The 55598-nt window shown below is 59.4% G+C and carries 59 protein-coding genes and 1 tRNA gene; 38 read left to right on the top strand and 22 right to left on the bottom strand.

Annotation, left to right across the window (positions count from 1 at the left end):
- Positions 1-31: 31 nt before the first annotated feature.
- Positions 32-108: transfer RNA gene (locus CWS72_RS24165), tRNA-Met, on the top strand.
- Between the two features lie 588 nt (positions 109-696).
- A complete protein-coding gene (locus tag CWS72_RS24160; protein WP_146002871.1) occupies positions 697-969 on the top strand; it encodes a hypothetical protein in 273 nt (90 codons plus the stop codon).
- Positions 970-1026: 57 nt separating this feature from the next.
- Here CWS72_RS24160 and icmJ read toward each other — a convergent pair whose 3' ends face one another.
- From icmJ to CWS72_RS24140, 4 genes are all read right to left on the bottom strand, one after another.
- A complete protein-coding gene (gene icmJ / locus CWS72_RS24155; protein WP_146002870.1) occupies positions 1027-1758 on the bottom strand; it encodes a type IVB secretion system protein IcmJDotN in 732 nt (243 codons plus the stop codon).
- A 13-nt stretch (positions 1759-1771) separates the two neighbouring features.
- On the bottom strand, positions 1772-2143 hold the full coding sequence (locus CWS72_RS24150) for a hypothetical protein (protein ID WP_101253224.1): 372 nt from the start codon (positions 2141-2143) through the stop codon (positions 1772-1774).
- A 174-nt stretch (positions 2144-2317) separates the two neighbouring features.
- Complete coding sequence (locus CWS72_RS24145; protein WP_101253223.1) at positions 2318-2854, bottom strand: hypothetical protein; 537 nt, start codon at positions 2852-2854, stop codon at positions 2318-2320.
- Positions 2855-2856: 2 nt separating this feature from the next.
- On the bottom strand, positions 2857-3393 hold the full coding sequence (locus CWS72_RS24140; RefSeq protein WP_101253222.1) for a hypothetical protein: 537 nt from the start codon (positions 3391-3393) through the stop codon (positions 2857-2859).
- 1033 nt (positions 3394-4426) lie between these two features.
- Between CWS72_RS24140 and CWS72_RS24130 the strand changes: the two genes are divergently transcribed.
- The 11 genes from CWS72_RS24130 to CWS72_RS24080 all read left to right on the top strand — a co-directional run bounded on the left by CWS72_RS24130 (position 4427) and on the right by CWS72_RS24080 (position 14586).
- A complete protein-coding gene (locus CWS72_RS24130; RefSeq protein ID WP_146002869.1) occupies positions 4427-4894 on the top strand; it encodes a hypothetical protein in 468 nt (155 codons plus the stop codon).
- A gap of 119 nt (positions 4895-5013) precedes the next feature.
- Complete coding sequence (locus CWS72_RS24125; protein ID WP_101253219.1) at positions 5014-5676, top strand: hypothetical protein; 663 nt, start codon at positions 5014-5016, stop codon at positions 5674-5676.
- Between the two features lie 161 nt (positions 5677-5837).
- A complete protein-coding gene (locus CWS72_RS24120) occupies positions 5838-6152 on the top strand; it encodes a hypothetical protein (RefSeq protein WP_101253218.1) in 315 nt (104 codons plus the stop codon).
- Between the two features lie 3 nt (positions 6153-6155).
- Positions 6156-7121, top strand: coding sequence for a hypothetical protein (locus tag CWS72_RS24115; RefSeq protein ID WP_101253217.1), 966 nt, complete (start codon positions 6156-6158; stop codon positions 7119-7121).
- Between the two features lie 108 nt (positions 7122-7229).
- Positions 7230-8165 (top strand): hypothetical protein, encoded by a 936-nt coding sequence (locus CWS72_RS24110; protein ID WP_101253216.1) that lies wholly within the window; start codon positions 7230-7232, stop codon positions 8163-8165.
- Between the two features lie 280 nt (positions 8166-8445).
- Positions 8446-8901 carry a hypothetical protein gene (locus CWS72_RS24105; protein WP_146002868.1) on the top strand — a complete coding sequence of 152 codons (456 nt, stop codon included), beginning with the start codon at positions 8446-8448 and terminating at the stop codon, positions 8899-8901.
- 75 nt (positions 8902-8976) lie between these two features.
- Entirely contained in the window at positions 8977-9654 is a 678-nt protein-coding gene (locus tag CWS72_RS24100; RefSeq protein WP_101253214.1) for a DotI/IcmL/TraM family protein, read from the top strand.
- A gap of 13 nt (positions 9655-9667) precedes the next feature.
- The gene (locus tag CWS72_RS24095; protein WP_146002867.1) at positions 9668-10723 is read left to right on the top strand and encodes a DotH/IcmK family type IV secretion protein; all 1056 of its coding nucleotides are present in this window, start codon (positions 9668-9670) and stop codon (positions 10721-10723) included.
- A gap of 317 nt (positions 10724-11040) precedes the next feature.
- Positions 11041-12078: a sensor histidine kinase gene (locus tag CWS72_RS24090; protein WP_158240804.1), complete on the top strand. Its 1038-nt coding sequence runs from the start codon at positions 11041-11043 to the stop codon at positions 12076-12078.
- A gap of 17 nt (positions 12079-12095) precedes the next feature.
- On the top strand, positions 12096-12836 hold the full coding sequence (locus tag CWS72_RS24085) for a hypothetical protein (RefSeq protein ID WP_146002865.1): 741 nt from the start codon (positions 12096-12098) through the stop codon (positions 12834-12836).
- A gap of 85 nt (positions 12837-12921) precedes the next feature.
- Complete coding sequence (locus CWS72_RS24080) at positions 12922-14586, top strand: response regulator (protein WP_101253210.1); 1665 nt, start codon at positions 12922-12924, stop codon at positions 14584-14586.
- A 135-nt stretch (positions 14587-14721) separates the two neighbouring features.
- Here the strand turns inward: CWS72_RS24080 and CWS72_RS24075 are convergent, their stop codons facing one another.
- From CWS72_RS24075 to CWS72_RS24065, 3 genes are read right to left on the bottom strand one after another with little or no spacing between them, the layout of a single operon-like run.
- Positions 14722-17121, bottom strand: a complete 2400-nt coding sequence (locus CWS72_RS24075) for a DotA/TraY family protein (protein WP_101253209.1) — start codon at positions 17119-17121, stop codon at positions 14722-14724.
- 49 nt (positions 17122-17170) lie between these two features.
- Positions 17171-17710 carry a hypothetical protein gene (locus CWS72_RS24070; RefSeq protein ID WP_146002864.1) on the bottom strand — a complete coding sequence of 180 codons (540 nt, stop codon included), beginning with the start codon at positions 17708-17710 and terminating at the stop codon, positions 17171-17173.
- A gap of 14 nt (positions 17711-17724) precedes the next feature.
- A complete protein-coding gene (locus CWS72_RS24065) occupies positions 17725-18045 on the bottom strand; it encodes a hypothetical protein (RefSeq protein ID WP_101253207.1) in 321 nt (106 codons plus the stop codon).
- Between the two features lie 339 nt (positions 18046-18384).
- On the opposite strand from CWS72_RS24065, the gene CWS72_RS24060 reads away from it, so the two are divergent.
- From CWS72_RS24060 to CWS72_RS24040, 5 genes are all read left to right on the top strand, one after another.
- Entirely contained in the window at positions 18385-18864 is a 480-nt protein-coding gene (locus tag CWS72_RS24060) for a hypothetical protein (RefSeq protein WP_101253206.1), read from the top strand.
- 67 nt (positions 18865-18931) lie between these two features.
- Positions 18932-19402, top strand: a complete 471-nt coding sequence (gene icmW / locus CWS72_RS24055; protein ID WP_146002862.1) for a type IVB secretion system protein IcmW — start codon at positions 18932-18934, stop codon at positions 19400-19402.
- A gap of 7 nt (positions 19403-19409) precedes the next feature.
- Positions 19410-19955: a hypothetical protein gene (locus tag CWS72_RS24050; RefSeq protein WP_101253204.1), complete on the top strand. Its 546-nt coding sequence runs from the start codon at positions 19410-19412 to the stop codon at positions 19953-19955.
- Positions 19956-19986: 31 nt separating this feature from the next.
- The gene (locus tag CWS72_RS24045) at positions 19987-21279 is read left to right on the top strand and encodes a patatin-like phospholipase family protein (protein ID WP_101253203.1); all 1293 of its coding nucleotides are present in this window, start codon (positions 19987-19989) and stop codon (positions 21277-21279) included.
- A 44-nt stretch (positions 21280-21323) separates the two neighbouring features.
- Positions 21324-22307, top strand: coding sequence for an LPD7 domain-containing protein (locus CWS72_RS24040; RefSeq protein WP_101253202.1), 984 nt, complete (start codon positions 21324-21326; stop codon positions 22305-22307).
- 2 nt (positions 22308-22309) lie between these two features.
- Here CWS72_RS24040 and CWS72_RS24035 read toward each other — a convergent pair whose 3' ends face one another.
- Positions 22310-22759 (bottom strand): hypothetical protein, encoded by a 450-nt coding sequence (locus tag CWS72_RS24035; RefSeq protein ID WP_101253201.1) that lies wholly within the window; start codon positions 22757-22759, stop codon positions 22310-22312.
- A 102-nt stretch (positions 22760-22861) separates the two neighbouring features.
- On the opposite strand from CWS72_RS24035, the gene CWS72_RS24030 reads away from it, so the two are divergent.
- The 6 genes from CWS72_RS24030 to CWS72_RS24005 all read left to right on the top strand — a co-directional run bounded on the left by CWS72_RS24030 (position 22862) and on the right by CWS72_RS24005 (position 28625).
- Positions 22862-23293: a hypothetical protein gene (locus tag CWS72_RS24030; protein WP_101253200.1), complete on the top strand. Its 432-nt coding sequence runs from the start codon at positions 22862-22864 to the stop codon at positions 23291-23293.
- Between the two features lie 18 nt (positions 23294-23311).
- Complete coding sequence (locus CWS72_RS24025) at positions 23312-23779, top strand: lytic transglycosylase domain-containing protein (RefSeq protein ID WP_241911873.1); 468 nt, start codon at positions 23312-23314, stop codon at positions 23777-23779.
- Complete coding sequence (locus tag CWS72_RS24020; RefSeq protein WP_146002861.1) at positions 23779-25059, top strand: secretion/conjugation apparatus DotM-related subunit; 1281 nt, start codon at positions 23779-23781, stop codon at positions 25057-25059. The genes CWS72_RS24025 and CWS72_RS24020 overlap by 1 nt, the downstream gene beginning before the upstream one ends.
- Positions 25060-25069: 10 nt before the next feature.
- A complete protein-coding gene (locus CWS72_RS24015; protein ID WP_101253197.1) occupies positions 25070-25573 on the top strand; it encodes a hypothetical protein in 504 nt (167 codons plus the stop codon).
- Positions 25574-25840: 267 nt separating this feature from the next.
- The gene (locus CWS72_RS24010) at positions 25841-28147 is read left to right on the top strand and encodes a type IV secretory system conjugative DNA transfer family protein (RefSeq protein ID WP_158240803.1); all 2307 of its coding nucleotides are present in this window, start codon (positions 25841-25843) and stop codon (positions 28145-28147) included.
- Entirely contained in the window at positions 28140-28625 is a 486-nt protein-coding gene (locus CWS72_RS24005) for a hypothetical protein (RefSeq protein ID WP_146002860.1), read from the top strand. The genes CWS72_RS24010 and CWS72_RS24005 overlap by 8 nt, the downstream gene beginning before the upstream one ends.
- Positions 28626-28747: 122 nt before the next feature.
- On the opposite strand, the gene CWS72_RS27545 is transcribed toward CWS72_RS24005, so the two are convergent.
- Positions 28748-29242, bottom strand: a complete 495-nt coding sequence (locus CWS72_RS27545) for a hypothetical protein (RefSeq protein WP_146002859.1) — start codon at positions 29240-29242, stop codon at positions 28748-28750.
- A 96-nt stretch (positions 29243-29338) separates the two neighbouring features.
- Between CWS72_RS27545 and CWS72_RS23995 the strand changes: the two genes are divergently transcribed.
- On the top strand, positions 29339-32482 hold the full coding sequence (locus tag CWS72_RS23995) for a type IV secretion protein IcmB (RefSeq protein ID WP_146002858.1): 3144 nt from the start codon (positions 29339-29341) through the stop codon (positions 32480-32482).
- Positions 32483-32546: 64 nt separating this feature from the next.
- On the opposite strand, the gene CWS72_RS23990 is transcribed toward CWS72_RS23995, so the two are convergent.
- From CWS72_RS23990 to CWS72_RS23980, 3 genes are all read right to left on the bottom strand, one after another.
- Entirely contained in the window at positions 32547-32957 is a 411-nt protein-coding gene (locus tag CWS72_RS23990) for a hypothetical protein (protein ID WP_101253192.1), read from the bottom strand.
- An 11-nt stretch (positions 32958-32968) separates the two neighbouring features.
- On the bottom strand, positions 32969-34651 hold the full coding sequence (locus CWS72_RS23985; protein ID WP_101253191.1) for an AAA family ATPase: 1683 nt from the start codon (positions 34649-34651) through the stop codon (positions 32969-32971).
- 191 nt (positions 34652-34842) lie between these two features.
- The gene (locus CWS72_RS23980; protein WP_101253190.1) at positions 34843-35376 is read right to left on the bottom strand and encodes a hypothetical protein; all 534 of its coding nucleotides are present in this window, start codon (positions 35374-35376) and stop codon (positions 34843-34845) included.
- Positions 35377-35647: 271 nt separating this feature from the next.
- Here CWS72_RS23980 and CWS72_RS23975 point away from each other — a divergent pair, with 271 nt between their 5' ends.
- From CWS72_RS23975 to CWS72_RS23930, 10 genes are read left to right on the top strand one after another with little or no spacing between them, the layout of a single operon-like run.
- On the top strand, positions 35648-36868 hold the full coding sequence (locus CWS72_RS23975) for an LOG family protein (RefSeq protein ID WP_101253189.1): 1221 nt from the start codon (positions 35648-35650) through the stop codon (positions 36866-36868).
- 13 nt (positions 36869-36881) lie between these two features.
- Positions 36882-38051: an HAD family hydrolase gene (locus tag CWS72_RS23970; RefSeq protein WP_158240802.1), complete on the top strand. Its 1170-nt coding sequence runs from the start codon at positions 36882-36884 to the stop codon at positions 38049-38051.
- Positions 38052-38067: 16 nt separating this feature from the next.
- Positions 38068-38394, top strand: coding sequence for a hypothetical protein (locus tag CWS72_RS23965; RefSeq protein ID WP_101253187.1), 327 nt, complete (start codon positions 38068-38070; stop codon positions 38392-38394).
- On the top strand, positions 38391-38651 hold the full coding sequence (locus CWS72_RS23960; RefSeq protein ID WP_101253186.1) for a Fe-S cluster assembly protein IscX: 261 nt from the start codon (positions 38391-38393) through the stop codon (positions 38649-38651). The genes CWS72_RS23965 and CWS72_RS23960 overlap by 4 nt, the downstream gene beginning before the upstream one ends.
- Positions 38651-40348, top strand: a complete 1698-nt coding sequence (locus CWS72_RS23955; protein ID WP_101253185.1) for an MBL fold metallo-hydrolase — start codon at positions 38651-38653, stop codon at positions 40346-40348. Before CWS72_RS23960 ends, CWS72_RS23955 begins: the two co-directional genes overlap by 1 nt.
- A gap of 14 nt (positions 40349-40362) precedes the next feature.
- Complete coding sequence (locus tag CWS72_RS23950; RefSeq protein WP_101253184.1) at positions 40363-40899, top strand: HNH endonuclease signature motif containing protein; 537 nt, start codon at positions 40363-40365, stop codon at positions 40897-40899.
- Entirely contained in the window at positions 40896-41300 is a 405-nt protein-coding gene (locus CWS72_RS23945) for an SMI1/KNR4 family protein (RefSeq protein ID WP_101253183.1), read from the top strand. Before CWS72_RS23950 ends, CWS72_RS23945 begins: the two co-directional genes overlap by 4 nt.
- A 17-nt stretch (positions 41301-41317) precedes the next feature.
- A complete protein-coding gene (locus CWS72_RS23940) occupies positions 41318-42115 on the top strand; it encodes a hypothetical protein (protein ID WP_146002857.1) in 798 nt (265 codons plus the stop codon).
- A 21-nt stretch (positions 42116-42136) separates the two neighbouring features.
- On the top strand, positions 42137-42409 hold the full coding sequence (locus CWS72_RS23935; RefSeq protein ID WP_146002856.1) for a hypothetical protein: 273 nt from the start codon (positions 42137-42139) through the stop codon (positions 42407-42409).
- Positions 42387-43097 (top strand): hypothetical protein, encoded by a 711-nt coding sequence (locus tag CWS72_RS23930; protein ID WP_101253180.1) that lies wholly within the window; start codon positions 42387-42389, stop codon positions 43095-43097. Before CWS72_RS23935 ends, CWS72_RS23930 begins: the two co-directional genes overlap by 23 nt.
- Positions 43098-43299: 202 nt before the next feature.
- Here CWS72_RS23930 and CWS72_RS23925 read toward each other — a convergent pair whose 3' ends face one another.
- Complete coding sequence (locus CWS72_RS23925; RefSeq protein WP_101253179.1) at positions 43300-43902, bottom strand: hypothetical protein; 603 nt, start codon at positions 43900-43902, stop codon at positions 43300-43302.
- Positions 43903-44096: 194 nt separating this feature from the next.
- Here CWS72_RS23925 and CWS72_RS23920 point away from each other — a divergent pair, with 194 nt between their 5' ends.
- Positions 44097-44705 (top strand): hypothetical protein, encoded by a 609-nt coding sequence (locus CWS72_RS23920; protein ID WP_146002855.1) that lies wholly within the window; start codon positions 44097-44099, stop codon positions 44703-44705.
- Positions 44706-44715: 10 nt separating this feature from the next.
- Here the strand turns inward: CWS72_RS23920 and CWS72_RS23915 are convergent, their stop codons facing one another.
- The gene (locus tag CWS72_RS23915; RefSeq protein ID WP_101253177.1) at positions 44716-45579 is read right to left on the bottom strand and encodes a thioredoxin fold domain-containing protein; all 864 of its coding nucleotides are present in this window, start codon (positions 45577-45579) and stop codon (positions 44716-44718) included.
- Positions 45580-45722: 143 nt separating this feature from the next.
- Here CWS72_RS23915 and CWS72_RS23910 point away from each other — a divergent pair, with 143 nt between their 5' ends.
- On the top strand, positions 45723-46166 hold the full coding sequence (locus CWS72_RS23910) for a hypothetical protein (protein ID WP_101253176.1): 444 nt from the start codon (positions 45723-45725) through the stop codon (positions 46164-46166).
- Between the two features lie 75 nt (positions 46167-46241).
- Here the strand turns inward: CWS72_RS23910 and CWS72_RS23905 are convergent, their stop codons facing one another.
- Positions 46242-47729 carry an HD domain-containing phosphohydrolase gene (locus CWS72_RS23905; RefSeq protein WP_101253175.1) on the bottom strand — a complete coding sequence of 496 codons (1488 nt, stop codon included), beginning with the start codon at positions 47727-47729 and terminating at the stop codon, positions 46242-46244.
- A gap of 258 nt (positions 47730-47987) precedes the next feature.
- Between CWS72_RS23905 and CWS72_RS23900 the strand changes: the two genes are divergently transcribed.
- A complete protein-coding gene (locus CWS72_RS23900; RefSeq protein WP_158240801.1) occupies positions 47988-48779 on the top strand; it encodes a ParA family protein in 792 nt (263 codons plus the stop codon).
- Between the two features lie 242 nt (positions 48780-49021).
- On the opposite strand, the gene CWS72_RS23895 is transcribed toward CWS72_RS23900, so the two are convergent.
- The 7 genes from CWS72_RS23895 to CWS72_RS23865 form a co-directional block, all read right to left on the bottom strand.
- The gene (locus tag CWS72_RS23895) at positions 49022-50287 is read right to left on the bottom strand and encodes a DotG/IcmE/VirB10 family type IV secretion system protein (protein ID WP_101253173.1); all 1266 of its coding nucleotides are present in this window, start codon (positions 50285-50287) and stop codon (positions 49022-49024) included.
- A gap of 31 nt (positions 50288-50318) precedes the next feature.
- A complete protein-coding gene (locus CWS72_RS23890; RefSeq protein WP_101253172.1) occupies positions 50319-51245 on the bottom strand; it encodes a lysozyme family protein in 927 nt (308 codons plus the stop codon).
- 2 nt (positions 51246-51247) lie between these two features.
- The gene (locus CWS72_RS23885) at positions 51248-51979 is read right to left on the bottom strand and encodes a hypothetical protein (RefSeq protein ID WP_146002854.1); all 732 of its coding nucleotides are present in this window, start codon (positions 51977-51979) and stop codon (positions 51248-51250) included.
- A gap of 8 nt (positions 51980-51987) precedes the next feature.
- On the bottom strand, positions 51988-53199 hold the full coding sequence (locus CWS72_RS23880) for a hypothetical protein (RefSeq protein WP_101253170.1): 1212 nt from the start codon (positions 53197-53199) through the stop codon (positions 51988-51990).
- Positions 53200-53370: 171 nt separating this feature from the next.
- The gene (gene icmT / locus CWS72_RS23875; protein WP_101253169.1) at positions 53371-53637 is read right to left on the bottom strand and encodes an IcmT/TraK family protein; all 267 of its coding nucleotides are present in this window, start codon (positions 53635-53637) and stop codon (positions 53371-53373) included.
- Positions 53624-54838, bottom strand: a complete 1215-nt coding sequence (locus CWS72_RS23870; RefSeq protein ID WP_101253168.1) for an ATPase, T2SS/T4P/T4SS family — start codon at positions 54836-54838, stop codon at positions 53624-53626. The genes icmT and CWS72_RS23870 overlap by 14 nt, the downstream gene beginning before the upstream one ends.
- Positions 54838-55485: a type IV secretory system conjugative DNA transfer family protein gene (locus CWS72_RS23865; protein ID WP_206747708.1), complete on the bottom strand. Its 648-nt coding sequence runs from the start codon at positions 55483-55485 to the stop codon at positions 54838-54840. The genes CWS72_RS23870 and CWS72_RS23865 overlap by 1 nt, the downstream gene beginning before the upstream one ends.
- Positions 55486-55598: the final 113 nt, after the last annotated feature.

Below are 55598 nucleotides of genomic sequence, written 5' to 3'. Positions count from 1 at the left end.
CGATAACAAATCTAAACAACCACCCAACTTCCGCGGGGTGGAGCAGCCCGGTAGCTCGTCAGGCTCATAACCTGAAGGCCGCAGGTTCAAATCCTGCCCCCGCAACCAAAAATTACCAATACAAACAAGCCGTTAGCTACTTAGCTAACGGCTTTTTGCTGTTCTGGGCAACACCCTCCGGAATCATATCGGAATCATCCGGGAGAAAAGTCTGGCTGACCTGCTCCCCTTCTTTCATCCATTCAGAAGTGGAGTCGCATCCTGTTTGCCTGATGTGGGCAATGACTGCAAGCTTGGCTGGGGCATGCCCCGGCCAGGCTTGCAGTTTTCGATTTTGCCGCCACCTCAGCGGGCGTCGCTCCGCCCAGGGCGAATGGCCTTAATCGTCTTTCCAACGCGCCAGGACCGCTTTGGCCTGATGCAATGACGTTGAAAAGCGTCTCGTTGAGATTCGTCTCTGAGCTCGCCGTTGAAGCTCTCGACGAATGCGTTTTGCGCCTACAAAGGCACCCCCCCCTATTGCCGATTGAGGGGAGTGGTTTTTTGTTTGAAATAATTGTATACTAAATATATAAAAAACCATTATTATAATATATTCAATAATTTTGTTTGAGTATCCAATTTTTTGCAATAAATTTTTTTTAATACATCTACGTCCTAGTAATACTTTGAATATCCAAAAATTGGAGGTCGTGCATGTCACAATCAGCCAACCGCAATCCGTTACGGCGGATGCCCGTAGAGTTGAACGTCCTTACTGGCGAGGCCGAAGGGTCGGATGTGGGAAGGATCTCGGATCTGATGGATATCGCCGGCCTGGCAAGAACCTTGAACATCGCCCCGTCGATGATCGAGTGGCTGCTGCAACACAATTCATCCCAGCTTCCCGAGGTTACCGAGCAGGGGGCATTCGGGCCGTTGTGGTCGAGGGGCGTCATATTGCAGTGGAGCGCTGAAAGACGGAGTTGATGCCGTCCTTCAAGTAACGGCGCGTCTTTTTTCAAAGGGGCGCCGCGCAAACCAAAATCAATTGGCTGACGAAGGGGGGCGGGGCTGTAAGGCGTCGTAGATTGCTCGCCAGCCATCCGGCTGTAGCCGATGGTAGGGGCCATGATCCGAAACCCAGAAATCCAAGATTTCTCGGAACCTGTCCACACCACCTAGAAGTTTGCGCCCCATGGGGAATAGCCTTACCCCGGCAAGCGTTTCCGCCCGCCGGGCATAATCCTTGGGCGACAGGCGCAGTAGCGCTTCACCCAGGACGCTGCCGTCTTGTGTTCCAAGATAGTCGGAGCCCGTCAGCAGACTGGAGCGTTCCTGCATGGAGGCCAGCACGGAGCGCGCCACCTCTCGCAGGGCGTCGTCGCCATACTGCAGGGCGATGTAAACGGCACGCGCCTCGTGATTCAACGCCGTCTGGCCGAGTTCGGGGTACCAGACCAGTTGAGCTTCGCCGGAAATCGCGTTCCCCGTCCGCCCGACGTGAAATGTCATGTGACAGAAAAAACAAATCGTCACCAAATTTTCCGGCCGGTTATCGGCGTGGTCGCCGGAAAGATGGTGGCATTCCTGGTAGCGGGCGCAACGGAACCCGCAATATTGGCAGACATGGCCATCCCGCTTGAGGATCGCCGGCTTGATCCTTCTGTAACGCTCATCGGCCGCTTCATGCTCGTCGTCGGCCAGCCGCCATGTTTCGCGGCTGGCCGAGAGAAGCAAGGGGGGGAGGCGAGGACCCTGATGTGGCGATGGGGCCATCGGCGCCGCCTGCTCACTGAACCGAGGAGAGGCCGCTGGTGGAGGTCAGGTTCGTCGAGGTTCCGAAAAGGCTCTGTACGCCGACGCCGAGGAAGGTCGGAAGGCCGACCAGGGCCGCCGCAGCCAACGCATAGATCAGGCAGGTCTTCAGCGGGGTCTGACGGGGATCCTCGCCATGCGACTTGAATTTGAGGCCGGCGACGAGACCGGTGCCGATACCGAGAAGGAAAACGACGGCCCCGACGGTATCTGAGAGATTGCTGGCCGTGGTCTTCCAACTGGTTGCCAGGGTGGAAAGGTCCGAGGTGGCGAAAGCATCGCTGGCGACGAACAACAGGGACGTCGCCAGGGCGATAACGCGGCTGCGGTTGAGCTTATTGATCATATCAGTCTCCGTTCAAAGAATTATGCCATTGTGGACGTCAAACGCATGCCGCGTGGAATGGGCCGGCGGCTCCGGCACACACGGCTGACGCCTTGGCGGATGGGCAAGGCGACCTCCGGAGTGATCTTGATCAGGGGCGGGGAGCTGCTTGTGAGGACGGCGATGGCGGTCATGTCAGCTCCCGCTCGTGACCCCGAGAAAATTCGAAATGATCGGTGTGAAGACGGTGATGTTGGCACCGATGACACCGGCGACGATGTGGACGACACCCGCGCCGATGGTGACCTGACTGACGCCGTGAACCGCCGAGCGAATCATCCACCACCCGCGCATGGCGGCAATCCAGCCGATGAACTGAACGTAATAGAGCGCACCAGCCAATCCTTTTTGAACCGAACTGTCTCCGGTTGTGTTGATCTGGCTGGCGTAATCCAAGGCCTTCGTGCTTGTCACATCGAGCCCCGTACTGCTGCCCAGAAGGGTCTGGCTTGCCACGCTCATGAAGCCGGGTAGATTCATCAGCACAATGGCGGTGAACATGGTCGCGACGACGCCGTTCCAGCCGGAGCGACTCTGACCGTCATGCACTTTGATGGCGTGATAAAAGGCGATTGAGCCCAAACTCAGCCCACCGAGCCAACAGACGGATCCGATCAGCGTAAAAAACGGGCTGAGGGTCGAAAGAAAGTTTTCCAGGATATCGGTCGACATGGCTAGCGTCCCTGCTCCTGGGCCGCGATGCCCCTGGCCGTCGTCACCACCCAGCTTCCACTGGCCGACTGGCCGATGGCGGTGACCTTGCCCCAGCCTTCGATCGCGTCGCCCTCATGAAGGGTGAGCATCGCTCCGCGCTGGTCGACCACCGCTTCGCCGGGCATGGCGGACAAAAGCGTCAAGGGCGGCGGCATGGGGCCGGTGTTGCCATGCCGGCCAATCCTGGTCGCTTGGATCTGGTTCCGAGCATGTTTTCGTTCCGCCGCACGCGAGCCCGCAGATTGGGAGGGGGATTTCGGTTGTTTCGCAGAAGTCACGGTGGGGCGCGCCGTCTTGGCCGGCTGGCTTGCGTGGGAGGGCGATGTTGCTGCCGCCGATGTGTCGGCCCGGCGTTCTGCGGCTTCACGGGCGGCGGTTTCCGTCGACAGCGAGTGCGAGAGGTTTTCGATCGATCCTTTGAGCGATGCCACGTCGGCCTTCAATCCCTCTAATTCCTTGGTCGAAAGTGTGCTGACGGAATCGGTCGTGCTGGGCAACCCGTCCTGGGCTGCGGGAAGCGGGACGCCGGGAGTGCCGACAGGCGGGGATGGCCTTGGTCGGTCGGTCGGCATGGTCAGGGACGGTAACTGGAGTTGGGGCTGCGCGGCTTGCGCTGGCTGCCCAGGAAGGGGTGGCTGTTGGAGGGCGGGGGGCGGGGGTTGCACGGATGGCGTTTGCCCGGGTTGCTGAAGGGATGCCAGTGCCGGAGGGAACGTTCCTTGGGCTCCGGGTGTCGGTTTGACCGGGCTTGGCTGCCCTCCGCCGGTGGGCGAGGTATTAGGGGGGGTCGCGATGGGAGCTTTAGGGACAGCCGGAGGCAGGGAACTCGGCGCCCCGGAAGTGATCAGTACGGCCGGTTGTGACGGGGGGCCGGACCTTGGAGCCAGAAACCGAGCATATGCAATATATAGTGCACCACATCCAACCAGCGCGAAGATTCCATATGAAATGTATGTGGCCGTTTTATTTGCGCGTTTCCTTGGAGGTGCGGCATCTGCGGCGCGCTCACCTTGTGGGGGGGCGCGATAAGCGCCAGGATCACCGATGGGCGGTTCGATCGCGTCCAGTACCGGTTCATCGAACTCGAGGCCGTCCGCGCTATGGCGCGAATGTTCATCGTAAATCTTGGCGGAGTGATCGATGCTCTGGGTATCGACGCCGCTTCTTCTGCCGGGCGGGTCGAAAGGCGGGATGCCGTCCAGGCCTTCGTGAAGACGGGCTGAGCGGCGATCCGTGGATGTGCTGGCCGAATGAGGCGTGTCCGACGACACCGGCCGGCCGTCCAGGGTGACGAAGTCTTCTGGTTCCCACATGTCGTTTGTCGGATTCGTCACGATCCTGCGCCTGCTGAATTTCATAATAAAATGGCGATTTATAAATTTAATACACCATTTTAACGGGATGGTCCATCCGATTCTTGTTGGTTGGGGACGTGGGAATTGGCTTGTTGATGGCGAACAATATATATAAGATGCTATTTTATAATTAAGGAACGCACCCCGCAAAGGGGATCTGCATAAGGAACTTCGCATGCCTCAGCCTCACCTAGCGCGTCGTTCGACCAAGCGGCTGTTCGCCATTAGCGGAACACCGGAACCGGAGGGCGAAGGGCGCGGTTTCATGTCAGCGGCTAATGACACCATCGTCAATGCCGCTCCTTTGCCCATCGGTGCCTCGGGCGCGCTGGCCTCAATGGACAATCTGTTCGATCTGGTGCTGCCGACTGCAGTGCCGCGACGGGTCGACGACTGCCTTTGCCTCGATGGGCTGGGCATCCGCATACAATGGACGGAAGCAACGTGTCGTTGGTCGCTGTTGCGCGATATTCAGGCTATCGACGCTTCCGGACGTTCTTTGGCGGTAACGGTCGTGGAGGCCGAATACGGAGCCGACGATCTGCCGCGGATCATTATCGATACCGGCTCTTTGCTGGCGCGTTTGCAAATCATCAACGAGATTGACGGCATGACGGCCGGCGAACTGACGGCAACGGCTTGACTTGGGGAGTGGTTACCATGTGGTTCGTGCGAAAATTCCTCTCGGCGGCGAAATCGGTAAAAGCGGGAGGGGGGACGCATGCCGCCGACGCGGCATCGCAGGGAGGTGATGGTGATTCGTTGTTTCGCAAGACCTGTGCGCTGAACGATCTGGTGCCGCAGCAGTCCTCTTCGCCTCCGCCAACTCTGCCTCCGGTTACGGAGAGCTTCGCCCGCATGCGTTTGGAATGTGCCCAGGTACAGCAGGGCGTGGCCAACGGCGAAATCAAATCATGGGGGGATTTCGAAGCCGCGCTTGATATGGTTGGTGTCGATCACTTGCTGATCGCCGGTGAGAACGCCAAGGGCGAGCCGGTTTGGACTAGCTGGGTCCGTAACCGCAAGACGGGCGAGATCGTCGCTTGCGTGAGCGTCTACAAGACGTTCACGATGCGTGCCCTGGTTAAGTCCTTCGGGCCGCATCCGAAATGGGATCGTGCCGGCGGCCGGCCGTCGGCCAAGCGGAAGGCATCGAACGAACCCAAATTCATCGTACTGGCCGATGATGCCATTCTCGTCGAACAGAGTGACGTTCGAGTCCCTGCCGGAATCGGTATCGGGGAGCTTCCTTCCGGCGTTTATGATCTGGACCTTGGCGAGAGAACGGGGACAGTGATGATTCACCCTGATGGGGCACGAGTCTATTATGATGGAGATCGTCAACCGATTCGCGTGGTGGCCGGATCTCCGTCAGCCGCGACGGTCACGCCGGGGCAATCTTCGCCGGTGGCTGCGGCCGGATGATCGCCTCGCGCCCGGTTTCGGCCAGGAACTTGACAATCGGGATATGGCCTCGTATTGATGGTGTATGATAGTTTCTTTTCACTATTAAATTTTGATATGGGATCACCGCCGTCGGCGAACGGCGTTCGGAATTGGGGGGCGGTGCCAAGGGGTGTCATGAGATGAGTGAGGCAGAGTCCGTTGAATTACGGGAATTCAGGGATATCGTCGATGCTTGTATAGATATCGTCGTCCTGGTCCAGGGGCGAACCGTGCATGCGCGGGACTTCTGGGCCTATGTCGCAATTCCGCCCGGTAGGTATGGGGATTTCAAGGCGGCGGAAGCAAGCGGGCAATATCGTCTCAACGATTGGGGGCGCATCCTGCGCCATGGTGCCGGCCGCCGGCCACCCGCGCAGGTGCACGAGGAAATGGCGCGGATCTATGGGGCCAATAGCGCATTCGAGGAAGATCTCGATGCGATATTGGCAGATTAGGCGATGTCCGCGCCCGTTCTGGTCCGTCACGATGCGCAAGGTACGGCGGCAGAAGCCGTTCTCGACGTTCGGGAGAGCAAATCCCGTATCTGCGCGATCCATGGAGCCGTCGCCGATTTCGTCAGGAAGGGGTTGCCCTCTTTGGGCCGGTCCTTTGCCCAGATGGGCCGTTCGACCGTGTCGGGGGCGGCATTCGCCGTAACCCATAGTCCCGTTCACAGCTATCAGGCATTGGTCACGTGGGTCAAGGCCGACCCCATGCGGGCCTTCGGTTATGCGGGATTGGCCAGCGATGTCGCTCTGATGGCGGCGGGAGGCATCTCAAGCGATCCGATGGTCGCGTTGTCTGGCCTTTCCGGCATGGCTCTGGAAACGCTGCTTTCCGTCTATGGCGAGCGGATGGCTCCGGTCGCCAACGCCATGATGGTTGTGCAGGGGGTATCGATGGCGCTTGCTGGAGCGGGGGCGACCTCTCCGCAAATGCGATCGGTGGGCGAGATCGTCGATGGTCTGGCGATCGCCGGCGGCGCCGTTCTCCTGGGCAAGGACGACTGGAAAAGGCTTTATTTCAAGAGACCTAAAAGTGGCGGCGGTTCCGAGAAATCGACAAAGGTTTCGCCGATCATCGACGTCGCGTCATCGACCAGTCATGCCGTGGCGGTGAATGCCGACATGGGGGATCTCGGCAGGAAGTTGCAGGCCTTTTCCAAGAAGTTTTCCGGCGGTATATTGACGTCGAAAAATCTGACGGCCGCCCTGTTTACCGCTGGCGACATCGGGCTCGCCAAAGCCGCCTTGTGGGAGCGCAATCCGCTTCTTATGGCCGCGGCGGCTTTTTCCATTCTTTCCACACTTTGCATGCGGGTCGACAAAACCGAGACGCATGTCCAATCGGCGCGGCCGTCGGGCGATCTCCTGTCCGGGGAGGATGGTGAAGATGGGCCGGTTCCGGGGGCTGGTCGCCGATGATCGGGATATTTATGGTGAATGTTTTGTATTTTCACCACCGTCCATTAGCTTGCCCGAGCGAGTTCGGCCGAGTGCCGACGGGCCTCGCGAGTTTTATCTGTGAAAGGAATGTCGATGGCTACCCTCCCTCAACCCAGTCCGTCTTCGTCGAACAAGCCAAACGAGGACAAGACTGTTTGGCAACATATCGGGGCGGCGGCGGAGGAACTTCACAAGGCTGACGTGGAGGCCGGTGAATATCTTGCCAAACAGGTGAATTCGGCTGCACAGGGTGTGGCGCAAGCGGCCGGCGGAGCGGCCAATTGGGTTGGTCAGCAGGCGGCCAATACCGCCAAGGCCGGCGCCCAATTCATTCAGGCGAACCAGCATGCTGTCGGGGCGGCCGCCGTGGGCGCGGTGATCGCCGGTCCGGAAGGCGCGGTCGTGGGCGCCTACCTGGGACATCGGCAGGACGCGACGCCCCAAAACGGCGGGCAGCACGGAGGTGCCGCCGCCGCTTCGGCGTCCAAATCGACCGCGTCCGAAGCGCATCCGTCCGGTCTGCAAGCCGCCGCGGCGAATACGGCTGCGGATCCCCATCCGGCCGTTCACCACCACGCGCATCACCATGTCCAGCCGATCGAGATTCCAGCTGAAACGGTGGTTGTCACCGCGACGCCCGAGCCTCAGCCGGAATTGAAAACACAGCCTCTCGACGCACAAATTCCACTGGAGCAGATGCAGGCGATGGAACTGCCGTCGGTGGCCCTACCCGCCGCACCCAAGCCGAAACACGGCCACTGGTGGGACAAGGTCAATCCGTTTCATCATCAGCAGCACGGAGCCGATGCCCCATCAATGCATAGCCAGGCCAAGGGAGCGGGGTTGAACGATCCTCAGTTGGTGAACGGTGCCCAACCGGACCCGGCGGTTTCGAATTTCAGGGAGGCGCAAGCCGGTGGCAGTCCTTCCGAGCAGGTCGCCACGAAACTGGCGCAAAACCGGACTGCCTCTTGCAATGGGACACTGCAGCCGGACTTGGAGCAAGAATTGAAATTAAAATAGAGAGGATGCCATGTGTCGAATCGGCAATTCGATAGGTGATCTGGGGAGCGATAAATTAAGGTAAATTTTACATAAATTGTTATTGCGATGATGCCAAATGTCATATATCGGTCCTTTGGCATATACTATGCGAGTGGATATTTTGGTCGATGTCGCGCCGCTTCGGATCTCGCTCGATTGGCGGTCGCTCGTTGAAGTTGCGGATGCTCGAATTTGTCGCGTGCCGCCCGAAAAAGCAGGCGTGGGCGGTATTCGGCAGAGGGTGGGTTAGGAGGATCCCGTGTCTGCATTGCCCAAAGCTCTTGACGAAGGCGTAACCACCGATCCTTGGAATCTTAGTCACGATGCGATGCTGTGCCGCCTTTGGCTGGCGGGATTGGGCCGGTCATCGATCGCCACCATGCTTTTCGAGCGCTTCGGTATCGTGCGGAGTCCGGCGTCAATCAGCACGCGGGCGACACGCCTGGGGCTCCCGCCGCGCGATTCGTCGAAATTGCAGGCACCCAAACTTCCGAAACCAACACCCGCCGATCACCTGCCGCCCCCGCCCGTGGAGCCCGTCGCCAAACTACGCAAATGTCTTGGACCGCAGTGTGGCAAGCATTTCTGGAGCGAACATGCGGGTATCCGTCTTTGCCCCACCTGCGCAGGCCGGGTTTCGGCATTGAATGACGGGATGACGACGATCACGCATCTGTCCGGCGCTTGGCGCATTGCCAAGCGGGCGGCCTTCTGAGCCTTGAATTGTCTTGAGCTTGCACCTTTTATATAGTATACTATATATATAATATACCTATAATGAGCTGAGCTGATGTCATCCCAGTCCCAGTCGCCCGCCGCCGAGTCCTCGGGGGCGGCTCAAACGGTTTTCACCCGCTATGAGTTCTACCGGGATGGATATCGCCGGGCGACACGGTTGAACATCGCCCTGGCCGCTGCCGTGGCGGTCAGTGTGTTCCTGGCTGCGGGATTGATTATCTGGAGACCCGAGCCTCGATATTTTCCAACTGGCGCCGGTTGCTCGTTGACGGAAATGGTGCCGCTGAACAAACCGAATCTCACGGACAACAGGATCCTCAATTTCGCGGTCGATGCCGTTACCCAAGCCCACACGGTGCGTCACGACACCTGGAGAGCTGATTACGAGCGGACTCGCCCATTTTTCACGGAAGCTGGTTGGAGAACGTTTTTGGAACTGTTGCAGAGTGGCGGCACGCTCGACTTTATTCGGAATGGCCGGGTGATTACCCGGGGGTTTCTGGCCGGCCAGCCTCCGGTCATCATCGAGCGCGGTGTCTCGCCCCAGACGGGCGTCTATACATGGGTCGTCCGCTTCCCCTTCAACGTTTCCTATGAGACCGCCTCGGCGACCAAGGTTCAGAGGATGCTCGCCAAGGTTACGATCGTGCGCATGAACACCTTGGAGAACCCCGAGGGGATCGGCATCGAATCGATGATTTCGCAAACCGCGGCGGAAACCGATCAATAGAAAGGGCTGTGTCGTGGCTTTGTCTTTCTCTTCCATAGCTGTCGCGGCCGGTCTGGCGTTGCTTTCCATGCTGTGGCCCGGCTGCGCGGTGGCGCAGGATACCGGCAAATCCCCGGCGTCGACCGACGCGGCTTCTCCGGCCGGTAACAACAGTAATGGCAATGCGGCGGGGCGGAACGCCGCCGGGAGCCCTCCGCCGGCTCTGCTGCCCATGCCACCGGATTTGCGAGGATCCGCCTATAAGGACGTGATCGACGAATCGATACCTTTGACCCCCCAGGAAATCCGCGAGTTCAAGAAGCGCACGAACGATCTGCAGCATGCCGCTGCGGCACCGGTGGTTCCGCTGAAACCTGTCTCCGGCGCGGTTTCCTTATCGTTCGACCCTGGTTCGCCGCCTCCCGAGATCAAGCTGGGAACGGGGCGGGTCACCTCGTTGGTGTTTTTCGACCGTTCCGGCGAACCCTGGCCTGTCGAGGCGATTAAACCCGGTGCGGCGGTCATAGAGGTCACCAAGGGAGGAGATCAAACTCACGACAGCAACATTATCAATGTCGTGTCGACGGTCCCGCAGCCCTATACCGATCTCTCCATCGTACTGAAGGGAGCTCCGGCACCGATCAAGATCGGGTTCGCTCCCGGGACCAATAGTTACCAGTCCAGCCTCAGCGTTCGTGTCAACGCGGCGGGAGTGAACGCCAAGCCGCCGATCATCACGACCACTCCGGCCGATTCGGTCGCTCCCGAGGAGGGAAGTCAGTTGTTGATGGCGGTGCTGACCGGAGTTCCCCCGGATGGCGCCCAACCGTTGACCGTCGAAGGCGGACCTGCCCAGGCATGGCGGATCAATGACCAGGTCTATCTGCGGACGACCTTGCCGGTCCTTTCTCCGGCCTGGATCGGCAGTGTGCGGACGGGCGAGATGGCGGCTTATCTGCTTGACGACACTCCCATCGTTCTGGTGTCTGCCGACGGTCAAGTCGTCTCGCTGAGAATCGGTCTCGATCCGGCCAATGAAATGGTGGCGAAGGTCATGGCTTCGCCAAAGAAAAGGAAAGACGGCCTGTGATTGCGAGCGGGGCTGGACGGAAGACGCGCCGACGGAGCCACATCAAGCCTTTGCCTAAGGTCGTGCCGGTCCCTGACAGGGCGGGACGGATCGTACATGGCAGCCTTTCGCTCCGTACCGCCAATCGGGTTGGCGAACTGCCCATGTGCCTGACCTCGGTGCCGGTCGATTATCCCTGTGGAGAACTGGAGAAGATATTCAGAAAAATGGCGACCGCACCTGGTGTCACCGTCGTTGACGGACGGCAACTGGTTGGAATGATTTCCCGCGAATACTTTGTGATGACCATACTTCGCCCGTATGGGCGGCAGCTTCATTTGTCCCGTTCGGTTGGCCATTTGCTGGGGCAGATCCGCTGGCCGCCGCTTGTCATTGATGAGCGCGTCGATATCGAGACGGCGGTGGGTATGGCCTTGTCACGCCGCCGCGAATGCGGCTACGACCCGGTGGTCGTCACTTTCGCCGATGGACAGTTCGGCGTGCTTAATATGCAGGTTCTGTTGAGTGCGCTGGCGGTTCTTTTCGAGGCCCGCAACGAGGAACTCCAGCAGGCGCAGGCAAGGCTGATCCAGACCGAGAAGATGGCTTCGCTGGGTGGATTGGTGGCCGGGATTGCTCATGAGATCAGTACGCCATTGGGAGTCCTATTGGGAACGGCGGGTCATTTCGCCGATCTGGTCCGCGAGATCGACGCCAAAATGACCGGTCAGGTCTTGCGGCGTCCCGATTTCGAACATTTTCTCAAAGATGCGGGGCAGGCGTCCCGTCTGATCGAGATGAATGCATCGCGTGCAGCTGATCTTGTCCAGAGTTTCAAGCAGGTGTCGGTCGATCAAGCCAGCGGGGAACGGAGGCAGTTCGATCTTCGGCGGACCATCTACGAGACCATGGTGGCGATGAGCCCGAAATGGAAGCGCCGTCCGGTCAAGATCTCGGCCCAGTGCCGGGCGAGCATCAGTTGCGATACCTATCCCGGGGCCCTGTCACAGATATTGACCAATCTTCTGTCCAACTCCCTGATGCATGGGTTCGATGGAAACCGTCCAGGAGCCATACAGATCGTCGCGGAATATGGCGAAGATGACTCCGTTCTGGTGACTTATTCCGACGACGGAAAGGGGATTCCTCAATCCCTTCAAACTCGTGTATTTGATCCATTTTTCACCACTAGACGCAACCGTGGCGGTACGGGACTGGGGCTGCATGTGGTCTACAACCTTGTTACCAAGGTATTGCGGGGTTCTCTCAACATGAGCAGCACCGAAAACAAGGGCGTCCAGTTCCAGATCATGTTTCCAAGACGGCTTCCCGGCGCGGCGACCAGGGCCATCGCGCCGGGTGCGTCGCGCGGTTGATTGGAGAGGAAGATCCAATGACACCCAGTCGTTCGTTGAAAGCTTGGCTGCTTCCCCCCCTGGCATTGCGGACGCTGTTGGCGGGCGGCCAAATACCCATGTCTTCGCTTCCGGAAAGCGTGCTGAAAGAGGTCTTCGGCCTCCCTGGCGTGGCGAATGAAATCCAGGGCAGGACAATTGCGAGCACACCGCAAATCCAGGCGGCCCTGCTGGCGGATCTGCACCCGGAACTGGTCAGTACGCCGCGCAATCCCGTTCGAAAACCGCGCGTTCCCCCGTCATCGACATGGGACGCGAAGGCTTACGAGACGATCAACACGCGTCCGCCACCGTTCTTCGATCCGGTCAGCGCTGCGATCGAGGACAAGTGGGTCGACATGCTGTTCTCTGCGATACTGCGGGGGGAAAAGATTCCCGAAGCGAACATGCAGCGCCTTCGCAGCAATCCGCGCTATCTTCGCCTGGTGGAGCAGAGCGATAGCGCTACCCTCTCTTCGGCCAAGCAGCAGTTGAGCGGAGTGTTGGGCAGTCTTGGGAAGTTCGGGCCGGACAATCTCAGCGACGCCGAAAAAAAGACGCTTGTCGATACGACGCGCCTGTTGAGCCAGATGGCTGAACGCGATGGATCCAAATGGGCCATGCAGGCTATCACTTTGGCAGAGGCTATGCGGGGCCTGCTCGAGAAATTCGACATTATCGAGCCGAGGCAACCCCTGGCCGAGGACTCCAACGAGGGATACGAGCCGCCAAGACCATAATCGGGTAGGTGATGATGGTGACTGGCCGACGATCCCATCGGCTCTGCGTCGAGTTGGATAGCTGCCGAATAGAAGGACCATAAATATGAGCAATAATAGCGATCTGCCGAATGACGCGGCCGCTTCGTCCGGTGACGATGTCCAGCTTCTCTGGGATGAACTTCCTGCCAACGCCCCAGTCTCTCCGGAGATGGCCGGCCTTGCCGAACCCTCCAGGGTGCCTTGGAGGGTTCTTGCGGTCGACGACGACCGGGACGTGCTGGAGCTGACACGCTTCGTGCTCGGCGGTTTCTGTTTCGAGGGCCGGTCCGTCGAATTGCTGTTCGCATCCTCGCGTCACGAGGCCGAGGCGATTCTGGCCGCGACCGGGGATATCGCGGTCATCCTGCTCGATGTCGTGATGGAAGAGGAGGATGCCGGCCTTAGGCTTGTTCGTTTCATTCGCGAGGAATTGGGCAACCAGGCTGTCCGGATCATCCTGCGCACGGGCTATCCGGGTTTGGTGCCCGAGCACAAGGTCATTTTCGATTACGACATCAACGATTATAAGGCCAAGACGGAATTGACGGCCCAGCGGCTGACCATGTCGCTAACCGTGGCTTTGCGTGGTTATCGCGATATCGTGCAGATTGAGGCCAATCGTCGTGGATTGGTGAAGGTGCTGGACGCCTCCTCCGCGCTGTTCGGTCATCGCATGATCGCGGACTTCGCCGTCGAGGCCGTTCACCGGATCGATGACCTGCTGCAGCTTGGAAACAACGGTGGAGCCATCCTTTGCTTAGGACGGTCGATGGGGGGAGGTGACGCGGATTATGTCGTGCTTTCCGCGTCCGGTTTGTTTGCCGCCAGCGCAGGGGAAACCGTTTCCGGCAGTGTGCCCCGGGACGTCGCCGACATCATCCGCAATGCGCATCGCCGGGATGCCGCTCTGCCATCCGATCGTTACCGGGTGTCCTACTTCGACTTCAGTCCCTACCAGGTCATTGTTTCTTATGTCCAATGGGAACGGCCTCTCTCCGAACTCGACCGCAATCTGCTGGAAATCTTGTGCGGTAAGATCGCCGTCGGATTGGCCAACGTCCACCTTCTCGAGCGCATGATAGGTCTCCAGAAGGGCGTGGTCTTCGCTCTGGCCAAGATCGCCGACTACAAGGGAATTTGCTCCGGCGGCCATCCATCGAATCTCGAGAGATTGGTCATGGCCTTGGTGCGTCGGCTGAGATCCAAGGGAATCTTCCCGGAGCTGGAACAGGATGATCTGGCGGGATGCATCGGATTTGCGTCGATCCTGCACGACATCGGAATGGTGTCCGTCAAAGACGCGATTCTGACCAAGAAAGAACCCTTATTACCGGACGAACGCGAGGAAATTCGGCTGCATACCACGATCGGCCGCGATATCCTGAATGAAGTCGCGCTGGCCATCGAAGGCCCGTCATACATGCAGATCGCCGCCGAGTGCGCGGAAAACCATCATGAGTGGTTTGATGGCGGAGGCTATCCCGCCGGTTTGGCCGGCGACGCCATTCCCTTGAGCGCGCGCATCGTGTCCGTCGTCGACGTCTTTACCGCCCTGACCGCTCCTCGGCATCATCGTCCCGCCTGGAAATCCGAACAGGCCATTCGTTATCTCAAGGAGATGAGTGGGAAACAATTCGACCCGAATATCGTCGGGGTGTTCCTCAACGTGCTGTCGGAGGCCAATACCATGGCGCCGTCCGACGACTTTACGCGTGCCTTGCTGCGATAGGAACCGATGGCCCTATCGTCCTCGTGGCATCGACCTCGGAGCTTATTTCAATCCATTACGATCGCCGTCTCGCAAACCGCCGGATTGCTCCAAAGTTCGCGATATGGTTCACAGAGTCCGGCAGTCCACCATATTTCAGGCTTTTCCCGACGCGGGAGGCTGGGTCTGCGGATTCACACTGTTTCCTTCCGATGATTGTGTCGCATCGGCGCCGGCCTCCGACGACGTTTCGGCGAGGCTGCCATCGGTCATGCCGCGGATTCCGCCGGCGCCCGTCGGAAGGTGCGTCGGATTCTTTTGCAGGAATTGCCGGCTGAGTTCCTGCACTTGCTTGGCCTTGCCGAGATCCATGAGCGAAACTCGTTGCATGCCGCCTGTAACCGTCTGCATTGCTTGGTTGGCGCCGCCAGAGGCGATAGCGCGGACACGTTCGGAGTGATGCTCGTCGCCGAGACCGTTGCCGCCGCTGACGATCGCCAGGACGCGATCGGGAATGATGTGGATAAGCTGGAAGCAGCGTTCCGCCAGGACGACCACCAGGACGACCATCATGATGACCATGGCGAGGATGCCGATAACGGCATGACCGCCACCGAATGCGCCGCGCATGGCTGCGGTAAAGGTGTCATGTACGATTTGCGCGCCGACCGTGATCATGGCCATGCCAAGCAGCATGCCCAGGATCATCAAGGCGGGACGGAACAAAAGGCTTAGCATCAAGAGATAACCTTTGCCGCCATGCTCGCCCGCCAAGCCTTCGCCTTCCATGCGGAGATGGGCGAAAGCCCACAAGGGAGCGGCAAGAATGGCTTCGGCAACCAGCACCAGATAGCCGAAGGCGGCGATCGTGAAAATAATGTAGGGCTGCATCGGAAAGACGTAGCTCAGCGTGGCGCCGGAGGCGAGAAGCAGCATGGCGATGCCGTTGAGCAATGGACCGAAGGCGCTGTCGAACATGGTTACCGCAGCCAGGGCTTCGGGACCGAAAGCCATGCCGCCGGCAAGCGCTCCCGCTTTGGCTGCAATCATTCCGAGGCCCACATCCTTCAACGTTTCCCCGAGGCCAATCAGAAATTGGATCGGATCCTTGCGCGCATTGTCATCGCCGGAGGGGTCGAAGTATTTCAGCAGACCGTCCATGCCGCCGCTCGTGGTCTCGCCGATCACGTCGTCAATATTGCTGCGGATGCGCGAGCCAGCGGTGACGCCGGTCAGGCCTCCGCCGCTCGAAGTCGTTTTCAACGGGTTGTGGTAGACGTCGCTGGCGCCGCGCAAGGAAGCCATGGCCCACCAGTTATCGGCCGCAGTCTGGATGGATTTGACCGTGCCGCTGGTCAGCCAGCCCTCCGCGCCCACATAGGTGGGCGCGCTGGTTTTCGGCAGAAAACTGGTCGCCTTCAGGAGTTGCTCGTTGAGCCGCACCATGAACATGTACCATGCGCCGGCCTCAACCCATCCGCCACGCTGAATGGCGGCTTCCAGCAAAGTCTGCCGCGCCGTGGTTTGCCCCGAGGCGCTGGAGACGGCCGACTGGACGGACGTGTTGACCTTGTCGGCATAGGCCTGCACCGCATTTTTGACCGTTGAGGATTTCGGGTCCGGCAGCGACTGCGTGCTGCTTGTGGCCGGATAGGACGCCACGACGATCTGCTGTGCCAAACTGTTCATAGACGTCATCAGCGTGTTGAGCGCCGTCGCATGGGCCGCCAGGATTCCGCTCGTTACGTCGGAGGTGCCGTCCGCGGTGTAGGATACCGCCCAGGCGGTGCTGACGCTGCCGCAGGTACTATTGTCAAAGCCGGAACTGCTGCTGGGTTGCCAAGTGATGACCTGCACTGGTGTCATACTGCCGCTGAACCAGGACTTGTTCATGCTGTTCGTGATCGTACCCGACTGAGATGAGCTGCTTTCGTAGGGTAGGGTCACTCCGGTCTGCTCGTATTGCGCGATGTAATTGAGCGTGTAGACACAGATATAGGAATCCAGGAGTCCTTTGGCCAGCGAATAGGGGGCGTCCAACTGGGGCGTTGCGAGCGGGATTTCGTCATTGATCATGACGTCGACGCTCTTGCTCCACAGAACATCGCCGAAACCGCTGCCGATCAGGGCTGCGTGCAGCATCAGCGATTGCACGATGGTGAAGCCACCACCCACCGGCATCAAGCCGACGCTACCGGACAGCAAACGAATCGGAGCCCACAGCGTCGACCAACGTTTGCCAAGAATTTCGCCTTCATGAGCGCTTTGGGCGACCGATGCCGTCATGTTGTAGAAGACATAGAGACTGGCGATGCCCATGACGCCGGCATTGAAATACCCCATGGCGGTGCCGAGGGCTGTGGTCGCCGTTCCTCCGGCCAACTGCCCGTAAATCATCTCCAGCCAGGTCTTCAGTGGCGTCGATGTCGCCGCCGTTTCGATGTCTTGCAACATCGTGCTGCTGCTCGTGTCGGCCAATGCCAATCCGGGGGCTAGCACGATGATTGCCAGGGCGACGATCGGAAGCGCGATGGCGAAGGATTTGTTTTGAGGCATCACGACCAGCGGCGTTCGCCGCCTCCCTGTTCGCGGAGGTGATAAATAGTTACGGTAGCCATTCGGATGGGGTGCTCAGCCATTCGTGCCAGCCGCCGAGACGACGTTTGCGGATTTGCCAGTGGCGGAAGGCGGCCGTCGCCGCCAAAGCCAACATTGGAAGCGCCGCGCAAGGGGAGATAAGGGCGAAGACGAAGTCGGATATTGTGGAGGCCAACAACAGCATGCGGATGGCCCAGGCGACGAGAACAACCGCGACCAGCAGACTCATCCAGGCTTGCACCAGCAGTTCGCGGCGCTTCTTTTCAAGGTCCCCAGCGGAAATCCCAATGCGCCTCATCTCTTGATCAAAATCGATGAAATCGGAGTCTCGTCGGGGTTGGTGCGGTCGCGGCGGCGCGGTGATCGTCTTGCCGAGCTGACCGGTCCACTTGGCCATGCCGATGATCGCCGGGACCGCGGCTAAGCGTCCGGCATAGCGAACGGTCCCCCGACCGATGGACTTCACGCGCTTGCCGAAAGATCGGCTTGTTGCCGCCTCGTCATTTCCGTCCGCAGGCGGAGAGGGGGACTCGTTGCCGCTGCTCACGGGAGGGGATCCTTTCAACCGATCCGGAAAGAATCCGGTCGCATGCCGCGGTACGGGTCAAGCCAGGTATTGGTATACTGATCGACCTGGGAAACCGGGTCCTGCGCTGGTGTCGCCTCGTCCCTGGCATCGGCATAGCTATGCGCGTAATGAACGGCTTCGCCCATGACTTGGTTGATCTGTCCAAGCATTTCGGCGCTCTGCCCACCGAACAAGGCCGGCAGGACGGCTCCGGTCAGGTCGGCGTCTTTGGATTCATCTTCCGTTTTGGCGCGTGGAAGCCTGTTCCCAAACGAGTTGAGCGCCAATGTGGGCAGGGTGATTTGATTGTTCATAATGACCTCTCTTGTTGTAGTGTATGATATATACGATGCGCTATCAATCTGAAAAGGAATCCATCCGTTGGTGGGGGAGGGAAAAATCTCTCGTGTTGTTTTTTCTGCAACTGCTCGTATCCTCCTGCCCGCTAAGTGCTTGTTGATAAATTACCGAATCAACGGACACTAAGCCCGAGTGGCGCCTGAGCCCGCCGTAGCGAAGCGTAGGCGTCATATGGAATCTTAGGATTTGGAGCGATAATTTCGCGACAAGCCCTAAGGGTCAAGCAGTGGGAGCGGAATGAAGTGGAGTGCGAACTTTTAACCGATCCTGGCGGGGGGTGGCTGGAAGTTCCAATGGAACATCTGTCCTTGGAGGCTATGTCCATTTTGAAGGGGACCGGTGACCACCGGATGTCCCCGTCATGCGCTTATGTCGACAACGAGATCATTGGCGATGCGTTCGTCACGCGCTTCGATGTCAGGATCTTGCGGCACCGTCATTTTCATGACCGGTGCCCGGTTCGCGACATGTTGCCGTTCGATGAGCGGCTGGCGAAGGGCGGGTTCGATGGTGCCTCGGTCACACTGCAGGATGGAAGGGCGGGGCGTGTGTTGACGACCGCCTCGGTTTCCTTCGAGGGGGAGATCAGGCCGACCTTGTGTTATGTCCTTTCCATTCCCGATCGGGGTGGAGGGGATCCTGGCATCCTGTCAATTCCCGTGACCGAAGCCCGCCGACATATTTTGTCGATTTCGCCTTGTCCGGACGGGGGAGTCGAAAATACGGTCGATCTTTCGGATAGGCTGGACTCGTCTCCCAAGCCAAGCCATTGACAGCATGTTTGCGTTGATGCGAATAATGGTGTAATAAATACAAATATCACCTTTTAGGGTTTTGTCCGTGCCGAATTTGAGTGCAGAGGCGTTGCAATCGTGGTGGGACGCCAAGCCGTCCATACTGCAATCCGTCGTTTGCCGGGAGGAAGCGCTGGAGCCGTGGCCGATTGAAGCTCCCGAGGCGATGGATTTGACGGTTCGTTTGGGACGCCGCCTGGACGACGTGGCGGCTATCGATCCGGCCTTCCTCGAGTTGCCCGATAATGTCGAGCGGTTGAGACTTGTCCTGGCTTATCTGAAAGCCGGCCAGCGTTTGCGCTGTCTCCATTGGCTGGCCGCGAAACGGGAAAAACTATTCCGCCTCGTCCTCGGTGGAGCGGACAGTCCCACCGGCACAGTGGCGGAACATGATCTCCAGTCGGCCCGCGCCTTGCGGGCCTCGCTTGGTCTGTTGCGCCGTCACGGCGTGTTGCAGCAGATGTTTTCGCCGGCCAGGGTCAGCCTGGTGCTCGAAATGATTTCCAGCACGGAGTAGGGGCGACATGTCCATCCTGCGTCGCATCGTTCTTGTCAGCGCACTCGCAAGCCTGCCTTGCAGCGCGTTCGCCTATGTCGATTGCTCTACGATCAGCCAAGCGGTCGCCACCCGACAGCAGCAGGCGACCGCTGCCGCGGTCAACAAGCGCAAGGTCTCCATGCCGCCTTCGGTCAAGACGTTAGGCTGCTTGAATGGACTGTTGAATGCGTCATTCGGCATATTTGGCGTGTTCGACGTCAGTCAGCTCGTCCAGGCATTGGAACAGGCGGCCTGCACGGCGGCTCAGAGCGAGATCAACACTTTTTTGAACTCGACGCTGAGCTACGCGCAGCTCTCGAGCCTGGGCAATCCGACAAGCGTGATCAATTCGATCCTCAGCAGTTCGGGTGTATCGACAAGCACCAGTTCGGTGACGCTCTCGTCGTCGGGTTCCTCATCCACGTCCAGCAGCAACTCGTCTTCCACCTCCACGTCTTCAACCAGTTCGACGTCTTCGACATCGTCCTCGTCCGGCAGCCTGCTGCAAACGCTTCAGGGACTGTTCCAATGAGGCGGGCCTTTACATAATCGGTGGGCGAACGATGACCTTTCGCGTTCTTTCCCTTGATGGCGGCGGCGTATGGTCGCTCATCCAGGTCAAGGCCCTGATAGCTTTGTACGGTGAAAACACCACCGGCCACAGAGTGCTCCGGGATTTCGATCTGGTGGCCGCCAATTCGGGCGGTAGCCTTGTTCTCGGCGCACTGGCGGAGGATTTGTCCCTGAAACAGGTGCTCGCGCTGTTTCAAGACGAGGAAACGCGTCGAAACCTGTTTTCGCCGACAAGCAAGATTACCGACACCTTGCTGCGCCGGCTGACTGGTTTGGGCGCGAAATACAGTGCCGCTCATAAGCTTGAAGCTATTGGGGAACTTCTGCCGAATTGCGGGGGCAAGACACTTGCCGAGGCGGGGGCGGATATTCGTGGTCCGTCGGGCGATCCAATTCGTATGCTGATCGTCGCGTTCGACTATGATCGACGCCGAGCCACTTTTTTCCGGTCGGCCAGGACCGAAGGGCCGAACTGGGGGGATGGTGCGGCGGCGTCGATCACGCTGGCCCAGGCGATTCATGCGTCGACCAATGCGCCATTTACCTATTTCGACGCGCCGGCCGAATTTCCCGGCCGAGCCGACCGCTATTGGGATGGGGCCATGGCCGGATGCAACAACCCGCTTTTGGCCGCTTTGACCGAAGCGGCGACACTCGATCAAAATCTTTCGGATGTCAGAGTTCTGAGTTTGGGAACCGGAAGCGTCAAATTGCCTCTCGCTGGCGCCGACAAGGAGACGTCCCCGCTGTTTCTTCGCCGGCGCCATCCCGGGTTGGCCAATGATCTTCGATTGGTCGCCACCAGCATTCTCGATGACCCGCCGGATGCCGCGACATTCATCGCCCACGCCCTGACCGGGGGCGGAAAAGGTTTGGAAATGCCCGCTGTCAGCCGCATCGTCCGGATGAGCCCGATGATTCAACCGGTCAGGGATGCCGCGGGCGTGTGGTCGCCGCCAGGCGGGGTGACCCTGAAACAATTCGAAGCCTTGACCCGCATCGACATGGATGCGCTGGAGCAATGGCAGGTCGAGATGATTTCCGGATATTGCGATCTTTGGCTGGCGGGAAAGGTTCCCAATCAACCCATCCGGGCCAACGGCGATACCTTGGCCGCGGAGGTTGGCTATGGCGATTTTCCCTCTGCGCAAAACGTTTGGCGGGGAGTCCTGGAGGCGGGAATGGAAAGCGGCCCCGGGCACGCCCCGATCGGCGGAGCCCCCGTCCGACAGATTGAGGAAGGGCTTTCAGTGCATGCCGCCGGAATGGCGCCGAACGCCTGAGCGTTGAGGGCCGACAGGCTGGAGCGCTTTTGAAATCAGGAGACATGATGACGAATCCTGCCGTTATAGAGGCACAATCGTCGGGGACGACGGCGCCTCTACAAAACATCGAACCCGGTACATCCGCGGGTTCGATTTCCAGGGGCGTTGATGCTGCCGGTCTGACAACGACCCGCGCGACCACGGCTCGGCATAAGGCGTCGTGGCTTTATTCCGACTATGAAATCGCCCTTTCGGAAACGCTGTCTCAGCCGCTTCCGCCGCTTCGCTGCGGGCAACCGGTCAATCTCGAAAAGAGCCCCGATCCATTGGCGCGTCAACAGAAGCAGGAATCTCTGCGGCGACTGGCCGCCGTTTCGATGACCAACTGGCCTGATTTCGCGTTCGATATGGTCGAGCAGGTCGAGATCCTGCAAATGCGTAAACAGAAAAATCCTGCCTCTCTGGTCAAGTTGTCGGTGGCTGGTGGTGGCGAGGTCTGGCACGATCCCAATGCCGGAGTATTTACCGCCAGCAAAAAAAACCTAACGGACTCCGTTCAGGTGATGGTGGCCGCTGCACGCTCCAAAGGCTGGAATACTATTGAGATCGCTGCGGGCGACGAGAAATTCAAGCAAGCGGTATGGTTGGAAGCGCAGCGCCAAGGGGTTTCCTTGACCGGTTACACGCCAAGCCGGGATCTGGTCGGAGCTTTTGCGCGTGAAAGCCAGTCGGCACGTCTTGATGCGTTGCGTCTCGCGGTAAGGGAACCCTATGCCACGGATGCGGCGGCCCGGGAGCGTTGTCGGAGCGGTTTGGCCCCCTGGATTGTCAGCGAACCCGCCGACGCAGCGGTTTGTCCGGACCGGATGGAGATCTTGCGGGAGGCCGATCCGCAACTGGCCGATTCTGTGGCTCAGACAGTTTCTGCCCTGTCTGCAGGAAAGCCCGGGGCGGCCATCGTCGCGAGACGTTTGGAAGCGATGCGGGAGACGACTGCTCCACACCCCGAGGACTGCCCATCGCCGATGCGGCCGGGCGGCCCCTGACTTTAAGGCAGCCTGTTGTCGCCAGGGATGGGCGCAGCCTCGGAAGACGCCGTCACTTCGGTCGCACCCGTTGTCGATTCCGCGTGATATGCGGGATCGACGAGTTCGTTCATGAGCGAAGCTCCTCGTGCGTTGGCGAAAGTTTCGGCCTTCATGTCATATCGTTGCGGGGTGACCTGGCCCAGTTTGGGAACGTCGATGACAGTTGCTTTTTCCGGTTCTTGGAGTGTGACCGTGCCGACATTCTGACCATTGTTTCCCGATTTTTTCGTCCCTTGTCCCTGGCCCGTGCCGCCGCTTGACGAATTATTCGAGCTACCCAGGGCGCCGCTCAATCCGGTCTGCGTCTGTTGACCCAGTGGCGAGGTGAGAGTCGGTGATGAAACCGATTGGGCCGCCGCTGGCAGCGAGATGAAAAAGAGGCCAAATAGAGCCGGTCCGAAGCCGCGCATGAGAAATGCCTTTCAGTATATAACGGTGTAATGTATATATATTGCGCTAGTTTAATCAATCTGATTCGCCATCGGACGGGTCAAATCGGGCGAGGCTTGAGCATGCGTCCTGCCGACCAAGAGGCTGATTTCATCGAGGTCACGAGATTGGAGGTGGCGACCGGACGCATGATGCAGCGCATGGGCGGATTGCTTTCCGTCCAAGGCCTGGACATGACGCCGGCCGAAGCGGCCAGCCGGTCCGGATTGCTCTCGGCGTTCTGTCTCGAGGCCATCTCCTTGTGGAGTCGCATGGGGGGGTGGACGGTAGCCCCGCGTCTGGCCGCCGATGGCGACGGCATGATGGGGGTGACTATGCTCGCTCCGCCGAAACTCCCGTCGAGCGTCCTGCTTCTTTGTCTCTATCAGGTGATTTCCGATCTGCCGGTCAAAAACGGCGCGATGGTCGTCGATGGGCTGATCGACAAGTGGTATCCGCTTCTGCCTCTTAACAATGAGCCGGCGACGTCGTCGACCGCCCAGCCGCCGCGTTAAAGCAGAAGGGAGGGCTCGATGAGTATCGTCGCAGCGGCCTTCATTTCCTGCATGAACGTGGCCGCGCTCATGTATGACCTGCCCGAGCCGATCCTGTGGAGTATCGCGCAGGTCGAAGGAGGGCAGGTGGGCAGCGTGGTTCGGAACGCCAACAACACCGTCGATCTCGGCATCATGCAAATCAACAGTTCGAATCTTCCCGATCTCGAGGCGTTCTATGGAGTGGACAGGCGGTTGCTGGCGACCAGGCTGGTCCATGACGGCTGCTTCAATATCAAGATGGGGGCTTGGCTGCTGAAAAGACGGATGGTCGAGGCTCACGATTTTTGGGTGGGAGTTGGCTGGTATCATTCCCATACCCCTCCCTTGGCGATCGATTACATCCGGAAAGTCAGCCAAGCGGCTGTTCGTCTGTATGGAGATGGGGTGTTCCAGCGACCCGGCGCGGCAATGAATAGGCTGCATTCGGAAGAGGAGACGCCCTGATGGCCTATCCCGCTCCCGGTGGGGTTCCTGCGTCAAGCAATGATTCCGGCATGGGGATGCTGCTGGCGTTCTTGGTAATCGGCGGCTTGGCCTGGGCCGTCTGGCATTTCGGCCACGGCCTGATCGTCAGGGCGGCCTTTGCCGTATGGAATGCCGAAGCTTGGGCATGGTCGCCATTCACTCAGCGGTTTGGCGACTTGGAAATATGGATGAATCAGATCTCTCCGGACGACGTCGATTTCCAGGCGTTTGGCGAAGTCGCCGCGGATTTCGGCCGGATGACTCGTTGGCCGGCCGCCGCATTGCTGATCGCGATGGCCTTGCGGGTTTACATCATGTCGCCGGAAAAGAAATTCCACGGCCAGCTCTCCCTGGAAAGTCTCATTCGCTGGCAGGTGAAGGTCTGGCCGGCCATTGCGCCGATCATCGACGACAATCCCATCAAGGAGGATGAGGATTGGAAGCGTGCGGTGAAAGCGGGAAAGCCTTTTTTGCGGCGCTGGGCCCCTCCTCTGCGGCCCGAGGAATGGCTTGTGGAGAACAAGCTTGGCGCCACCTTGGCGACGCTCGACGCTCGAGCCCTCGACGCGGCTTTCGCGGCGCAGCTCAAAGTGTTGTGGGAAGGGCCGGACCATCTGCCGGACCATCTCAAGGCCATTTACGCCGCCTGTATCCTGAAAGCTCGCGGGAAAAAAGGGCGGAATGGCCGGGTTGACGAAGCCAGCGAGTTCCTCGGGGAGTTATCGGTCCTGTGGGCCGAAGCCGGACGGAAACGCGGGATGGCTGGCGCCTTGCGCGCCCATCCCTGGCACCGGTCATCCCTGGCGTTCAAAACGATGGCCCATAAAGTCCTATTGGGAAGCGCGCTGTTGCTGGCTCTCGACTTGAAGGCCGCGATCCGTACCTGGCGAGGGCTGGCAAGTCGCCCGAGGCCGCTAATGAGGCGGATCGAGGCGATCATTGCCGATCACAAGGATCCTTTCCACCAGCAGGCCATGGGGGTTGCCGCCAAACATGCCTACGTCGAGACGGCGATGATTGCCGTTTATCGCTGGGCGAAGGATCGCGGCGGTGTCATGCCATCATCAGAGTTTCTGTGGCTGCGCCTCGCCGACAAGCCAATGTTCTGGATCCTCAATTGCGATGGTCGAAATACTCCCTTTGCCGAATGCGCGGGGGTGTATGCGCATTTCCTGGGCGAGGCGGCCCTCGGACGGCCGATTTTGACGCCGATGGTCGAAGAAGCCTCGATCGGTCTCAGGAACTATCTCAACCCTTGAAGGATACCCTATGTCCAATAAGGCCAGTCTTCCTCGTGCCATCCGACGCAACGGAGACGTTTTGTTGCAACTGAGCCAGGGCTTGCTTTGGGTCCGTCGCCAGGATTGTCTGGCGTTCGTGTCCGACGACGGGCCTGACGATTATTCCGGGGGCTGGCTGGTCCGGCAGTCGGCACGGTCGCACGAACCCGATGAACGCATCGCGGTAACTAGCCGAGAGGAGGCACAGGCGGCCCTGACGGCCGTATGGCAGGCGTTTCGCTGGACCATCAGGCGCTCGGCCTTCATTCGCGGCATCGTGGCGGGGTGGGTTTCCCTGATTATCGTCCTGGCGGTCCTCTCGCCGTTGGGAGGACGCCATCAGATGGTGGCGGCCAAGGATCCTGCCGGGCGGGATATGGCCTTGCGGGTTCCCATTCCTGCCCCCCCTGCGGCGGCGCCGTCATCGGTTCCCCCACCGTCGTCGTTGGCGCCCTCCGGACAGCCGGGCGGCGCCATCGATCGGATGAATTAGTCGGAGGACCGTTCGATGGTCGAAGCGGCTCGGAAAAGAGTCCGTGGAATTGACTACCACACCGAACAACGGGTTGGCGGCGCGCCGCGCCGCGACCCGCGGGCGCTCGGCCAGAAGATCCGCGACTCCATCCGGCTGACCGATACGGCCTGCGCTATCCTGGTCGGGGCGGGGTTCGTCGGCATCGTATTTCCCGGCATGACCGACGCCATGCTGGTCTGTGGGATCCTATTCTATCTTTGGTGGCGAAGTCTCAAGGTGGGGCTTTTGTTGCACCTGCCGGCAGGCTACGCCGATCGTGATCCGCTGAACGCCAGGGACGGGCAGTCGCCCGATCCGCCCGCCGGCATCCAGTTTTTGGGCGTCGACCGGATGACCGGCGAACATCTATGGGATTCGAATTCGAGTTGCCGGACACATACGCTGATCGCCGGGACCACCGGTTCGGGCAAGACCGAGATGCAACTCGGGATGGCGTTCAACTCGCTGGTGTGGGGGTCCGGCTATCTGTACATCGATGGGAAGGGCGACGTGGCCTTGTTCGGGAAAGCCTATGCGATGGCCCGACGCATGGGGCGCGATCATGACCTGCTGATTCTCAATTATATGATCGGGTCCGGCAAGGTCATGTCCAATACGACCAATCCGTTCGCTCAGGGCAGCGCGGCTACGCTGACGCAGATGATCGTCAGCCTGATGTCCGACGCCGGGTCCGACGCCATGTGGAAAGACCGTGCGATTTCATTGATTTCCGTGCATATGGCGATCTTGTGCGACCTGCGCGACCAGGACCTTTTGCTGCTCAATGTCGATGTGATCCGAAAGCTTCTGCCGCTCGACAAGCTGATCGATCTCTATTACGAGCGGCCGATCCTTCTGCCGGGAAAATCTGGAAGTTGTTCGCCCGAAGATCTGACATCCGTTTATCTGCCGAGATACAATATATCGCCGAGACATAAAGATGCTTTGATGAATTATTTAGTATCTATTCCCGGTTTCAATTTTGCAAAGGCGGAAAAGGGCGATACACAGTCGAATTCTACACTAGATCAGCATGGCTTTCTGTTCATGCAGTTTTCGAGAATCATGCAATCCCTTGCCGATACTTACAGTGCCATATTCTCGACGCCTATGGGCGAGGTTGATTTTCAGGATATAGTCCTCAATCGAAGAATCGCCCTTGGTTTGCTGCCCGCATTGGAGAATTCTGAAGACGAGGTTGCCAATTTAGGAAAAATCATGGTGAGTCAATTGAAGGCCATGATGGGTAATACGTTAATTTCGAAGCACGGAATTGAAGGTGAGTACAGGGATATTATAGAGCTTCGTCCAACCACTAATAATTCCCCCTATGTCGTGTTTTTCGACGAGGTTGGGTATTATTGCGTGCCAGGCATGGATGTCATGGCGGCGCAGGGGCGCTCCCTGGGGTTCGCGTTGAACTTCGGCATCCAGGACGTGCCGGCCATGAAAAAACGTTCGGACAAGATCGCCGATTCGATCATTGCCAACTGCACTCGCAAGATCTTCGGCAAGATCGAAGATCCCGGAGCGACCTGGGAGATACTGCTCAAGTCGGCCGGCGAAGGGCATCTCTTCGAAGCGGCCAACTTCTCTTCGGACCCGACCGAAATGACGATCAATTACATGGATCGTCGTGATGCCAGCTATTCCCGTCGCAGCCGCGTCGACATCAACGATGTCCGGCAGCAGCGAGAGGGCGAGGTTCATATCATCATCGGCAACAAGCTCATCCACGCCAAGATGTTATATCTGGCCGAACTCGACAGGATGAAGCCGGATCTGCGTTACAACCGCTTCCTGAAAGTTCGGAGCCCTCAGGGCGGGACCGCCCAGGCAATGGAGGAGCAGATCCAGGCCGTCGTTTCCCGTTTCGGCTCCTCGCAAACACGTCCTGGACGCGATGCCGAGGGCAATTTTCTCGGTCTTGTCGATGACGAGGCGCGGATCATCGCCTATTTCATCAATACGACGAAGCGGGCGCCGGATGGACGTGCCGTACCGATCGTCTATCGGACTTGTGCGGCCCTTATCGGTGTCGCGGAACAGGGCGGGGAATGGTACGAACCCCTTCTTCCGCCCTATCAGGCCGAAGAGCCGGTCGCCATGGCGGCTCCGGACGACGCCGATGGCAACGATGCCTCGCCGGGCCCGGTCGCCGACAGTTCTTCCGAGAGCGAGCCGCCATGGTCGGAATTCCAGGAACAGCGGGCCCGCGAGCAGGTCGACGCGGAAGCGGACCGGCAACTGGCCGTCGATGCGTTTTATGGCGATACAACGACGATGCCGGTGCCGGAACAGCCGGCTGGATCCGACGTATTGCCGCTGGGAACTGTCGCCGAGACCGAGTCGGTAAAGGGAGGGTTGTCGCTTATCGATCAAGCGCTGCCAGTGTCCGGTCAAGAGGCGAACGCCCTGGATCACGTCAAAAGCGTGCTCGATTATCCGGAAGAGCCGACGTTGCCCGTCAATGCGCCGGGACCGCACAAAGCCTTGGCCAGTCTCGTCGCGACGCTCGACGAACGGGTCGACAGGGAGGGGGCGGATGAATGACGCCGGGGGGTCGGAAGTTCCTTGCGGTTTCGTAAGGTGGTTGGGGCGGCGTGTGGCCGCCGGCGACGTCGACCTCTGTCGCGGCGTGGGGGCCAACATTGCCGTGAGGTGCCGTCCCGCCATGGGCCAGCGCTTCGTGTTTGGAAGCCTTTCCGGGGAGCCCTTCGTCGGAATGCAGCCTCCCGATCTGGCCGGCATTGCCTCGATGCGGTGGTCGGCTTCCATGGTGAATCGCAAGGAATTGGTGTTGATCGCCGATCCGATGTCGCCGGCGGGAATAGGCCGGCTTCCCGGAGCGGCTCCGGCCCTGCTCCTGCATCTGCCGCTACTGACGCCGCATGTCCGGCGGATTTTCGTTCGTCACGAACAGGCGACGCGGTTGGCCATTCGGATCGTGACCGTTGACGAAGACGGGGCGTTCCAGGGGGTGTCGAAGCAAGCGGCCTTGAATTTGGCGTTACATGTCCAATTGGAGTAGCCGGTTCGGCAAGGGATGCCAAGGCGGCGCCCATCCGTCCCGGTATTCGCCTATCGTTTGGAACCGCCCTGAGTCCGGCGCTTTCGGGATTTCTCTACTATCGCTTCGCACATCCCCCGGCCTCAGGCGTAGGCACAGTCCCAGGGCGTATCCGTCACCGCAATCCAAGGAGAGGGAGCAACAGCCGAAGCTGCTCCGAGGTGATTTTCGATCGCCCGATGCAAGAATTCGATGAGTCCCGGGTCGATATGGTGAGGAACCGTGGCCAATAGGCGTTGGATGTCCTCGACGGTTGCGTTCAATCCCAACTGGTCGAGTTCCTGCGTCCAATCCCAGATTCGCTGTTCCGCGTCCGTGTCCGTTTCGACGCCGCGGCGCTCAGGTGTCATATAAACCACAGTGCTTTCATCAGGATCGTACATGCCCAACCTCTTGCGATATTTGTCGAAACGGGGCGGATTCAATGGCCGAATTGGCGACTGGGAATCCGCGTCTGGAAAAAACGGTACGGTGAGAGGCTGAAAACGCGACCAAGGTTTTTTGAGACATTTTAGTGTCAGTTTTCCCCGGCGATCATGCTCTTTCACTCGGCGGTTGGCAGGTGACAGCCGCACCATTTCGCAATGCTTCTCAAGTGATAATATGGTGTTTTAAATATATAATGTGCTATATTAATGCGTCATATCTTGAGTTTCGTACCAGCAGGGCGCCGCATGATTAAAACTAACGCGTTGGACCGTTTCATCGAGAGCCTGGGCAATTCCTTTTCGCGTTTTTTTAAGGCTGATATCGCGTCGATGATCCGTCTGGAATCGACCGAGGGGTCCCACGCCCTGATCACCAAGGAAGGATCCCTCGTCACTATTCTCCGCGTCGATGGGACGCCCAATCTGATCACCGATCAGGAAGCCGAGGTTCTCGCCGTCGAGGCCAGTCAGTTTTTCGCTTCATTCCTGCAGAAAACCGGCCATGCCATTCAGGTCTATTTCGAGCGGGATCCGGACCGGGCCGCCGACGAAATCAAATGGAACATCGAAAAGGCGCGTTCGGTCGCTTCGGCGGCCAATCTGGACATCGACGATATCCTGGTGGAGCGGGCGAAGATCCTGCCCAACCATACCTATTACGAGCGCCTTTACATGGTCTTATGGAGCCGTCCAGCCTTGATGTCGAAGGACGAGGCGAAAATTCAGAACAAACGGCTGCGCGAAGACGTCAAAGGCATGCCGCCGCTGCCCGACGGTCAGGACCCATTTTGTGTCGTCGAAGGCTTAAAGGCCCGTCATGAGGCCTTCGTCAAAGCCATCCAGGCCACGCTGTCACGTCTTTATATCAATTCCTACATTCTGGAGCGTCATGACGCGCTGCGTGCAGTGCGCGATACTCTTTATCCCTCCCGCCCAAGTCACCGCTGGCGGCCATTCCTTCCCGGCGACCGGCATCGGGTGCGGCTTTCGTCACCGGATTTGGCGGCCAATATCCGCAAGCAGACCACGTTTCTCGCCGCGGAGCGCCGGGATCTGGAGCAAAAAAGAAAACGCAAGCAGTTGACCGAGGCGGAATACGGTTCACGCAAACAGGACCTCGATGAGGCCGAGCGGCGGATTATTCATAAATACGATTTCTCCGACGTTCTCTGGCCTAGCCTGGCCAGTCAGCTTCTCCTTGGCGACGCCGAACGGCTGGATCGCGATACCGTCCGAATCGGAGATACGATTTTCGGTTGCGTCGATCTCGTTCTGGCGCCTGAAAACCCTCGTCCGCTGTCGACCTTGATGGACACCTTGTCGCGTTCGGATCAGCCGATGCCCTGGCGCGTCTCATTTCTTATCGAAGGAGACGGGCTTCGGATCAACGTGATGAACCGCATGCTGGCGTCCCTTCTGACTTTCGCCAGTTCCGACAACAAGAAGATCAAGCGTTCTTTCGAGGAACTTCAGGCGCTCAATCTCGACAATGGGACGATCGTTTCCCTGAGGGCGTCCTTTGCCACGTGGGGGCCGGCGTCGTCTCCGGACATTGTCCGGTCGCGTCTGCTTTACCTTCAGCGAGCCGTGGAAGGGTGGGGAAACTGTGGAGCTAATTCCATTGTCGGCGACCCGCTCGAAGGTGTGTTGAGTTCGGCTTTGGCTATCCATTGCGGGTCGACCGCTCCCGCCGCCGCGGCGCCCATAGACGAGGCCTTCCGCCTTTTGCCTTGGGGACGACCCGACAGCCCCTGGGACTATGGGTCGATACTGTTTCGTTCCCATGACGGTAAGCTGTGGCCCTACTCACCGGGGTCAAGCAAGCAGACGGCTTGGATCGACCTGGTTTGCGGCGTCAGCGGACGCGGCAAGTCGGTGCTTCTCAATTCGCTCAACCTGGCCTGCTGCATCGAAGCCCAGCAATCGGGGGGGCGCCTGCCGCGTATTTCGATTATCGACATCGGCCGTTCGTCGGAGGGCTTCATCAATCTGTTGCAAGAGGCATTGCCGGCCGAACGGCAGCACGAAGTCATCTATCACCGTCTGATCATGGCCGAGAGCGATGCCATCAACCCGTTCGACACGCAACTCGGCATGCGCAAGCCGTTGCCGCTCGAACGGGAATTCCTGATCAATTTTCTGACCTTGCTGTCCACGCCTGAGGGCAAGGACGAGCCATTCACTGGCATGTCCGGTCTGATGGGAATGGCGATCAATGAAGCCTACCGCCTCAAGTCGGACGCGGGCGAATCCGGCAGTGCGCCCAACCCCTACGTCAGGAAGGTCGACGTCATGATCGACGAGGCCTTGGGCGAAAGCGACATCGTTCTGCCCGAGGCCCCATTGTGGTGGGATGTGGTCGATCTGCTGTTCGAGCGGGGGCTTTATTATTTGGCCAGCCGTGCCCAGCGCTACGCGATGCCGACCATCAACGATCTCTCGTCGGCGATCCGGACGCCGAACATTCGCAGCATGTACGAAAACACCCGTGTGGTGGCGACGGATGAGCCGATCATTGAGGCTGCCAATCGCGTCATTTCCGAGGCGGTGCAGAAGTGGCCGCTGCTGGCGCATCCGACCAAACTCGATCTCAGTCAGGCGCGGGTCATTTCCCTCGATCTCGACAATGTGGCGAAAGGACACGGAGCCTCGGGCACCCGGCAAACCGCGATGGTCTACATGCTTGCCGCCCACATGCTTACGCGCGACATGTTCCTGGGTCGCGACATGCTGCCCGAGATACCCCAGAAATATGCAGCCTATCATGAGAAGCGGTTTCAGGAGTTGTCTGAAACCCGAAAGCGAGTGGTCTTCGACGAATTCCACCGTACCGCCGGGGCTCCGGGTACGCGGGCGCAAGTTGTGGTTTTCGAGCGCGAGGGGCGTAAATATCAGGTCCAAATCACTTTGGCCAGTCAGGCGCTCGACGACTTCGGCAAGGAAAATCTCGAGCATGCCACGGGGGTTTGGATTCTTGGCGTCAACGAAATCGATGTCGACAGGGTCATCGAAACCTTCAATCTATCTCCCGCCACCCGGCCGATCCTGCGATATCACCTGAACGGACCCGTTCCGGGATGGGGCTCGCCGATGATCTGCAAGCTCAGCATGAAGAGTGGGCCGCAGGAGCAGATGGTCGTCAATGCGGTCGGTCCCATCGAATTGTGGGCTTTTTCGACGACGGTCGAGGATGCGGCCTTGCGCGAGCGCATTTACAAGCGGGTGGGGCCCAAGCGAGGACGCCAGTTATTGGCAAAGGAATTTCCGGGGGGCTCCGCCGCAAAGGAAATCGAGCGGCGCCGCATGCAAACGGCCGCGAATCTCAGTTTTTCGGACGCCACTCAAAATGTCATCGATCAAATGGCGGACGAGATGGTCAGGCGGGCATAAGGGGCCATCGCGTTTTCATCCCTCGAACGTCGAGCGGTTCCTCGGTGAACGCTGTGTTCGCCTGTTAACGATCGTCGGCTGCCCGTTCGAGCGCGCTCGTCATGACTGACGCTTTTTCCAGCAGGACCCGCGCTTCGCGCAGGCGGCTTTCGCCGTCGTCCACACGGGTCGCTCCTTCACGCAGGCAAAGCAGCGAGCTTATCCGATCGGCGATTTTCGCCAGATCGTCGCGAATTCGGTCGAAAACTTCGTTTCCTTTATCGCCGGGGGCCAGCGCATCAATGGCGTGGGCGATCAGGGTTTGGGCGCGGATGGCATGAACGAACAGTCTTTCGAAGCGTGCCACGGCTTCCAGCGGTTCCTCGTCCGGCCTGAATTCAACCGCCAGGGCCAGCCACCGCAATTGCTCATAAACCTCGGCGACAGCGGGATTGTCTGTTGCCGCAATGTCGAATTCGTATGACTTTTCCGGCATGAGCGTCTTCCTTACCCGCCAAATCGAGGGGCGATAGAGTCGTTCCGTTCGGTCTCAAATGAGGAAAACTGGTCCGGCGACCAATCAAAATCATAGATCATGCGTTTGTCTTGCCTGCGGGAGGCCGCCTTGGCCAGGGCATCGCGGGAATCGTAGGTCTGTCGGCTCACCATGAGGCTGACCTGCTCGGTGTGCCGCGACACGCCGACGAGATAATGGGCCGCGTCCACCGGTCCGGTGACTGCCAGCACCGCGCGTTCGACCTTCATTCCCTGTGCCGATTTCAAATCCAGGGCATACCCATAGGAAACAGGCAGGGCGGCGCTTCGGCCGTCCTTTCCGGAGAGGGGGATGAGACGACGTTTTCCCCCCTCGGTTTCAACTTCCAGGTTGTTCGCGGTGATGCTTTTGACCGTGGCCGAAATACCGGCCGGAAGACGCGTTTCCCGTCCGCCCGGCTTCGTTGCCTCGATCTCTCCCGTCAATATCAAGCATTCGCCCGGTGCCACAGCCAACTCTCCATGGCGCTCCTGACCGTTGACGACCTCCACGCTTCGAAGCGTCCGCCCCTCGCCAATCGCTCCCCGCTCGATCAACGCGGTCCGGATCACCCGATTGGCTTCGGCCGCCGAGTCCTTGTCAACCGTCAGGACGAGGGAGGATGCTCCGTCCTGGCGGTTCCGGCAATAGACTTCGGCCGACGCGGCATATGTCCTGGCGTTGTCCACGCAAAAACTCAATTCGTCGTGATCATCGAAATATTGGATGGATTTGTCGCCTTGCCCCATCCAGGCGGCCCGCACGGCGCTCTGGTCTCCCGGGTGCCGTTGGCGATAGATGTTCGTCAGCACGACCGGCTTGGGTATGCCAGGTTCTTTCGACAAGAGGTCGAGGGTCGGCCGCAGCGGTTCTCCGGCCCTGGGAGCGGGGATTTGCTTGGGGTCTCCCGCCATGATGAGTGTGATGCCGTGTACGTCGGCCTGTGTGACGATTTCCGTCAAGCGCAAGGTCCCCTCCATGCCGGCCTCGTCGAACAACAAGACGCTGCGGTCGGGGATTTCCCCTCGGGCAATGGCATCGGCCAACCGGTCGCTTCGGAACCCGGTGATATCGCCGACCGCCGCCGCCAGGCTTTCGGTCGCCTTGTCGGTCGGGGCGGTGGCGAAAACCTTCCGTCCATGCTCGATGTGAGTTTGCGCAACGGCTCGCAGGATGTCGCTTTTCCCACCGCCGGGAGGGCCGACCAGAATCTTCAGTTCGCCCGGTCCAAGCAGATAGCGCAACGCGGCGATCTGGGTGGCATCGCAGGACCTTCCACGATCTTCGCATTGCTTTTTGAAGGCGTGGGCGCTGTTTTCTATTTGGTGGGCTGGTAATCCGCCGCCGCTGGTGGCCATCCGCCTGACCGTTTCGAAATAGTGCCGCTCAGTGGTTACCATTTCGGGCGTGGTGAAATATGGCGTTGCGCTTCCATTGCGGGTGAACCGCGGAAGATTTGCCGTCAAGGTATCGGCCAACTGCCTTGCCGTCGCGTCGAGGGGCAGGGACACGGCAGCGCTTCCGAATTCGGCCATCAGCTTTTTCTTGATCGCCATCTGCAGTTCGTCACGCGTGAACAAGGTCAGTTCTTCGGCCAGGCGATTGACCAGTCGCGAAGCGATCGTGTTGCTCTCGATGTCGGCCAACGTCCTCATGAGGAAAGTTCTCCGCAATACGTTATGACGATGTTCATGCGACGGCTTCGTCTGGCGACTTTGGACAACGCTGCGTTCGCCGCCGCATTCGTCCGGTCTCCGACGGAGGAGCACACTCTGACTTCCTTGCAAAGCCCGATGGAAGGATCAAGCTTGCTCAATAAATGGTGTAACATAACTTAAATACGCTATCAAAGTGATTTGTGACGGCGCCTGCCAGCGTTTTTGGCCATTGGCGACGACGCGCGACATGCTTCTCCGTCCCCCATTAACCGGCCCGTTTCCGATGAGGGGGGGCGTGATACTTGCGACGATCGGGGACTCGGCGTCATTTGTTCCAATGCGCAAATCATAACTGTGGTCTTTTCGAGTAGAATGCGTGCTTCGCGCAAGCGCGCTTCCCCATCGACGACTTCGAAGGTTCCCTCGCTCAGGCAAAAAAGCGTGCTCAGTCGGTCTGTGGTCTGATCCAGATCGTTGCGGATGTGGGCCGTGGCGGTATCCATCGCGGCCGAGGGGGCCAGATTGTCGAGGGCGCAGGCAATCAGCGTTCGGCTGCGAAGGGACTGAAGGAACAATCTTTCAAAACGGTGTGCCGTTTCCCGGGGAGTTTCATCCGGGCGATATTCGGCTCTCATCTCCAGCCAGCGTAAATGTTCATAAACCTCGGCGACAACCGGATTGTCGGTCGCGGCGATATCGAAGACGTGGGTTGGGTTCGGCATGAATGACCCCCTCAAGCATCTTTGCGCGGATCCACCTACAGGCGGTTTTGTGAGGACGGTCCGCTCAGACGGAATTGGAATTTTGTACAGTGATAATAGCACATTATATATATAATACGCAATTAAATGGAGCGTCCAAGCCTCAATCTTAATGCAAAGCCCGATAATGACGATCATTTCGGGTGAACCTGTATCGATCGTTGACAAGACGTCTGGTGGCAGAATATGGTGAAACGTAACGTTAAAACACCATTAAAAATAGGATTGTCGCATGGCCCAATTTCCGCAGACCGCTCTCTATATCGGCGATCTCAGGGCGCTGGGGGAGCGGGATCGCGGTATCCTCGACGCGGCGGGGATTTCGCTCGCTCAGGCACGGGGGGCACAGGTTGTCGATGCCCAGTATGCCAAGGTGCTTCTGCCGGCACCGATCGTGGTTGTCGAAAATCCGGACAACAGCCCGGACCCTCTGCTGCTCGCCTCGTTATTCGTCCAGCAGCAGATCGATCCGGAAAACCGCAGGCATGTCATCATCCATGGCCGTGACGGCGGCGCCGACAAGTTCATGGCGATGGTCGACGATTTTTCGCGGCGCGGGTTCATCCGGGACGATCTCTCCGCGCTTATTTCCGTGACCACCACAGACCAGGAATTCGCGGCGTCGGTCAAACAGGGTCTGGACAAAATCCGGAGCGGACAAATCAAGGCCAATCCCATGCCGCCGGCCGTCAGCCTGGATGGCGGGGGCGCCGGGCAAGATGTTTCCAGGCGTGTCGCGCAATTGGTCGCCGGAGTCAATCGGCAGGGGGCGACCCGCATGGGTGGTCACCCTCCGGATGTGCTGGTCGGCGTCATGTGTTCGGCCCAGACGAACGATCCGCGCGATCTCGAATCATCGAGGCGTCTCGCCCAATTGATCCAGCAGGCCTTTCTCGAAAGCGGCGTCAAGGGCGGCCTGATTTTCGGCGCCAGCAACGTTGGGAAGATGAAGGCGATTTCGGACGAGGCCGTTCGGTTGGGCATGCCCGTCTATGGAGTGGAAACCAAGGAATTGGTGGCTCTTCCATCTCCGGGCCGCAAGGCGGCGGAACAGTTCGACGTGGAGGGCGCCAAGAAGCTCGATTACTTGGCCATCCATCCGAACATCTTCAGTCGCATGCGCGAGATCTGGGAAAAGAACGCCTATGTTTTCATCGACACCGGCGGTGTCGGCACGGTCCAGGAACTGATGGTCTATACAACACTCAACCGCGCCTTTCCTGACCAGGCGAAACCGATCGTCGTGATCAACGAAAATGGGCATTTCGACAAGACGCTGGCTTGGTTGAGCGAGGCTGGCACGGCCCCTGGCCGCGATTTCCAGGTGGCGGAGAGCAAGGAAGAGGCCGTGGCCGGTTTCAAGGGATTCCTTCTCGAAAGAAAAATGGCGAAGTCGGCCAAGGCCGAAGACGAAGAAGAAGAGGATTACGTCCCCAACTTCGGTCTTTCTTGAGGCGCGAGGCGATTTGTCCCGCCTGTCGGAAATAGACGGTTCTAACAATAGGTCGGAAATGCAAGCTTTCCCATTCTCGGACGCGAGCGATGTACCGTTCGAGCGAATCAAGCTGTACATCTTTGATATCGACAATACCTGTATTGAGCTTTTCAGCCAGTGGGGACGAATTTCACGTGAGCTGTTGAACGAGACCGGCCGGATATTCGGCGTTGAGCAGAAGGCGTTACTGGATGGCATTTCCATCGCCGACCCGTCGATTCAGCGGGTTCACCATTTCCCTTTAGCCCTTCAAGCAGCCCTTGAGCGAAACAACAACTGGAGCCGGGCGAGTGAAAAAGACCGTCAGGCATTCATGGCCGCCACTCACAAGTGGTATGTGAGCCGCGACGCCGGTGCCAATCTGTTTCCAAACGTCCTTGGGACGTGGCGCTCGTTAAGGGCGTCGGGGCGGGCGATCGCCATTCATACCGATGGAACGGTGCTTAATGCGCTGGCGCGTTTCAAAGCTGCGGGGGTGCCGGTCGAACTGATCGATCGCCTTTATGCCCAACCGGATGCGAAATTGGGTGACCGTGCCGCTTTGCAAGCCTATCTCCGAAAGTCGTCCGATCCCTATTTCCATGCCTTCGCCGGAAAGGTGGTGCCCCTGGCGCCGCGATCGCAGAAACACACCGACGCCAATAATACGGCCTTGATCCTGAAGGATTTCGGAGTGGCCCCCGATCGGGCGATGATGGTCGACGACAATATTTGCGGGGCGATTACGGCAAGCCATGCCGGAGTACTTTTCGCCTGGCAGGAGCAAGGCTCGCGCATCGATTCGCAGGCCATCGCCCTGATCAAGGCGATTCGCGATCAAACGCGTCTGGGGCATGAGGATGTTGCCGCTGATCTCGTTCGTTTCGGAGCCACGCGCGACGGTTTCCGGATGATACGTCTGCCCAATGGCTTTGCCGATCTGATGAAAATGATCCATTCGCCGAAGCATAAAAAGATCGAGGGTGAAAAGCCGAAAGAAGAGGATGAGCCTCTGGCTGACGATTTAGAAGATGCCGACGAGCAGCCGGAATTCGAGTTGGACGAAAAGTCGGGCGTCGAGCCGGAAACGGAATCGATGTTCGGTGCCGAGGCCGAGGCCGCCGTCTCACAGGCGCCCGTGCCCGCGTTCGCGCGAAAATGAACTTGGAGAACGAACGATGATCAAGGCGGAAGAATTCGCTGGGGCGGACAAGGACATGGCCTTCGAGGAGGCGCTGCTTTACGCCCCGGAGCGCGATGGAATTCTTTTGGGTATTTTCGGGACCATGCCGGATTATGCGGACGCCAGACTGGAACAACTCTGGCAGGAGACAAACCTGCGTCCGCTTGCCGAAGTCGTCGCCTACTGCCACCGACACGGCATCGATATCGTCAAGGAAGATGGCCGGCCCGTCGCCTGCTACCTCGATATCGCGGCCATGCTCCGGGCGATCGACGTCGATATCCTGAATGTCCGGTTGGCGGAAGGATCGCGGCCGCAATGACGTTTCCCATCAACCCCGCTCTTGAAAGGCTTGCCATGTCGGATACAGAAAAGCTGACCTGGGACGACGTCGAGCAACTATGCCGACGGCTGTTTGCACAATATCCGGACATGGATCCGCTCGACCTGCCGGATGACGAAGTCGCGCGGATGATCGCGGCATTGCCTGAGTTCGCCGATGGACAACATCCGAAATCGGGAACAACTCTCGACGCGGTGCGCAGCACCTGGACCGAATTCTACGAAGGGCATATTTGATGGCGAACCGTCCGACCCAGATCCAGCGCACTCCCAACGCGCTTCCGGCGCGAGACGATGGCATCGTGTTCACATCGCTTTGTGGAAGCAATCCCAAGGACATCGGCGGGAATTGCCTGTTGGTCGATCTCTATGGAACCAAGAGCGACGGCACGTCCGAACATGCCCGTATCCTTATCGACAATGGCAAATATGGATTCAACGCCAACGCTGACATCCGTTACCGGAAAGGCAACGGAAAGTCCGTCGAAGGCGAGGTGGAGGGGGCGTTCGTCGACATCAGGCCTTGGCTTGTCGACCCGAAAACCGGTGTGACGCCGAGCGGAGAGCCCAAGATCGACGCCATCCTGATCACCCACGCTCATCAGGATCATCTTCCCGGTCCGGCCTATCTGGCCAAAATGATGCAAGTCGAGCACCAGGATTTGGTGATCCCCCCCATCTACAGCTCCAGTTACACGGCCGAGCAAATGAAGGAGTTGTCAGTCTTCAAGCGGCTTCCCGAAGAACTGCGCGATGCCGTGACGCCGGTCGTCGTTAAACCCGGTTCCGCAATACCGGACTTGGGTGAAAGCATTTCGGTCAAGATGCAGCCGGTCAATCACACGCCGGGTGCGAGACGAGTCCTGATGTCCACCCCGGCGGGCTCGTGGCTGCATACCGCCGATACCAAAAGCGATCCGACCCAGCCGTTCCGGGAGCCGGGTGCCACCATGTCCTTCGGCGGCATCCCGGATCTCAAGGTGATCTCGGCCGATTCGACATCGGCCGGCAAGACGGGACCCCAGCCGAGCGAGACCGATATCGGCCGGACGTTGTCCAGGATCATCAAGGACAATGGGGATAAGACTGTGGTCGTCGGTGTGCTGGGAACCAACATGGGGCGGGTCGCCACGGTTGTCCGCGCCGCCCTGAGCGAGGGACGGACACCCGTGCTCGATGGCTCGTCCTTGCGAACGAACGCCAAATCCGTCGAGAACGCGGGGTGGTCTTGGGAGGAAACCTGTGGAATCGAGCGTCGCGATATTCCGGATCGGCGCCGTGTGCAGGCCCTGCTCGATGACGGAAGCCTGAAACTTTCCGATCTGGTGGTGATCACCACCGGCTCCTTCGCCCAGCCGAACACCGGGCTCGATCTGATTGCGTCGGGTCGACATCCTTTCGTGACGGCCGGCGCGGATGTGGTCGTCGTGAACTCCCAGGGAAAGATTCCCAACGTCGTCGAATCCGTAACCGCGATGGAATCGAAGATCGCGGCCGCCGGCGCCCTGATGATCAATCCGGAGAAGTCCGTGAAGCTGGGATACGGACCGTTGCACCGTTCCGGCCATTATGGCGAAGAGGAGTTGAAGGCTGCCGCCGGCGATATGGATCCCGACGTGCGCGAGCAGGTCACTTTCGTGCCCGTGCATGGAGGGCCCGACCTGATCGCCAAGAATGTCGAAGCCGCCCATGTGGCCGGGTTCAAGAACATCCTCGATCTGCCGGTCAATGGTGTCGAAATCACCATGGACCGCGACGGTGTTCGGGAATCCGGAGAACCTCATCTGCCCAACATGTTCGTTGCGGTGCAGACGTCGCAGGATTGGCGCTATCCGCGGTGGGATTTCGTGCCCCTGAAAGCGGTGCCGTCTCTGGCCGAATCCCTGACTCCCGTGGATCCGGAACCCGAAGCATCCTTGGCTCTTGGTCGCTAGAAAGGTGAACTTAGGTGTCAAAATACCAATATGAAGAGCCAGGCCAGGACGTCCGAGGCCTGCCGGGGATTCCGACCGAGGATTTTCTCTATGAGCGCCGATCGAAAGTCGAGCATGACAGGCTGCGTCAGGCGTTCTCGAAGGGGGTCAAACGGGAGTTTCGCCGCTATCTGGCCGAGGAATGTCGGGATGAGTTGCAGGCGGCCGGCTTCAGTGACGGCGAGATCGAAACATTTGCCTCCGGCAAGTCGGTGAAGGGCTTCAACATACACCACGTCCATCCGCTGGACGATTCAGGGACGAACGATTTCAGCAACCTTGTCCTGATGGACATGTGGAGCCACTCTCAGTTGCACCGCACTCTCGATCCGCTATTGGTTAATCGACGATCGGCCGAGGTACCGCTTCCAGTTCCTCCTGGCCATGTCTATGTCCATCCCAGCATCGCACGGGAACGTCTTGATGCTCTGGGAATGACACTGGAGACGGTAGTTCCGTCGGACGGCGCTCCGGCGGAAGAGGACGCCATGGGTATGGGGTATTCGCGATGACGGCTGTCGATTATCTGAAAAGGGCGAACGCCTCCCTGTTCTCGCCGAGTCCTGTCAGGGACATGGTGTTGGACCGCCTGGAAATGCAAGGCGCGGTTACCCTGCCGCAGGACTACCGGTCATTCCTGGCGGCGAGTGATGGCGCGATGTTCGGGGAGGGGATGCTTTATGGGTGCGAGGCTCATGTCGATCCGGAAAGCCGGGTTCCGCTGATCTGCCTCTCCGAGGGCAATCCCACCCGCCGGGTGCGGCGTCATGTCGCCGTTCTCGGCGAATTCCAGGAGGATCTGATCATTTTCGATGGCGCTGTCAGCGCTTTCGCCTTGGCCAATCGCGTCGATCATGAAGCATTCGAATCGGCGGCAAGCTTGATCGATCTTCTGAAGATGATGGAAATCTGACGAAAGGAGGTCCCCAAGTGATTCGTGGATTGTTCTGGGATGCGGATGACAGATTCCAGAAGCTGTCCTCAGGCGAACAAAATGACGTCAAGAGACTGCTTGCCGTCATCGGACCGATCTTTCGTGGAGCCTCGAACTGCGTCTATCTGTCATTGGACACCGGGGCGGACGATAGGGAGCGTCTGGCCGCTTATGAGCACGCTCATCCGGGCGAGTTGGCGATCTGTCCGTTGGAACGGGGTGAGGTAGCCGGCTTGGGCCGAAGCGCCGCGCAAACCGTCTGGCCGGCATTGTTGTGGGCGCACGTCGGCAAGCTTATCGTCGGCGACGCCTGGGCGAAAAATCCTCAAACGGTCGAGGAAGTGGTTCAAGGCGTGATGATCGCGGCGGGGGTGCGCAACCGGCCGGCTCCGCTGAGCATCCTCAAGGCTTCGGGGCCTGAGGACTTGGCGAGCGGTGAAGGTGGCGTCCGTCTGCCCCTGGACGTCATCGCGCAAAACCTCTCGGAAGTGTACAGAGAATTGCGCGCGGCCGGCGATCCCGCCGGCCCCCAGGCGACGGCTCTGGCTCGACTGTTCCATATGCACGAGCTGATCCAACGCCAGCGTCCCGATCCCTATTTCGGCAAAGTACCGGCCCTGCGTTACGACGTTTTGCGCATGAAGGCTTTGTCGAACAAGGTGAAGCCTCGGCTCGCCACGGAATCCATTGATGAAATCCAGGAGGACGATCTCGATGAATTTTTCGGGGAGCTGTCCTTCGAGCCGGAATTCGACGCGGAAGGCGAGACCTGCGAACTCTCCATGGCCATGTGAGTGACAGCGGTGGGGATGGTCATGTTCAGCGGCATGTTGACCGAGGCGGTTCTTGATGTCCGTGGTATGGGCCACCGGGCGCATCTCATTATCGGCATCACCTTGGGGGGCGTCGAAATCCGTGTTCCGTTCGAAAAGCGCGATGCGTTCGTCTCGGCGCTCAACGTCTTGCGGGTCGCTCCCGGTTTTTCCGAAGAGAGGTTCGAGGCGCTTTTGAGCGACCCCAAACCCGGTACTTACAACCTCATTCAGTGCGAAAGTGATCATCCGAATGGCGACGACGCCCGAACATGACGCAAACCGTCGGCCAAGTGTCGCCGGCAACCAGGACGTCACCTTGTATTTGGCGGAAGGCAGCCGCGAGAATTGCGAAAGGTTATCCGAATTCGTCGCCGAATTTCTGGAAAGCGACGGAATTTTTCTGGCGGCAGGCTGGGATATCCGGCGGGGGAGCTGGATTGCCACGGCCGCTTTGAAGCTGGTGGAGATCTTGACGCCGGGGGTAATGGAGCGGACTTATCAACATGTTCTGGACCTGTTCGCCGGAGATGACAAAAATTCCGCCACCCGCAATGCGCAGATGCTGAACAAGCTTGCTCCAATGCTGGCCGAGGGCGGCAAGGTGGTGTTGGATCTGGGGCGGACCCTGGTCGTCTCGGAGCGTCAGCCGAACGGAAAGCTCAACATAGTGGTCAAACAACTGAGCGAATCCGATCGCGACACCATCAATCGGAATCCCCAATATCTGCGCTCTCCCAGTTTGCTTCTGGCCAAACTGGGGCAGGATGCCCGTGTCCGCCATAACAGGTCGCACCAACCGTTGGACGTAACGGAGTTCGAGGCCGATCTGGCTCGTGAGGAGGGCCGTGGTGTTCTTCTGGAAAAGTTGGTCGCGGTCCAAAGGAAAAACGAAAAACTCGAAGAGGATTTGGTTGGATGTCCCGAGGAACCAGAAGCGGTGCCGCCTTCTCCCTCGATGTGAGAAATAATTTTCTCGGATTATTAAAACTCTGCGTGAATTGAAAGCGCTGAAAAACTGAGAACGCCACAAAAAGCAGCGCTTTCCATTCACATGTGGCCGAAAGAGTGCTTCAGTTTGAAACAGAAGCACTCTCGTGGCGGCATAAAATTGCCTGCGGAACGGGCCTGGAGGCCGAAAAATGAATCCGGGGGGACCGGCTCGATCAGTCGGAGCCGTCGTCACCGTCGTCGGCATTGGCGCTCTCTTGAGCCGGGTGCCTTGGCGCCACCAGATCCTTGTGCCAATTGCCTTCGGCCCACAGATCGTCGATACCGCGGGCCTTGGCCTCCTCTTCCACCAGCCCGATCCATTCCTTCCAGAAAGTCTCGGGATTCCGGTTGATCTGCTCCTGCGCGATGGTCAGCAGGCGGTTAAGGACCGGAGGAACCTTTCCATTGTCGCGTGTCCAGCGATAGCCCGCGGACATTTCCCTTCCGAAGCTCAACCCGAAATCCTTTTTCGAAACCGGGCCGTTCAGCGGGGCATCTTCTCCAAGCGGGTCAGTCGCCAATATTTCGTTGATGCTGTCTCTAACGAATGCGGGCGTCGGGGATTGGTGAATCGGACAGGTTTCCGGATGGGCCAGCCACCAACGGGCCAGCAAGGCGACGGCAGGATCCCGGACGGGATTGTCGGCGGCCTTTTTTATCTTGCCCCAGTGGGGCATGGAAAATCCGAAAAGGAAGGTCAGATCGGTGACGCTCAGGCCCAGAATCTTGCGCAAGTCCTCGAGATCGTTTCCCGTGATCGGGCCGCGGCGTGGCATGCGACTCTCCTGTTCTAAAAATTGTCAAAGTGCGATATGGTCGCCAGTGACTTGCCATATATCGTATAAGATATACCATGCGCAACATGGAGGAGCGACTCGGGATATCGGTGGTCCTTACGGGAAGCGGTTGTTTGCGTTGGCTATTCTCGATGGGAGGTGGGTTGGACGGGCAAGAAGGGGAGTGATCGGAAGTGTCGACAATCAGTCTGACGAGCTATTTTCTCTGCTCATATGACGCCCCTCCGGAAACCGTCGTTCTCGAGAATGTCGGACTGCCACCAGGGATGCCGTCGGCGGCCAACGGCCTGACCATGTTGTTCGGGTTTCGTGACGCGGTCAGCGAATTGCAGCGTCAGTGGAAGACCGCCCGGGAGAAGGACATCCGACTCGTCAGCGTCAATATCCAGGTCGATGTCGGAGAAATGCACCGGTTGCGTTTGGGGCCGGCGGACACGCCGCGGTTCAAGTTCCTCTATCTTGACAGGCTGGGGCAGCAGACTTTCGCCGAAATGAACCGTTCTTTGCAGCGGATCAGCACCGAAGCCGACGGCGAATGGGATTCGCCATTTGTCCCGGCGGGTTTCGTGACGAAACGACCGGATATGGTTGGTCGCATGATCGACGATCTGCGAACCACGATCTTTTCCTCGCTCGAACTGGTGGTCTATCGCATAGACGATCCCGCGACCGGGCCGAGGCAGGTGGCAACCCTGTTTTCCACGAAATCGGTCACGGCCGTCGAGGTGCAAGGCGTTCCCACCAAGGTTTTGTTTCCCGAGCATCTGCAACTGCGGAATTGAGCCCATTATTTCAACGCAGGAAGATGCCGACGTCGGTTGCGCCGTCGGCACTCTTGGGAATTCCCGTCTGCATTTTCGGACCATCGGCCGACGACCAGAGAAACACCGGTGTCGCGGCCAGGCCGTAGTGACTGGCAAACAAATGGTTGTCATTGATGATGCCGCGGACGGCGTCGGTGGCGTTGGAGGACGACGGTTGAGTGCGGATGCCGTCCTCGCTCAGTGCCCAGGCTTTGGCGGGGGATGGCGCGGAAAGGATGGCGGTCAGAGCCGCCATGCTTTCGTCGCCATGAATGAATGCGACCGGAATAACGCGGAGTTCGATCTTCTTGTCCGTCGCCAGGCTTATTACTTGCGGCCAAACCGTTCGGCAGAAGATGCACTCGGGATCCGCCATCATATAGATGACCGGCGCTCCGCTCGGTCCGTAGGAAAGCCAGTGCGTTCCCGCCGCGGCCCTTAATATCTCGTCGATATTGGCCGGCTTGACGGCCGCTGGAGCGGCCGCGCTGCCGTTGGTCGCCGCCGCTGCCGTCGGCATGGACGGCAGGTGTATTTGTCCGGCATTGGCGGCTTTGGCGAGAAACTCTCCGGTAAGATCGCGCCCGCTATCGTCGAACAATATGCCGGAAACCGCTCGATGTCCGTCCGGAAGGACTGTGAAATACTGCATCTGTCCTTCACGTTCACCCATCCACACCGAGATATCTCCGTTCTTGCCGAGAAGATTGAGGGAGACACCTTTTTTCTTTAAGAAGGCGATGATCGGGACATCTGGGGTGACATCTGTCGCCGCGATGGCCGCCTCGGCGAAAGCCAGCAAGAAAGATAATGCTGTGGCGACCGGTAAAATGCGCCGAACGGGAGGAAACATGAAGGCCTCGCCTCATAAATGGCATATTAGAGATATAATACACCATAAAATAGACGCAGCAAGCTTCCTTTAAGTCGGAAGGGGGCTCCCATTTAAGGTGAATACAATATATTATACGCCATAATTTAGATGGAAGAATCAGAATGACGGACATCACAGCGCGCCTCACTCCCGCTACCGCGTCCGCGCCGTCGCCTGTTATCGATCAGGAGGCCATGTCTCGTTGGCGCGACCACAATGCCGACGAGACTTGCGCAATTGCCCGCCGTTTCGGACTGTCCATCTGCCGGGCCTTTCTGCCACAGGGGCCGGCCGGCGATCTCCAGGCATCGTTTTTGACGGGGGTTTTCAATCGCGCTTCGGACGCGGCGACGATGGGGGGGCGCACCTTGGCGGCGGTGACCCAGGCCTGGTTAGAAGTACAACAGGGAATGGCGGCCAATCCCAATGTCGACGCCCGTCTCACCGAGGCGATGTCCACGGCCGATCCTCGGGCGCGCATGCAGGCAGATCGGACGTTGTCGGCGGACATGAATTCACGTCCCATCCCCGTTCCAGCGCCGGGCGCTTACGGCAACTTGCGCTGATTGGGACAGAACGGCCTTCCTCATGGGCCGGGCGGGAGGTTCCGGGCTGTTTCTCGGGGCTTAAAAGGCCGAGTTCTAGAGCGTCGGAGCGACTGCCAGGAATGCCTCGACTATCCTTGGGTCGAAATGTCGGCCGGATTCTCTGACGATCAAATCGATCGCCTCTCCCGTGGTCCAGATCCGCTTGTATTGGCGAGGTGAAATCAAGGCATCGTAAACGTCTGCCACGGCGACGATCCGGGCCGAGAGCGGAATACGGTCTCCTGTCAGCCCGCGGGGATAGCCGCTTCCATCCCATTTCTCATGGTGCCCGCCAGCGACCTCCACGGCGGTCTGCAGATAGGAGGGGGCCGCCATGGCGCACGTGGCTTCACTCAAAATGACTTCTCCAATCAGCGCGTGGGTCCGCATGATAAGCAATTCGGCGCTGGTCAACCGTCCGGGTTTGTTGAGAACGCGGTCAGGGATGCCAACCTTGCCCACGTCATGCAGCATGCTGGCAAGGCCAATCAATTCGGACAGTCGGTTTTCTATTATTTCCGGGAAAATACACTTTTGCGTCAGGCGGTCGGTAATGGCTTGCGATATCGCCTCGATTCGCCGGAGGTGATCTCCGGTTACCTGGTCCTTGTATTCCGTGATATGGGCGAAGGAATAGGCGATTCCCCGTTGCGCGCCTTTCAGATTCCGGCGAAGCCGGATCATGTCGATGGTCACGGCGATCTGACGGCAAAGCAGGTCGACGAGGATGGGGTCGCACGCTCCGAAGGAGATGATGCCATCGACATAAAGGAAGCCGGGCGGATGGTTGCGGTGGCGGATGTGCAGCACCGCGCGATGTCCCGCCCGCATGTCGTTTTGATCGGCTTGGGCCTTTGCGATCCACATGCCGGCCGGCACGGGACCGACCATCCTTCCTATGGTTCTGCCACGCTGGTCGGCGTAGGTTCCGGCGGCGGCGATCACCATCAGTTCCTGCCGATCCGGCAGTGGTTCGCACAGAAGCATTCCACCTTGATGGGGGATCAAAAATTGCACCAAGGGCGGTAGGCAGTCGGCGAATTGCGTCAACGAATCGGCCGCGAAAAGGCGTGTTGAACCACCCACGGCCGCTTCGACGCATCTGCGGGTGTTTTCGGCGACCTCCATATCCCGATATCCTCGCAGGGCGGTGGTCATGATGACCGCCAGCCGTCTTCCGGACAGGTCGCTCGGGGTAACGATGTCATTGATTTCGCTTTGGGAGGCGATTCTCCAATCGATGGATTCTCCAGCTTCCAGGATGAGGCGGACCCGTTCGTTTCCAAGATCGCGTCTGATCCAATCGACCAGAGGATTATTCGGTCTTCCAGCATTGTCGGAGTTTCCAAGAAGAGCCACGGCGATGTCGGGAACCTGTCGAAGGATATGTTCCGCTTCTCGCCTGGAGCCGGCCTCGAATGGATGGAGGGGGCGCCCGTCGAACGTCAGCGCCTGCAACCGCTCGACAACGCCCGCCCGCCACTCATCGCGGCCGTCGGAAATCAGGACTGCCCATGGCCGCTGTCGTCCGACGGCGGCCATGGGCCTGGTTTCATCAGGGCGGCGAAAAAATGGATTTCCGTCGGAGGAGGAGGAGCGGCGCACCGAGTTGCCTATCCGGATAAGGGGTGACCAACCGATCTTTGTATAGTGGGCAAAGCAATTCCGTCGATCAATAAAAATGGTGCATAAAAAGTTTATTCACCATTTTTCGAGGTAACATTGACGATGGTGGTGTTACGGTGTATTAAATATAAAATTTACCATTTTCAATATGCAGTCGAGAGCCGCGCAACCCGTATGATGATCGCAATTATCAATAACAAAGGCGGTACCGGCAAAACGACGACCTGTGTCAACCTGGCTGTCGGCCTTGCCGGGCGTGGCCATCGGGTGCTGGTCGTCGATCTCGACTCGCAGGCGTCCGCATCACTTGCCCTGGGGGTGCAGGACGATGCCTTGTCGCCGTCCATCTGCAGAGCGCTTTTCGATGGGACGCCCGTGAAGGATGTCATTCGTTCCGGCATCCAACCCGGTGTCGATCTCATCACTGCGGAGATGAATCTTTCCAATGCGGATCTGCTGTTGGCCAAGGCGGCGGGCCGCGAGCGGCGCTTGAACGACCTGCTGGCGCCGGTACGGGACGCTTACGACTATATCCTGTGCGATTGCGCATCGGCGTTGTCCTTGGTGCCGATCAACGCGCTGGTCGCCGCCGACTGTTGCCTGGCCTGTCTAACGCCCGAGCATTTGGCCCACGAAGGGTTGCGCATGCTGGCGCGTGCCATCGCCAGGTTGCGGATCAACATGGGAATTGACGTTCAGTGGTTGGGAATCCTGTTCACCATGGTCAATCCCCGCCTGCGGCATTCCTCGTCGGTAATGGCGAAGGTGCGCGAGGATTTCGGACGCAACGTCCTGACGACGGAAATTCGCCGAGACGTCAAACTGGCCGAGGCTCCGTTCTTCGGCCGCTCGATCTTCCACCATGCTCCGGCTTCAAAAGGAGCGAAGTGGTATGGCAACCTCGTCGACGAAGTCATCGAGCGGTGTCGAAACATTCCGCTTAAAGGGCGCCTGCCGGCTTGTTGACCCTGTTCGGGCCTCCGGCTGAGGCAAAACCGGCTCGATCGGCGGGCGCGTTCAATTGAGGCCTGCACGACGCTGATAGCGCAGCCTGCGATATGTCATACACGGCTACGCGTCAACGATGGCGCGGGCGCCCAATGCGCCAGCCAAGTTTCGATGAGTCATCCTCATCGAAACTTGGTATCAGATGTACCCGGGGGGCTTCATCTCGACTGAAGTTCCCCAGGTGCGGAAATGAAAAAGCTCTAGCCGGCATTGCCGGTTCCCGCCGGGGTCTGTTTGTAGATCGGGCTCATGAACAGCACGCCGATTGGAAAATTGGCTTTCACCTCGTAGATCGGATTGAGATTGTTGAATTGGCGATTGAGTTCGGTGGTCAGTCCCTGGCCGGCGCCCGCCATCCCGGCTTCGATCGCCGCCTTATTGGTGGCGGTTCCCGTCGTCGTGACGGTTCCCGTCGCCGTCGTCGTCGTCGTCGAGTTCGATCGCAGAAAATATTGCCCCGCCGTGGTCAGGAAATCGGCGGCGATCGCCAACGCCCGCTCGGGATAGCGGCGGTCGATATCCGAGCGCACGCCGACGCGGGCACTTTCGACGTCGACCGCGACGGCGTTGATCTGGACCTTCTTGCCCTCGAAGCTCATCTGATTGAAAACGAGGACGTAAGCCTCGTTGCCTTGTTGGACGGTTCCGAGAATTCTCGCTCCCTGCAGCGGGCCAGACAGGACATCGGCGACGATCGGGCCGGTCGGATCGGTGGAGATGGCGCCGGTCACCGTCGTGCCGAAGAAAATATCTCCGGCATGGACCAGTTCATCTTTCAAAGCGTCCGTCTGTTGCGACGATTGGGCTTTCTGTCGTGCCGGCTGCGTCTGGGCCTGCTGCTGGGACCCTTGCCCCAATGGGGAGATCGCCGTCGTCTGCGATGTCGATTCCTGCCGTGTGAAGACCACCTGCTGTCCTGGGGAGTTTTTCCAGGACCCGACCATTTCCTGCAATTGGTGACGCATCGCGTCCTGCATCTTGCGGCGATGTTCATCGACGCCGGCATTGGCGGAAGTTCCCACCTGGGTATTGATCGCAGGGGGAGCGTCGGTTTTGGTCGGACGTACCGGGGGCGCGACCTGGGGCGGCTGAACGACGTTCGGATTGATGGTGGCCAAGGCGCTTTTGCCGTTCTGCTCGGCGACGAACGCTCTTTGGGCATCGGCATTGACGACGGATGCCTGATAGTCCGGGCTTGCCGAGGAATGGGTCCCGCCCGGTGTCGTGTTCATTGCCGGCGGTTGGGGGATCTGGCTTGGCAGCTTGGACCCCTTGCCCATCTGGGACGAAACGACGACCCCGAACACGATGACGATCAGGCCACCCAGAAAGATGATCCTCCGCTTTCCGGGGTCGGAAAAGGCGTGACCAAGACGCTTGCCGAAGGAGGCCTTGGCCTCGGGGCGGCCGGTGCGTTCCTCGGGTTCGACGGTCAGGCCGTCATGCATCAAATCGTTTTCGTCCATTTGCCGCGCTCAACGTTCACTGTGCATGGAGTTAGCTGTGCATGGGCTGGGGGGGCGTCGTCTCCGACGCAGCAACAGGGGGATGGTCGATCATGGCCTCCTGGCGGCGCCGCTCGGCCAGCTTTTCGGCAACGGTACTGGACCCGAGGTGCTGGTCCGCGACGGTGTGATCCCCGTCTGGTTCTGTCCGCGCTATGACCGCGGCGCCGCGGTGGTGCCTGGCTTGGGAATGTTGTGCGCCGGTCGAATTCTGGGCAACGCTTGTGGGAGCGTGGTGGTGCCTGGCGAGGGCGTGAGGCGCTGCGGTCGGCGCCAACTCGGGAAACGTTTGAGCCACCAATCGGTTGGCGTGTTCGAAGCGGTTGCTGAAGCGTTGGCTCAGCTCGGCATAGCTGACCGCTGTCCCGTCCTTGTGGAAAAACACGTCATGATTGGCCTTGGCCGCCTTCGGAAAAAGCTCTGCCGGAGACGCGTCCGGGGTGAGATCCCGCTGATGGATGAAACGGGCGGCATCCGCCGATCCCAGAAAATGAGCTAGATATATTTCACCCTGGGTCGGGGCGCGGTGCAGCGCGGATTTAAGGTTGGTGCGGTTTTCCTGGAACAGCTCCCCGGCCATCAGGGCATTCAGTTTGGGGTCCTGGCGTATGGCCAGAATGGCGGCCCGGTCTTTTTGATCCTGGGGCACAAATCCACCATGCCGGGTTTCCTTCAACCGGGCGACGGTATCGTTCAGCCCATGTTTTCGTCCGTAGGTGGCGAGCATGGCGAACCAGCCCTGGTCGGTGAACTGGAAAAGCCCCGTGGCGCTGCTGCTGTTGCAGTGAGCATTGGCCTGAAAACAGCTTTCGGCGCCGGCCACGACGGTCAGCCAGGCCAGCGAGGCTCCGGTGGTGCGCGAGGCATTCACCAGAGCCGAGCGGACTTCGGTGGAAGGAAGGACACGTGTCTGGGGCATGATCAGCGCGCTGGCCCCAATCCTTCGACGGGGGCTCCCAATTTTGCTTTACGGAACTGAGGGGCGTTGCGCATTTCCGCGGCGGCGGAAACCAAACGGAGCAGACTTTCGAGGGGCGAATCTTTCGTCGCGGCGGGCAGCGAAACCGTTGCAATGCCGAAGGATCCCGCCTCGGCGAAAATGTCCGAGGCCAGGCCGAGATCGCGTAAAATCCCAGTCATATCCTCTTTGAGCTCTGCCAATTGTTGCTTGTGCAGGTTGCGATAGACCCCGTCGACCATCGGGAGATCGGGCACCCTGGCTTCGGCGAAATTCTTGTCGATCCGTGCGCTGGCGCCGCTGCCGAGACACTCGGTTTTGATATCGGCCGCGAGAATGTCGATGCTGTCCACCTCACGACGGTCCTGCAGGCGTGTCAAATAGGTCGGCATGGCCACGGCGCGGCCATGCCGCTGCAATTGGTTGTCGCGAACGGCGATAAGGCGATCGATCTCGTCGATACTGAAGGCCGACATCGCGCCGTTCCATAAATCGCGGGTTCGCATCTCCATCCGTTCGGTCAGCGCGAGGACCTGGTCGATGCGCTGCATCTCGTCGGCCATTTTTGCGCTGAACTGGCCGCAGGCGGCTTTCGCCTCTTCGGTCGAGATGACGTCTCCGTCGACCCGGACGCCCTTCAATCGGGCGACCGCCAAGCGCCGATAAACTTCCGAGGGTTCGGGCGTCGCGTTCATGATCGGCGTCACCGCGTCGGCGTGGCTTGGCTTGCCGGAGCGAGGGCCGGCGTGATGTCGCTGGTCGAGGATCCCCGCATGTTATCGATTTGACCGGCATAGAGATTGGCCAGGACCACACCGACCTTTTCCTCAAAGCGGAAGCGATGCCAATCGAGGTACAGTTGAAGCGCCTGCATATAGAGAGCTTCGTTCTGTTTCTGCTCGCCGCTCATGCCGACCACCTGCGCGTACCAGTCGAGATTTTCGAACCGCCCCTTCACGGCCGCATCCATCATCTGGTTCCAGCTCATCGAGTCGGATCCCGGGGGCTGGAGCGGCAGAACCTGACGCATGCTGGCGTCGAATACTTTTGCCTGATTGGAGAGCACGTCGACCGGGACCGCCATGGCGAGACTCATCCGGCTGGCTCTGGAATTGCGGGCTTCCTGAAACTCGTTCGGTTCGCTCGTGCTGCGTTGCGGCGGCGGAGGAACGGGATCGAAGGAATGAGCCATGAACAATTCGCCCAGGGTCTGGGTGCGGCTCGACGAGTCGATTTTCAACGAATAGGGCGAGTCGATGGCCGTGTCGGTAAAGAGGGTGTCGGCGTCGACATCGGTCACCGTTCCCAGGGTCGTCGCGGCGCTGCTGGAGGACGAGGTCGGCGCGGTGGTGGACAGGGTCTGGGGATTGGCCGCCAATTGCTTGTGAACCTGGACCTTGTCCGAGACGCTGGCCGCCTGGCCGTTGGCGGCGGCCGAACCTGTGCCTCCACGCGAAAGATTGGCGTGCGCGGTCGCGATGGCGACGGCCTGTTGCCGAATGGGGGTTTCGCCCTGCGTCAGATTGGTTCCCGGGCCGATATACTGGCAGGCCGAAGTGTCTCCGAAGGTATCGTTGAGCGACTGTCGGCGCCATTGTTCGTCGTTGTAGATTTGCGTATTGAGCGTCGTCGTCTGAGCCTGAAGCACGGCGTCCTGGACCTGAATGGATGCCTGGAGCAACTGCTCGAAATGCGCATCGCTGTCCGAGGCGGCTGCCGCCAGGGCGGTGACGACGGCTGTGAATCCCGCCGAAACGGCAGAGGTAAGTGCCGAAAAGCCAGAGGTGACGGCGCTCAAGACCGAGGCGTCTTCAACGGCCCATTGGGCTTTGGCGGGAGCGGTCGCGGCCATCAGCGAGGCGAACGCGACGGTGACGCAAAGACTGCTTCGCCGCAACAGGGGAAACCTACGCATCGGGCCGGTCCTTCAGACTATTTATGGCGAACAATATATTAGATACACCGTTTTTTCAAGTGGCGGCTTGTTCTTTTCGCCGGTGGGCGACCGTTCGACCGTGCCCATGCGGCGCGGGCGCCCGCAGGGACGGGCCGGAGTGATACCCGGCGACATCGGCTTGACCTCCTTTCACGTAATTCCGCTATCAAACAATCTACGGCGTTTGATCTTCGGGATGGCCGACCGCCACGATCCGGCCGCATGGCACCGCAGCAACCGGATGGCGGACGGAAGATTGAGGCCGTGACGCTCGACGACGATGAGAACGGTCAGGACCACCAACAGCAAGATGAACGTCATCTTGTTGATGCAAAAAAGGAATGTCACCACGACCCAGATGAGCCGGGCGTCAAGCCCGAACAGGCGCGCCGGGCGCATGCTGTCACGCCACGCCATCGCCCGATCCTTCGCTGGTGATGCCGAGAGTCCGGGCGTGGTCGGGCGCGTAACCAGTGAAGGTGTCCGCGCTGATGCGGCCGGCGCGCCATTGCCGTTCGATGGCGACGGCCATCGGCTGGCCGCGGCTCTTCAGCGTGTCCGCGGCGATCGCCGGCCAGTCCTGAAGCGGGCGTCGCAGGAAGCTTTGGCGAACCTCCTCGCTGAACACCAGAAATTCGCGAACCGCGCAGCGCCGGCCATCGACGGTTGGCAGCAGAAGTTGCGTCACGATCAGACGCAGCACCTGCATGATGGCGATGGCACGGCCGCCGGCATCGCCCCCGCCGCCTTCCAGCAAGCCCAGGATACGCTGGATGCTGGCCTCCACTCCGATGGTGTGCAGGGTGGTATAGACCGCATGGCCGGTATTGGCGGCGTCGATACAGGCGCTCATCGTCTCGGTATCGCGGCATTCGCCGACTTCGATGATGTCCGGATTGCATCGCATCGCATTGCGCACTCCGGCGGAGAAACTGGGCAGATGCCAAGGAATTTCCCATTGCGAAACGAGAGCGGCGGATCGTTGGACGCGGTCATAGACGAATTCGATGGGGGCCTCGATGGTGACGACCTTTCGGTTGCTGTCCGGGGCGCCGATCATGTCGGCGAGGACCGCGGCCAACAGTGTGGATTTTCCCGATCCGGTTGGACCGGTGACCATGACGAGCCCCTGGCGCGGACAGAAGGACTCGCGGATGGCCTCTTCGGGATCGAGCGCGGACAATTGCGGTGGGCGATCGGGAAGCGTTCGCAGGGTGAATTGACGTCCGTCCGAACCGCCGACCAGACAGGAACTGGCATTGACGCGGAATCGGCAGCGGCGGACCTTGCCTCCGGATTCGCGCCGCTGGATGTCGTAAGCGGTATCGATCGGACGCCCGCTTTGCAGAACGCCATCGGCCTCCAGGCCCCGACCCAGGCGGCTGATGATCGACACCATCTCGGGTCCCGACATCGGTCGGCCGGTCGCGGCGATCATGCGGCCGTGATGGCGCAACCAGATGGGTTCGCCGGTCTGCAGATTGATGTCCGAGACGCCGTTAGCCGCCGCCCAGAGCAGGAAATCGTCGAACGCGGAGGCGTTCCAAACGGGCGGCTCCGCCTCGTAGGCAAGTGTTTGGGGGGCGGTATCGCCGGGAACGGCGGGGGCTTCGGGCATCAGGGTTGATCCAGGATGATGGGCGACCATTCCCCGGTTTTCGGATTGAGCTGGGCCGGGGCGGTGATACGAACGATGCGTTCGCCGATATGCAGAGTGTCGCCCCCGCCAGTGACCCCGCGTTCGCGCTGGTCGATGTAAAGATCGTGGATCATGCCCTGCGCCACCAGACGATGGTAAAGAGCCATTCCCACCATGTCGCGGGTTAAGCGGTCGGTATTGACCCGGAAAATGTCGTTGGCCTGACGGACGCCGATTTCCCAGCCGCCGGCGACCCACTTGCTCCAGGCGGCCTTTTCCTCATCGGTCTGGGGCATCAGTTCGTTCCTTGGAATTTCCGGGGCCGGCCAATAGCGCACGAGATAAACCCGCCAGTTGGGGATGATCGGCGAAATATGGGCGGGCCGGACGATGCGCAGCACCTTCTTGCTGGCCTTCATGTCGGTTCCGTCGCCCGAAACGCTCATCGCCTGGTCGCCATCTTCGACGACCGGAGGAATGACCGAGCCGCCTTCGGGGAGAGGAATGACCAGCGGGGCGAAATTATAGATACCCGACAATCGGTTGGTCTGGCGCTCCAGTTCCTTGTTGATTTCCCATGTGCGCCGGGCCAGTCCGCCGCGGATGCCGTAACTCGCCGCCGCCATCCTCATGCCTTCCAGTTTTTGTTCCGGAATGCCGGACGGCTCAGAACCGCTGCCGCGGCGGACTGGCCCGGCGCACATGGGAAATCAACAAGGAACTGGAGCGCCAGACCAAC

It is taken from the genome of Telmatospirillum siberiense (assembly GCF_002845745.1).
Lineage (GTDB): Bacteria > Pseudomonadota > Alphaproteobacteria > Rhodospirillales > Magnetospirillaceae > Telmatospirillum > Telmatospirillum siberiense.
The sequence above is the reverse complement of the archived record's forward strand: the minus strand, read 5'-3'. Positions and strand labels throughout refer to the sequence as shown.

Bases quoted from the DNA above. Each gene is read 5' to 3' on its own strand.
- CWS72_RS24160 (WP_146002871.1), top strand. From the start codon at position 697: ATGTCACAATCAGCCAACCGCAATCCGTTACGGCGGATGCCCGTAGAG.
- icmJ (WP_146002870.1), bottom strand. From the start codon at position 1,758: ATGGCCCCATCGCCACATCAGGGTCCTCGCCTCCCCCCCTTGCTTCTC.
- CWS72_RS24150 (WP_101253224.1), bottom strand. From the start codon at position 2,143: ATGATCAATAAGCTCAACCGCAGCCGCGTTATCGCCCTGGCGACGTCC.
- CWS72_RS24145 (WP_101253223.1), bottom strand. From the start codon at position 2,854: ATGTCGACCGATATCCTGGAAAACTTTCTTTCGACCCTCAGCCCGTTT.
- CWS72_RS24130 (WP_146002869.1), top strand. From the start codon at position 4,427: ATGCCTCAGCCTCACCTAGCGCGTCGTTCGACCAAGCGGCTGTTCGCC.
- CWS72_RS24120 (WP_101253218.1), top strand. From the start codon at position 5,838: ATGAGTGAGGCAGAGTCCGTTGAATTACGGGAATTCAGGGATATCGTC.
- CWS72_RS24115 (WP_101253217.1), top strand. From the start codon at position 6,156: ATGTCCGCGCCCGTTCTGGTCCGTCACGATGCGCAAGGTACGGCGGCA.
- CWS72_RS24110 (WP_101253216.1), top strand. From the start codon at position 7,230: ATGTCGATGGCTACCCTCCCTCAACCCAGTCCGTCTTCGTCGAACAAG.
- CWS72_RS24100 (WP_101253214.1), top strand. From the start codon at position 8,977: ATGTCATCCCAGTCCCAGTCGCCCGCCGCCGAGTCCTCGGGGGCGGCT.
- CWS72_RS24085 (WP_146002865.1), top strand. From the start codon at position 12,096: ATGACACCCAGTCGTTCGTTGAAAGCTTGGCTGCTTCCCCCCCTGGCA.
- CWS72_RS24080 (WP_101253210.1), top strand. From the start codon at position 12,922: ATGAGCAATAATAGCGATCTGCCGAATGACGCGGCCGCTTCGTCCGGT.
- CWS72_RS24075 (WP_101253209.1), bottom strand. From the start codon at position 17,121: ATGCCTCAAAACAAATCCTTCGCCATCGCGCTTCCGATCGTCGCCCTG.
- CWS72_RS24065 (WP_101253207.1), bottom strand. From the start codon at position 18,045: ATGAACAATCAAATCACCCTGCCCACATTGGCGCTCAACTCGTTTGGG.
- CWS72_RS24060 (WP_101253206.1), top strand. From the start codon at position 18,385: ATGGAACATCTGTCCTTGGAGGCTATGTCCATTTTGAAGGGGACCGGT.
- CWS72_RS24050 (WP_101253204.1), top strand. From the start codon at position 19,410: ATGTCCATCCTGCGTCGCATCGTTCTTGTCAGCGCACTCGCAAGCCTG.
- CWS72_RS24045 (WP_101253203.1), top strand. From the start codon at position 19,987: ATGACCTTTCGCGTTCTTTCCCTTGATGGCGGCGGCGTATGGTCGCTC.
- CWS72_RS24040 (WP_101253202.1), top strand. From the start codon at position 21,324: ATGATGACGAATCCTGCCGTTATAGAGGCACAATCGTCGGGGACGACG.
- CWS72_RS24035 (WP_101253201.1), bottom strand. From the start codon at position 22,759: ATGCGCGGCTTCGGACCGGCTCTATTTGGCCTCTTTTTCATCTCGCTG.
- CWS72_RS24030 (WP_101253200.1), top strand. From the start codon at position 22,862: ATGCGTCCTGCCGACCAAGAGGCTGATTTCATCGAGGTCACGAGATTG.
- CWS72_RS24025 (WP_241911873.1), top strand. From the start codon at position 23,312: ATGAGTATCGTCGCAGCGGCCTTCATTTCCTGCATGAACGTGGCCGCG.
- CWS72_RS24020 (WP_146002861.1), top strand. From the start codon at position 23,779: ATGGCCTATCCCGCTCCCGGTGGGGTTCCTGCGTCAAGCAATGATTCC.
- CWS72_RS24015 (WP_101253197.1), top strand. From the start codon at position 25,070: ATGTCCAATAAGGCCAGTCTTCCTCGTGCCATCCGACGCAACGGAGAC.
- CWS72_RS24005 (WP_146002860.1), top strand. From the start codon at position 28,140: ATGAATGACGCCGGGGGGTCGGAAGTTCCTTGCGGTTTCGTAAGGTGG.
- CWS72_RS27545 (WP_146002859.1), bottom strand. From the start codon at position 29,242: ATGGTGCGGCTGTCACCTGCCAACCGCCGAGTGAAAGAGCATGATCGC.
- CWS72_RS23995 (WP_146002858.1), top strand. From the start codon at position 29,339: ATGATTAAAACTAACGCGTTGGACCGTTTCATCGAGAGCCTGGGCAAT.
- CWS72_RS23990 (WP_101253192.1), bottom strand. From the start codon at position 32,957: ATGCCGGAAAAGTCATACGAATTCGACATTGCGGCAACAGACAATCCC.
- CWS72_RS23985 (WP_101253191.1), bottom strand. From the start codon at position 34,651: ATGAGGACGTTGGCCGACATCGAGAGCAACACGATCGCTTCGCGACTG.
- CWS72_RS23980 (WP_101253190.1), bottom strand. From the start codon at position 35,376: ATGCCGAACCCAACCCACGTCTTCGATATCGCCGCGACCGACAATCCG.
- CWS72_RS23975 (WP_101253189.1), top strand. From the start codon at position 35,648: ATGGCCCAATTTCCGCAGACCGCTCTCTATATCGGCGATCTCAGGGCG.
- CWS72_RS23965 (WP_101253187.1), top strand. From the start codon at position 38,068: ATGATCAAGGCGGAAGAATTCGCTGGGGCGGACAAGGACATGGCCTTC.
- CWS72_RS23960 (WP_101253186.1), top strand. From the start codon at position 38,391: ATGACGTTTCCCATCAACCCCGCTCTTGAAAGGCTTGCCATGTCGGAT.
- CWS72_RS23955 (WP_101253185.1), top strand. From the start codon at position 38,651: ATGGCGAACCGTCCGACCCAGATCCAGCGCACTCCCAACGCGCTTCCG.
- CWS72_RS23945 (WP_101253183.1), top strand. From the start codon at position 40,896: ATGACGGCTGTCGATTATCTGAAAAGGGCGAACGCCTCCCTGTTCTCG.
- CWS72_RS23935 (WP_146002856.1), top strand. From the start codon at position 42,137: ATGTTCAGCGGCATGTTGACCGAGGCGGTTCTTGATGTCCGTGGTATG.
- CWS72_RS23930 (WP_101253180.1), top strand. From the start codon at position 42,387: ATGGCGACGACGCCCGAACATGACGCAAACCGTCGGCCAAGTGTCGCC.
- CWS72_RS23925 (WP_101253179.1), bottom strand. From the start codon at position 43,902: ATGCCACGCCGCGGCCCGATCACGGGAAACGATCTCGAGGACTTGCGC.
- CWS72_RS23915 (WP_101253177.1), bottom strand. From the start codon at position 45,579: ATGTTTCCTCCCGTTCGGCGCATTTTACCGGTCGCCACAGCATTATCT.
- CWS72_RS23910 (WP_101253176.1), top strand. From the start codon at position 45,723: ATGACGGACATCACAGCGCGCCTCACTCCCGCTACCGCGTCCGCGCCG.
- CWS72_RS23905 (WP_101253175.1), bottom strand. From the start codon at position 47,729: ATGGCCGCCGTCGGACGACAGCGGCCATGGGCAGTCCTGATTTCCGAC.
- CWS72_RS23900 (WP_158240801.1), top strand. From the start codon at position 47,988: ATGATGATCGCAATTATCAATAACAAAGGCGGTACCGGCAAAACGACG.
- CWS72_RS23895 (WP_101253173.1), bottom strand. From the start codon at position 50,287: ATGGACGAAAACGATTTGATGCATGACGGCCTGACCGTCGAACCCGAG.
- CWS72_RS23890 (WP_101253172.1), bottom strand. From the start codon at position 51,245: ATGCCCCAGACACGTGTCCTTCCTTCCACCGAAGTCCGCTCGGCTCTG.
- CWS72_RS23885 (WP_146002854.1), bottom strand. From the start codon at position 51,979: ATGAACGCGACGCCCGAACCCTCGGAAGTTTATCGGCGCTTGGCGGTC.
- CWS72_RS23880 (WP_101253170.1), bottom strand. From the start codon at position 53,199: ATGCGTAGGTTTCCCCTGTTGCGGCGAAGCAGTCTTTGCGTCACCGTC.
- icmT (WP_101253169.1), bottom strand. From the start codon at position 53,637: ATGGCGTGGCGTGACAGCATGCGCCCGGCGCGCCTGTTCGGGCTTGAC.
- CWS72_RS23870 (WP_101253168.1), bottom strand. From the start codon at position 54,838: ATGCCCGAAGCCCCCGCCGTTCCCGGCGATACCGCCCCCCAAACACTT.
- CWS72_RS23865 (WP_206747708.1), bottom strand. From the start codon at position 55,485: ATGGCGGCGGCGAGTTACGGCATCCGCGGCGGACTGGCCCGGCGCACA.